The organism is Sphaerisporangium melleum (assembly GCF_014646695.1).
Taxonomy (GTDB): domain Bacteria; phylum Actinomycetota; class Actinomycetes; order Streptosporangiales; family Streptosporangiaceae; genus Sphaerisporangium; species Sphaerisporangium melleum.
The window spans coordinates 82148-137543 of sequence record NZ_BMNT01000014.1 but is presented as its reverse complement, the minus strand read 5'-3'; the positions used below and the strand labels follow the sequence as shown (position 1 = coordinate 137543).

Here is a 55396-nt window from a genome sequence, read left to right as displayed (position 1 = left end):
GGCGAGGCCGTGGCGCACATGGCCAAGAGCCTGGGCGTCCACGTCCTGGCCCCGCAGGTGCGGGAGGAAGCGCAGCTCACGACACTGCGCGGCTGGGGCGTGCGCCTGGCTCAGGGGCCGCTGCTGGCCCCGCTCGACTGGCGTCCCTCGCACGGCCGGGTGCACGTGCCGCTGCCGGTGCCCGCGGAGCCGGAGTCACCCTTGATCGACCTCGGCCCCCGGGTGCAGGAGTTCCTGCTGCCGGCGGTCACCCTCGACATGAACGCCACAGCCGAGGACGTGGTGGAGGCGTTCGGCACCGAGCCGTCGATCACCAGCGTCATCCTGGTCGACGAGTACCAGCGCCCGCGTGCGAGCATCGAGCGCAGCAGGTTCCTGCTGAGCATCGCCGGCCCGTACGGCCACGCCCTGCACGCCAAAAAGCCCGCGCACCGCCTCGCCGACCCGCCCCGCGTCGTGCCGAAGACCACCCCGGCCATAGCGGCCATGCAGGTGGCGGGCAAGGACGACGCCCGGGTGTACGACGACCTGGTGGTCACCGACGAGGTGGGGCGCTGCATGGGCGTGGTCCACGTCGGCGACCTGATCCGCCACGTGGCCCGCCTCAACCCCATGACCCGCTGACCAACGCCCGCGCTCGGTCGTCTCGTCGGACCGTGCCCATCGTGTTCGGTGTCCAGCCCCGCCGGCCGTCCGCCCGGGTGGCACTCGTCCGACAACGACGGCTTTACATCGTAGATCATAACCACAACGACTGTGGCCTTACCGGCAAGCGAGCAGCAACGGCGCCAGGAACAGCAGCCAGAAGACGGCCAGAGCCGCCGTGCGCGATACGACGCGGATCCCACACGGCACGCGCCCAGAGCCCGACGCTCTCGACCACCCATCGCCATCCTCGGGGCCGAAGGCCGCCGCCCGGCCATCGCCGTCTCCCGTCCGAGCCGGTGCGGCCATTGCGTTCACTCACCCGAGCGGGAACCGGAACCCGGCTCCGCGGCCGAGCCGGCGCCGGCGCGCCGCTCCAGCCGTTCGATGCGGGCGATGAGCGGCTGGAGCTGGCGGGACACGGCCGCGGCCAGCGCCTGCATCGGGTCGGCCGGAGCGCCGGCGGCACCCTGCACGGGTGTCTGGGCCGAGGTCTGGGCGCGCAGGTGAACATAGCCGGCCAGGGCCGCGTTCACCGCGCGGCGGGTGAGCCGCGGTTCGGCGCCCAAGGCCCGGAGCACCTGCCCGGCGGCGCCGTCCGGCTCGGCGACGAAGCCGAGCAGCAGATGCTCGCAGCCGACGTAGTTGTGCCCGAGCGCGGTCGCCTCGGTCACGGCCAGCTCCAGCGCGGCGGCGGCCGGCCCGCTGAACCGCATCGCCCCCGCAGTCCCGGCTCCGGCCAGGCCCGCCGGCCCCGCATCGTCGCCCGTACCGCCGGCTTCGGCCGCGGAGCGTCGCGCCGGCCCTCCCCCGCCGTCCGGGCCGCCTTCCCCTGCGGCCCCCTCCTCGCGGATGGCCAGGCGCTCCAGCTCGCGCGACACGTGGGCGGGGTCGATCTCCATGGCGCGCAGCACGTGCAGGGCGAGGTTCGAGCCCTCGTCCACCATGCCCGCGAGCAGGTGCCCGGTGCCGACGCCGGCCTCGCCCCGCTCCCGAGCCCGGTCGATCGCCATCTTGACCACCGCACGGCACCGGGGCGTGAAGTGCGGCAGCCGTTCGGCCAGCTCGCCGGTGTCCAGCTCGCCCACGGCGGTCTGCCGGATCGCGGCGATCCTGCGTACGGCCTGCTCCAGCGCCCGCTGGCAGATCGCGGACACCGGCACCCCCATCTCCTTGACCGCCTCCGCCAACTCGTCGGGCAGATACACATTGATCTTCGGCACGGCCATCTCCTCAGCCGAGAGCTACGGGTTACATAGTAGTTATAACCCGCACAGGGGTTAGAAGCATACCCCCAAATATCTCGACCATGTATTCCTCCAACGCGACACACCGCCCACCACCCAATTGCACCTGCCTCAGCCCCGGCGCGCCCACCAGCCTCGGCGCGGTACGCGGAGATGGCCTCCCCGGCAGTGCCGGGAAGGCCATCGAGCAAGATGGGAAGACTTCCGAAGCGATCGGTGCGGGTGCACCTGGCTCAGTTCGCGCGACAGGGCGGCGGAGCGGCCGTGCTGCCGGTTCGGAGCGCCGGCCGCCGAGGCCGCGTATCAGTCCTGGTCGTAGTACCAACTGGTGCAGTAGGACTGCGCGTAGTCGACCGGACGGAAGCACGCGCGCATCCAGTTGCCGACGTTCTTCAAGGTGTTGGAGTAGTCGCGCTTGAACGGGCCGCACTGCGTCCACGTGCTGCCGCCGTCGTAGCTGCGGTCCACCCAGGTCTGGTCACCCGACTTGTAGCCATAGCCGATGGACGCGTAGGAGTGGTCGGACACCTGGTCGTTCGTGAGGTTCAACTCCACTGCGCGCTCGTTGGACTGATACTGGTTGACGATCACGACCTTGACCCGTACGTCGTACGGGAACCATCCGGTGCTGCTGGAACCGCAGTTGGTGTCCGCGGCGGCCGGTGACGGGGCGATGAGCGCGGCGGTGCCCAGGCCGGCGGTCAGCACCGCCACCCCCGCCATGGCGACGGCCGATCTCTTCGCACTGCGAACAAACTTGAGCATTAATGGGACCCCTTGTACTCGATGAGGGCTGCTGGTGGTCGGGGCTCGCGCTCCTGGTGCTCGGCGTCCAGGTCGTGAGCCTGTCCGGGGCCACCGGGACCCGTTCCCCGGGGCCCGGCCCGGCCGATTCGAGCCGGCGCGATCGCGCATGATCCCGCCGGCGAATCACGGCGCCTCCTTCACGGGCGCCGCTTCCAGGATCGGGGGAACCAGAAGGAGTGTCGTTACCGCTGAGCGCCGAGTGCTTGACGATGCGTGCCGTGGCGGCCGTCCCGGGATGGGCGCCCAGAAATTCCGCGAGGTGCTGTCGATTACGCCGGGGCTCGTTCGCCGTGAGGGTGAGGGCGTCGCGGTGACGCCCCGGCTCGCGCGAGCGGAGGAGACGACGGCATGCGCAAACTGATGGTGATGGCCTTCATGTCGCTGGACGGGGTCGTGCAGGCGCCGGGCGGCGCGGACGAGGACCTCGACGGAGGGTTCGAGCACGGCGGCTGGGCCGTGCCGCACATGGACCGGGAGATGATCGGCGCGATAGGCGAACTGACCCGGCGGGCGGACGCGCTCCTGCTGGGGCGCACCACCTACGAGTCGTTCGCCGCGACCTGGCCGCTGGCCGGGGACGACGACCCGATCGGGGCGAAGCTGAACGGCGTGCGCAAGTACGTGGCATCGCGGACGCTGGAGACGGTGTCGTGGCGGAACTCCACGCTGCTCGGCGGCGACGTCGCCAAGGAGGTACGCGAACTCAAGCGCGGCGAGGGCGGCGAGATCCAGGTCCACGGCAGCGGGGGGCTGGTCCAGACGCTCCTGCGGCACGATCTCGTCGACGAGTTCCATCTGCTGGTCTTCCCCGTGCTCCTCGGCTCCGGCAAGCGGCTGTTCGCCGGCGGGACGATCCCGGCCGGGCTCAGGCCGGCCGGTGTCACGATGACCGCCACCGGGGTGGTGGTCGGTACGTACGCGCGGGCCGGCGGCCTCCAGTACGGTGCGATGGGCCCGGAGACCGGCAACTGGTGATCACCGAAGCGAGGCGAAGGGGGCTGCCATGCCGCAGTACGCGATTCTGATCTACGAGAAGGAGACCCCCGGTGGGGTGGCCGACATCCCGCCGGAGGTGATGGAGGCCAACCTGCGCGCCGGGGAGCACATCGCGGCGATGGGCGCGAAGGTCGTCACCGAGCACGCGCTGCAGCCCAGCGCCACCACCCGGACGATCCACAAGGGCGGCATGGTCACCGACGGCCCGTTCATCGAGAGCAAGGAGGTGATCGCCGGGTTCTTCGTGGTCGAGGCCGCCGACCTCGACCAGGCGATCGCCATCGGCCGGCTGCTGCCGATCATGGACGGCGCCGTCGAGGTGCGGCCGCTGCTCGCTCCGTGACCTCGGTCGCCGACGTGGTCGCCGACGCGCACCGCCGCGAGTGGGCCAGAGTGCTCGCCGCGACGGTGCGCGTCACCCGTGACCTGGAGCTGGCCGAGGAGTGCGTCCAGGACGCCTATGCCGACGCGCTCGACGCCTGGACGAGGGGCGGCGTGCCCGACCGGCCGGGCGCGTGGCTGACCACGGCGGCCCGGCACAACGCGCTGGACGCCCTGCGCCGGGCCGGTACGTTACGGTCGAAGCTGCACCTGCTGGTGGAGCCGGCGTCCTCCCCCGGCCCGGACGTCTCCGGTGCGGATCTTCGGGACGGCGCCGCGGCGGGTGACGACCGGCTGCGGCTCGTCTTCCTGTGCTGTCACCCGGCGCTGGCCGCCGAGGCCCAGGTCGCGCTGACGCTCCGGCTGGTCTGCGGCATGACCACGCCGGAGATCGCCAGGGCGTTCCTGGTGCCGGAGACGACCATGGCGGCCCGCGTCACCCGGGCCAAGAAGAAGATCGCGGCGGCGCGGATCCCCTTCCGGATGCCCGCGCCGGCAGATCTGCCGGGCCGGCTGGACGCCGCCCTCACCGTGATCCACCTGCTGTTCACCACCGGCCACACCGCGCCGGCGGGGCCGACCCTGACCAAGGACGACCTCGCGGGCCGCGCGCTGGAGCTGGCGCGCATGCTGCGCGATCTGATGCCGGGCGAGCGGGAGGTGCGCGGGCTGCTCGCCCTGCTGCTGGCCGGTCACGCCCGCCGCGCCACCCGCACGACGGCGGACGGGCGGCTGCTGCCGCTGGAGGAGCAGGACCGTTCGGCCTGGGACCGGGCCGCCATCGCCGAGGCGCACGACCTCGTCGTCGGGGCGCTGCGGGGCGGTCGGCCCGGCCGGTTCGCCCTGCAGGCCGCCATCGCGGCGCTGCACGCCACCGCGCCCGCCTACGAGGCCACCGACTGGGCGCAGATCCTGGTGCTGTACGACGAGCTGGCGCGGGTGTGGCCGTCCCCGGTGGTCGCGCTCAACCGGGCGGTGGCGGTGGCCATGACCAGCGGACCGGCCGACGCGCTGGCCGAGGTCGAGCGCCTTGACCGGGAGGGGCGGCTCGCCGGGTACCCGTACCTGGCGGCCGTCCGAGCGGACCTGCTGCGCCGCACGGGACGCGGGGCCGAGGCCGCCGCGGAGTACGAGCGGGCGATCGCGCTGACCGGCAACGAGGCCGAACGGTCGTTTCTGGTCGGCCGCCTCGCGGAAACGGCCCCGCCCGGCTGACGGCACTTCCCGTGAGCACGGTCCGGTCGGCCGTACCCGGCGGCGTGAGCGATCAATGCCCGGCGAGCCTCGTGGGCGGGAGGAGGCGGTTTTACAATGATGTTGATGAACGAGCCGAAGCGCCGGATGCCGGCCGTGTCGCGTAGGTGTCCGGGTCGTCCTGGGCTGCCGGCGGCCTTCCCTTCGTGGCCCGGGGCGGTGTAGATGAGCTTCGCGCGGTCCTATCATCCGGCCGAGGGCGACGGGGTGACCCTCGGTGTCGAGGAGGAGTTCCTGCTCGTCGATGCCACGGACGGCCGCCCCGTCCCCGGCAACGCACGGCTGCTGGACGAGCTCGGCGGGCGACGGGCCGTCGAGCCCGCGCACGTGGCCGGCCGGCAGGCGGAGGCGTCCGCGGCGACCGGCTCGGGCGATCTCACGGCGGCGGGTCCGGCCGCCGAGCCGGCGGGGTCCGTGACCGCGTTCGAGGCCGAGTTGCTGGCGTCCATGATCGAGACGGTGTCCCCCGTGCGGACGGACCTGGGCGGACTTCGTGAGGTGCTGACCGCGGGCCGTGCCCGGCTGGGAGGCGCGGCGGCCGAGGTGGGCCTGCGCGTCCTGGCCGTCGGCGCTCCGGTCACCCCGCCGGCCGTCCCCCGCGCCGTGTCGGACAAGACGCGGTACCGCGAGTTGCGCGATCTCTACGGCCTGCTGGTCACCCAGCAGGAGACGTGCGGGTTGCACGTCCATGTCGGCGTGGCCGACCGGGAGATGGCGGTGGCGGTGGTCAATCGGCTCAGGCCCTGGCTGCCGACCCTGCTGGCGATCTCGGCCAACTCGCCGTTCTGCGACGGCGCCGACACCGGGTACGCGAGCTGGCGCACCGTCGCCCTGTCGCGCTGGCCCGCGACCGACATCCCCCCGCACTTCTCCAGTGCCGCGCACTACGACCAGGTGACGGCCATGCTGCACCGCAGCGGCACGCTGGCCGCCTCCGCGCACCCTTACTGGCTGGCCAGGGTCTCGGGGCGGTTCCCGACCGTGGAGATCCGGGTCGCGGACGTGCCCGCCACGGTGGACGAGGCGGTGCTGCAGGCCGCCCTGTCGCGGGCGCTGGTGCGCACCGCCTGCGCCGAGCTGACGGCGGGCGCCGACACGGCCGACCCGGGCGACGGGGAGATCCTGCGGGCCGCGCTGTGGGCCGCCGCCCGCTTCGGGCTGAACGGCGACGGCGTGCACCCCACGACGGGCGGCAGCGTCCCGGCCACCGCGCTCGTGGACGAGATGCTCGACCGGATCCGCCCCGCGCTGCGGGCGATGGGGGACGAGGAGGAGGTCGACCGCCTGCTCACCGCCCTGGCCCGCACCGGCACCGGCGCCGACCGCCAACGCGCCCTGCTCACGGCGGACGCCGGCCCGGCCGGCGCGATCCGCCTGATCGAGGCGTTCGCCATCGGAACCGAGACCGTCTGATCCCACCGGCACGACCGCACCACTCTGCCTGCCTGCTGAACGCCGGAGCGGACCTCGGCGGTGTGGTCAGAGTCGGCCAGTGGCATTCCGGGAGGTTCCGCTCGCCGGCGTCGATGTGCGGCGACGCCGCGTCATCACCGCAGGACCCCGCACGCAGTGCGCTGAACGGCGGCCTATTCGGGGTGGCGGGACTGGGTGCGGCGGTAGTGGGAGGGGGAGACGCCGTAGCGGTCCAGGAAGGCCTGGCGGAGGGATTCGGCCGTGCCCAGACCGCAGCGGCCGGCCACAGCGGCCATGGGCAGGGTGGTGGAGGTCAGCAGGTGGGCCGCCGCCTCGACCCGGGCCTGCCGCACGAACCTGCCCGGCGGCTGCCCGAAGTGCCGCAGGAACAGCCGGGTCAGGTGACGCTCGCTCACGCCCGCGTGGGCGGCGAGCGTCGCGACTGCCAGGTCGGCGGAAAGGTGGGCGGTGATGTGGTCGACCACCTTTCTGACCAGGCCGTCGGACGGGGGCGGCGGGGCGGTGAACACGCTCATCTGCGCCTGGTTGCCCGGGCGTTGCAGGTAGGTGACGAGCTGTCGGGCCACAACGCGCGCCAGCTCGGGACCGTTGTCCTCCTCGATGAGGGCGAGCGTCAGGTCCAGGGCGCTGGTCACGCCGGCGGAGGTGTAGACGTTGCCGTCCCGGATGAAGATGGGGTCGGCGTCCACGCGGACCTTCGGATGTGCGGCGGCGAGCTCGCCCGCCCAGCGCCAGTGGGTCGTGGTCCGGCGGCCGTCCAGGAGCCCCGCGGCGGCCAGGATCCACGTACCGGTGCACACCGACGCCACCCGGCGGCTCTCCGCCGCGAGCCGCCGGACGTGCCCGACGATCAGCCGGTCGCCCGCCGCGTCCTGGCTGCCGCTCCCGCCGGACACGAGCAGCGTGTCGATCGGGCCGGTGATCCGTTCGAGTATCTCGCCGGGCTGCAACGTCACGGTCGGGCCGCAGTCGATGGGCCGCGCGCCCGGTGTGGCGAAGCGGACCCTGTAGTAGGGGGCCGCGCCGTGCCAGTTGGCGCATTCGAGGCTCGCCACGACGCAGGCGATGTCGAGTAACTCGGCGGCGGCGTAGCCGACGATCACGAAATCCCGCGCGTCCATGCCCCGACTGTAGGCCGAAAGGACCGGCGGCCCAAGATTTCCGACCTTCCCGCCGGCGTTCCTTGGGCGCGGCGCGCCCGGCTCACATAGTCGGACCATGACGCAGACAACGACGACATCGACGTCCACGAACCGGCGCGGCGGCCGGCTCCGGTTCACCCTGCACTACGTCGAGATGATCCTCGCGATGGCCGCCGGAATGGCCGTCCTGGGGTTCCTCCGATCCGCGGCGGGCCTGGAGGTCTCCCACTCACGACACCCCGATCTCGGCTACCTGCTGATGGCCTTCGACATGTCGGTCGGCATGGCCGTGTGGATGCGGGTGCGCGGCCACTCCTGGCGGCACACCCTGGAGATGTGCGCGGCGATGTTCGCCCCGGCCGTCCCGCTGTTCCCGCTGCTCTGGCTCGGCGTGATCGACGGGGGCACCCTCATGGTGCTCGCGCACCTGGCCATGCTCCCGCTGATGCTCGGCGTGATGCTCCTGCACCGTTCGGCGCACACGTGAGGCTCCCGGCGGACGCCGGAGGGACGCGGGGACGACCGGCACGGCCGCTCCGCCGCGGATCGGTGAATGCCGTGGCGGGACCTCGGCCAGGAGGCCCCGCTGGGTCGGTGGTGTCTCCGGAAGGTCCTGCCCTCAGCCGCCGATGGGGCCGTAGTTGGCGACCGAGGAGATGCGGTCGTTCCAGCCGATCCGCTCCAGGTCGGGGAGGTCGATGCCCGGCGTGCCGTACAGCTTGATGCCGCCGTAGTTGATGTGCTCGTAGTAGAAGACCAGGCAGTTGGTCGCGCCGACCGAGCTGATGGTGTCGTTCCAGTCGGAGCCGGGCCAGGAGCCGTGCCTGACCCCGGTCAGGTCGGGCCAGCCGAGCCTGGCGCCCAGCCAGAACCAGTCGCCGCCGTAGAAGTGGTGCTCGAACATCTGCACCTCGCCGATCGTGGGCGGCCGGGTGCCGGTGCGCGTGTCGCCGGGCGCGGCGGTGCTCGTGCTCGACCGGCCGATCGCCGTGGCCGCCCATATCGCCGTGCGCAGCGGCCTGTCGTCGGTGAAGGCGAGGACGCGGTCGGGGGAACCGTCGGCCACGAAGGTCAGCTCCTGGCCGTCGAAGCGGGTGATGTCGGCCGGGTCGTACTCGACGCCGTCGACGACCACGGCCACCTGCGGCACCCGGTGTGACAGCGGCGCGGACGACGGGGCGGCGTCCGCGGAAGCGGGCGCGAGAAGGCGGATGGGGTCGAGCGGCTCGGGCTCGGCGGGCGGCGGCACCGCCAGGGCGTGCTGGACCAGCGACTCCAGCGTGGTGATGCCCGCCTCGCGCAGGACGGCCAGGACGTCGTCCTCCTTCAGCCCGCCGACGTTCCCGGAGAACCTCAGAAGCCGTTCGACGCCTCGCCGGGTCTCGACGCTGAGCTGGTCGCTTGACATGGTGTCTCCGTTCGAGAGGGGGTTGCTCGAGAGACGCCCACCATGGTCGGAGGGGCCGCGACACAGCGTATCCGATGAGTAGTCACATGACTACAGAAAGTCAGCGGCAGTTGATAGAGGCCGCTCGGGCCACGGGCGGTGCTGAAGGCACCATGCGGCCTTCCCACCGGAAGGCAGGCACCGGGACACACGATCGAGCGCACGGCTCTGATCGCCGGGACGAGCCCCGGCGGGCCTGCCGGGTTCGAGGTCGGCCGGAGGTCGTCGGAGGCCGCGGCCAGGTCGCGGTCCAGGCCGGTGATGCGGGGCGAGAGCCGCTCGAACGCGACCATGGCCACGAGGCCGTGATCACCGTGGCGGCTTCGCGAGGTGGTCACCCTGTCCGCCGGCGACTCGATCACCTTCCCGGCCGGCCCCACGTCGCGGGCAACCGGTCCGCCACCGAGCAGGCCGTCGCCGTCTGGCTCATCGTGCACGAGCCCGGCCCCGAACGGCCGCGCTGACCGCCCGTTCCGCACCCGCTCACCATCGCCGCGACGGCCCTGTGCGATGAACGCTTCAGACGCCGCCGCGTCGTACCGGGACCGCCACCGGCCGGCGCCGGCGCCGGGATGCCACAGCGACCGCACGCACCGCACACACGAACTGCCCGATCCCGACGAACACCGGATCATCCTGTGGCATCGTGATGAACAGCCGGAAATCCACGGCGAATTTCTCGAACAATGCACCTTGCGCGACTTAACCGTTCACGGTTGATTCTTGGCATGCCGGTTCTGTCGAGGAAGCCTGCCCGCCGGGTCCGCCCCATCCGCGGTTCGGTGGCACGCAATCGCGAGTTCCGCCTGCTGTGGTTCAGCTTCTCGATGTCGGTGGCGGCCGACCAGATCTTTCCGGTCACCGTGACCATCGCGGCGCTCAACGCGGGCGGCAGCGCCTCGACAGTGGGGGCGATCTTCACCGGCCGATGGATCGCGTTGATCATGTTCGCGCTGCTCGGCGGGCTGTGGGCGGACCGGTTGCCGCGACGGACGGTCATGGTCGCCTCGCTGGCCTTCCAGTGCTGCGCGGTCGCCGTGGGTCTGCAGGGCGGGACCTCCACCTGGCTCCTCGCCTCGCTGGTCTTCCTCGCCGGAGCGGGAGAGGCGTTCCACCGGCCGGCGTACCAGGCGTGCCTGTCGTCGGTCCTGGAACCCGGCCAGCGCCCGGCCGCCGCGGCGCTGGTGGCGGTCTCGTGGCGGCTCGGCGCCATCGTCGGGCCCGGCCTCGGCGCGTACGTGGTCACGGCGGGGTCTCCCCGCATCGGGTTCCTCGCCGTACTGGCCGCCTACCTCGTCGGCCTCGCCCTTCTCCTGCCACTGCGCGAGCCCGCGGTGCCGCCGTCGCCGCGGGCCTCGGCCGTCCGGGAGATCGCCGACGGCCTGTCGGAGGTGTCCCGGCGGCCCTGGGTCACCGGCGGCATCACCGTCATCGCGCTGCAGCAGATGCTGGTCATCGCGCCGACGATGGTCCTGTTGCCGCTCATCTCCCGGGACGCCTTCGGCGGGGATGCCGTCTATGGGAGCGCTCTCGCGATGCTCTCGGTCGGCGGACTGGCGGGCGGGCTGATCAGCATGCGCTGGAAGCCCGCCCGCCCGGGCCTGGCCGCGGTCGTCGGCGTCGCGCTCTACGGCGCCGTGCCGCTCGCGCTCGCCGGGCACGCCTCGCCGGCGTCGCTGTACGCGTGCTACGCCCTCGCCGGTTTCGGGCTGGAGGTCTACGCCGTGCAGTGGTCGGTGAACCTGCAGCGGGAGATCCCACCCGAACGCCTCGCACGGGTCACCTCGGTGGACTGGCTCGCCTCCTCGTTCACCACACCTCTCGGGCTGGCGCTGACCGGTCCGATCAGCGCGGCGACCGGCCGCTCGGCGCTGCTGATGATCAGCGCGGTCGCCGGATTCGCCGTACCGCTCGCCACCCTCCTCCTGCACGGAATGCCGCATTTCCGCAGCGACATCACCCCGGCGGGCGCCGGCCACATTCCGGCGGCGAAATCGGCCGCGGCCCGAAGGGCAGGACGATCGGCGATTTATGGTGAGCCCGGAATGCGTTACGGACATTCCTCGCAGAAAAAGATCTTTCACTTTCACCGGGTGCGATCTATAGTGACGAACGGTCGGACGACCGTCGAACATGCCAGCACGTCGGCGAAACGGCCGAGCGTATCGACGAGAAGAGGCGACTCGTGAGCGATCCCAGGGATTCCTTCGACGAGAACACCGCCGCGGACAGCGCCGGCTCCCCCGAGACGGTCAAGATCGAAATCCGCAGGCTGGACCAGCTCGAGACCACCGGTCTCATCAGCAACCCTTCCGGGTCCTGACCCGGAAGACCTGAGCGGGTCACGGCCGGACCATTCGGTCCCGGCCGCGGCTCCGCGCGTCCCCCTGCAGGCATCCCGGACGTGCCGGAACGCGGGCCGCGGGGGTCGACACCAGGGTTCCGCCCTTTTCGGGGAGGCCGTATTGCGGTTGCCGAGAGTGAAACCCGAACACACGCCCTACCGTGCCGATGACGGCCGCATCCGCATCGGCGGTGACATCTACGGGCTGGCCCACGAGATCGCCGACCCCCGCGGCTGGGTGTGGACCGCGCTGGCGGCCATGAACGGCACGCGGACCAGCGCCGACATCACCGCGCTGCTGCTCGCCGACTTCCCCGAGCTCACCCGGTGCGCGGCGGAGTCGATCGTCGCGCAGCTCATCGGCTCGGGCCACGTAGAGGACGCGGGAGCGGCGAACGCCCCCGAGCTGAGCATCCGCGAGCGCGACCGGTACAGCCGCGGCCGCGCCTTCTTCCGCTGGGCGGACGTCACGCCGCGCGAGCACGGCTGGGACGCCCAGCTCCGGCTCCGGGCATCACGGGTCCTGGTGATCGGCGTCGGCGGCGTCGGCGCCTCCGCAGCGCAGGCGCTGGCCGCGTCCGGCGTGGGATTCCTGCACCTGGTCGACGACGACCGGGTCGAGCTGTCCAACCTCAACCGCCAGATCGTCTTCACCGAGTCCGACATCGGCCGCCCCAAGGCGACCGCGGCCGCCGAGCGGCTGCGATCACTGAACTCCGACATCGAGGTCACCGGCCAGGTCCTGCGCCTGCGCAGCGAGCGGGACCTGGCCGCTCTGCTGCCGGGGTTCGACGTGGTGGCCATGTGCGCCGACGAACCCCGCGGGGATGACGGCATCAGGGTGTGGGCGAGCCGGGCCGGCTTCGCCGCCGGGATCCCCTGGGTGGGCGGCGGCTACAGCGGCCCGATCGTGAGCACCGGCGTCTACGTGCCGGGCCGCGGGGCCTGCTACCAGTGCGTCCAGCGCATCGAGGAGCGCAGGCGGGCACGACTCGCGGGCCTGCCACCCGGCGCGACGGGGCATCCGGTGAATCTCGGCGGCCCGGGGGTGATCGCCACATCGGCCGGGATGTGCGGCCACCTGGTCGCCCACGGGATCATCCGGCTGATCACCGAGGTCCCACCGGTCAGAGCCGGCTTCATCCAGGGCGTCAACCTCATCGCCCCAGAGCAGCCGATCTTCGCCGAGTTCCCCTCCGGCGAGCCCGGCTGCCCCGTCTGCGGCCGATAACGGACGGCGAGACGGCGCCACCGATCCGGGCCGCCCGAGCGCTCCAAAGCGACCGCAAGCTCAGCGGCGGCAGGAGAAGACCGCGGTAACGGTCACCGCCACCCGGCTCATGGCGCACCGCCGGAACCTCAGCCCGCCACAGCACACCAGATGATCTTGCCGCCACCGAGGGGGTAGCGGCATCCCCAGCGGGCGGCCAGAGCGTTCACCAGCCACAGACCCCGGCCGCCCTCGTCGTCCGGTGCCGCCGCCTTGAGCCGGGGAAGGCTGCGGCCGGCGTCCCACACTTCGAGCACGACCAGGGCACCCGCCTGGTGGAGGTCGATCCAGATGTGACCGGGGCCGGCGTAGCCTTCCAGCGCGCCGATCTCCCACGTCGCCTTGACGGCGTTGGTCGCGAGCTCCGAGGCGATGAGCTCGGCGGTCTCGAGGATGTCCTGCCTGCACCACTTCGATAGCACGCGCCTGACGTGTTCGCGCGCGTGGGACGCGGCCTCCGGTTCGGCCTTGATCTCCAGGTACTGCTCCCGCGCTCTGCCGCCGCCCATCGGCCGCCTCCACGATACGAGTCGGATGTCAGGTGCCCGGCGATGCGGAGCGTCCAATTACGGTCGCAGTCGAAAATCCTCTGCCGCCGGGCACGAATTCGCCTTACCATCCTGTAGTCGGCCGGATACTTTCCGTAGCCGAATGAACTCACCGAAAGGCACTCCCCCGGTGATGCCGTGGTGAGCTTGTGGGGCGTGCCATGGCATGGCGAAGGCGAGGGATAGATGGGCAGATTGACCGATATCGACCCGCATTCATCGGGCGCGGCCCGGTTCTCGTACGAGCTACGGCGGCACCGGCTCAAGGCGGGTCTGACCCAGGAGCAGTTCGGCCGCAGGGTCGGCTACTCCGAGAGCCTGATCGGCATGGTCGAGACCTGCCGACGCATCCCCACAGAAGGCCTCGCCCAGTTGTGCGACCAGGTCTTCGGCCTCGACGGCGTCATGCACGCCCTCTACCTGGATGCCTGGCCACCGCTGCCCCCGGTTCCCGAGCATTTCCGCGACTGGGCCGCCGAGGAACTCCGCGCGACCGCACTGCGCCTGTGGGACCCACTTCTGATCCCCGGCCTGTTCCAAACCGAACAGTACGCCCGATGGATCATCGAATGTGCCCCTGGGATCACGGCCGAGGAGATCGACCGACGCGTGGCGGGCCGAATGCAGCGTAAGAAGGCGCTGACGCTCGACGACGGCCCCATGGTGCTGGCACTCCTCGACGAGGGCGTTCTCCATCGGCCGATCGGCCATGCTGCGGCCATTCGCCGGCAATTGGAATATCTCGCGGAGGTTGCGCAGCACCCTAAGGTGACCATCCAGATAGTGCCCTACGGCGCAAAGGCCGGGGCGGGACTGATCGGCGCATTCGGCATAGCGGAAATGCGCGGTGTCCCATATACGGTATATGTGGAGGCTCAGCCACATGGCCGGACGATCGGCGAACGAGGAATGATCGCCAAGCTCGTCACCCGGTACGACGCCATTCGCGGCGAAGCCCACTCCCAGTCACTGTCTTTGCGGATGATCGAGGAAGCGGTGCGGAAATGGACCTGAGCCAGGCCCGGTGGCGCAAGTCGAGTAAGTCCGGCGACGACGGCGGCATGTGCGTCGAGGTGGCGGCCAACCTGCCCGGGGTCGTCGCCGTCCGCGACTCCAAGAATCCCAGCGGCCCCGTCCTGACCTTCCCCCCGGAGGCCTGGGCGAAGTTCCTCCACGCCACGAAGACCGGCGAGGTGGCCTGAGTCGCGTAGTCCGCTCGCCGCCGGCTCGCGCGGCCACACGCGAGCCGGCGGCGGAGGCCTTCAGGGGCGGACTCTCCGGAACAGGCGATGACCTGGCCTGGTGCGTTCAGAAGGCGCCGCGGACCGTGCCGCCGTCGACGCGGATGGTCGCGCCGCTGATGTACTCGGCATAGGGGCCGCACAGGTAGGCGACGGCGCCCGCGATCTCCTCGGGCCTGCCGTAACGCACCCGGTCGTTGGGCACGATCTCGCGGACGGAGTTGTACTCGATCTCCTCCCAGGTCTCTCCCCAGCCGCGCCCGGGCGACAGCTTGACCAGGAAGTCCCGCACGGCCGGGACGAGGATCGCGCCGGGTGCCACGACGTTGGAGGTGACGCGGGTGCCGGCCAGGTCGCGGGCGAGCGAGACGGCGAGGTTGTGCCGGGCCGCGAGGGAGGCGTTGTAGTGCGGGTGGCTGCTGAACGGTTGCGTGCTCAGGCCGCCTCCGATGGTGACGACCCGCCCGTAGTCGCGATCACGCATGGCGGGAACCAGACGCTGGATCATCCGCACCCCGGACACGACATTGGTGTTGTAGGTGTCCTGCCAGACGTCGGCGGTGGCGTCGGTCCAGTTGAGGTGCTCGTACGCGCCGGCGTTGTTGACCAGGATGTCGACGTCGCCGCCGGCCAGAGCGCTCTCGGCCGTCGCGTCCGCACCGGCGTCGGTGGCAAGGTCGCCCACCGCGACCGACGCCTTTCCGCCGCCGGCGGCGATCGAGTCGGCGACCGCCTGTGCCCGCTCGGCGTTGCGGCCGTGGATCACGACCGCGGCACCTTCCCGGGCGAGCAGCCGGGCGGTGGCCTCGCCGAGTCCGGACGTCGATCCGGTGATCAGGGCGCGACGCCCGGTGAGCTGCAGATCCATGAGAACTCCTTGAGCCGAAACTTTGTCTACATTCGTAGACTACATGACAAGTTATCAGCTGTAGACTTGCCGGCATGACGCACCCCACCGCCCGGCCCCGCAACGCCGCGGCCACCCGGCAGGCCATCCTGACCTCGGCGATCACGGCCTTCACTCGGCACGGATACGACGGGGTGGGCGTCCGCGACATAGCCGCGGACGCCGGAGTGACGGCCATGCTGGTCAACCGCTACTTCGGCTCCAAGGAAGGGCTGTTCACCGAGGTGGTGGACGTCTCGTTCGCCGAGCCCACGATGGTCCCGCCCGGCCCGGCCGACCTGGCGGCCGAGACCGCCGGCGCGCTGGTGGCCCGCACCGCCCCTGAGGCGGACCACCTTGGACCGTTCGAGCTGATGCTCAGGTCGGCGGCCAACCCGAGAGCGGCGGAGATCATCCGGGCCGGCATCGAGAAGCACGTCGGCGCCCGTTTCACCGCCGCCCTGAATGGCCCTCACGCGCGGGAACGCGCCGAGCTGGGGCTCGCCCTGCTGGCCGGCACCTGGCTGCTGCGCCGCCTCGTCGGCACCTCGGCGCTGCGCGACGCCGATCCCGGCCTGCTGACGGCCCAGGTCACCCGCATGTTGTCGGTGGTCGTCGAGCCCCCGGCCTAGCCGGTGCGCCGTCCATGAACGTTCACCGGCTCGGGCGCCGTGGCAGGCGCCGGCATCGCCGTACCACGACCCGCCGACCCGGCGCCGATCATCTCCAGCACGTTGCCGGAGGGGACGGCCGCCCCCCGATGAACGCAGGTGATCAGGGCACTGGTGTCCCGCGCCGGAAGTTCACCCGCCAGGCCGGTGATCCCGATGGGTCTTCTCCGTTCGACCTGCTGCATCGCAGGCGACTTCGCCGACGGATTTCCGCGCAGGACACCGGCCAGGGCCGGTCGGCGAGCGGGGGGTTTCGCACCTGCGTGCGAGTCACTTCCCCAATGGGGCGGTCAGAGCCAGCCTTGGGATTGGGCTCTTTGGACGGCTTCCATGCGGTTGCGGGTGTGGGTCTTCTGGATGGCCGTGGACAGGTAGTTGCGGACGGTGCCCTCGGACAGGTGGAGGCGCAGGGCGATGTCGCCGATGGTGGAACCGTCGGCGGCGGCGGACAGCACGTCGCGTTCGCGCGGGGACAGCGGGTTCGGGCCGGCGCTGAGGGCGGCGGCGGCGAGAGCCGGGTCGATCAACCGCTCGCCCGCCCGTACGCGCCTGATCGCCGCGGCGAGCTCCCGGGCCGGGCTGTCCTTGACCATGAACGCCACCGCGCCCGCCTCCATCGCCCGGCGCAGGTAGCCGGGCCGGCCGAACGTCGTGAGGATCATCACCCGGCAGCCGGGCGTCGTACGGGCGATCTCGGCGGCGGCCGTGATGCCGTCCATCACCGGCATCTCGATGTCCAGCAGGGCGATGTCGGGCTTGGTCTCGCGCACGACGGCGACGGCCTCCTCCCCGGTGGCGGCCTCGCCGACGACCTCGATGTCGGCCTCCAGGCCGAGCAGGGTGGCCAGAGCGCCCCTGACCATCGCCTGATCCTCGGCCAGCACCACTCTGATCATGCGCCGCTCCCGGGGGTGTGGACGCCGGGCACCGGCGTGACGCGGCGCGGCCGGTGAGTGCGCCGGACCACGCGCGGATGCTCGCTGCGCCAGGTCACGTGCGCGTACTCGGTGCTCCGCATCATGCGCGCGTACTGGCTGCGCCGGATCATGCCCGGGTGGGCCGTGCGCCGGGTCATGCGGGGGTTCCGACCGGGGCCGGGACGGTGACGCGCAGGTGGAAGCCGCCACCGGCGGAGGCGCCCGCGTCCAGGGTGCCGCCGGCGGCCTGGACGCGCTCGGCGAGCCCGGCCAGGCCGCTGCCCGGCTCGCAGGGGCCGCTCCCATGGCCGTCGTCGGTGACCTCAAGACCGGCCGTGCCCTCGTGGTGGGTCACGGCGATCTCGCACCTGCGGGCGCGGGCATGGCGGACGACGTTGGTGACGCCTTCCCGCACCGCCCAGCCGAACAGGTCGTCCAGCGCGTCCGGCAGTGGTGTGCCGACGGTGCGCACCGTGGCGGTCACTCCGGCGGCGTCCAGGGCGGCACGGGCGCTGTCGAGCTCCTCCGCCAGGGCGCGCCGCCGGTAGCCGGTGACCGCTTCGCGGACCTCCCGCAGCGCCGAACGGGCCACCTGCTCCACGTCGCCGATCTCGCGGACGGCGTCCGGCGAGCCGGCCTCGGCGAGCCGGCCGGCCAGCTCGCTCTTGAGCACGATGAGCGACAGACTGTGGCCGAGCAGGTCGTGCAGGTCGCGGGCGATGCGCAGGCGCTCCTCACTCGCCGCCAGCCGCGCCACCTCGCTCTGCGCCCTGTGCAGCCGGTTCACCAGCACCCGGGTGTTGCGCACGCTGATGAACAGCACGCCCAGCGTGACGACCTCCACCACAAGGAGCACCACGGTGTCGCCGTCGGCGTCGGCGACGAGGCAGTCGACCAGCACGACGACGGCCATGCCGGCGATGCCGGCCAGGGCCGCTCGCATGGGCAGGGCCATGCTCATCACGACGGTGGCGTAAATGGGCAGCGCCACCCAGCCACCTTGGAAGATCAACGGGAACACCACGGCCATCAGGACGAACACGGCCAGCAGCGGGTGGGTCCACCGTCCGGGCTCGCCATAGCCCTTCGGGCTCAGCACCGTGGCGATGTAGCAGGCGACGAAGGCCACCAGTGCGGCCACCGCCCAGTACGCCTTGGCTCCGGTCAGGGCACCCGAGACGATGTCGGACACCGGGTAGAACAGGTAGACCAGGCCGAAGGAGGTGCCCATGAGGCGCCGCCAGCGGGGTGCCCTGCCCTCCACCCCGCCGAAGGTCAACACGCTGCTCAGACGCCCCATGATGTCAGGCCCGCACCGTGGCCCTGCGGTAGGCGAAGACCGCCAGCCCGCCGAGCGCGACGGCCCAGCCCGCGAGCGCGGCGACCGACGACCCCGGCGGTGTGCGGCCGGCGACGATCTCCCAGCCGATGGAGGCGTAGTCGTAGGACGGCAGTGCGCGGGCGATGGTCTGCATGGCCGAGGGAAGCATGTCGACGGGGAACCACAGGCCGCCCAGCAGTGCCAGGCCGAACATGCCGATCATCGCGATCGGCTGGGCGGTGTCCGGCCGCGTCAGCGATCCGATGGCCAGGCCGAGCGCGGCGAACGGGATCGTGCCCACCCACATGGCCGGGATCAGCGCGGCCCACTGCCCCGCCGACAGCGACACGTGCTGGGTGAGCACCGCGGCCAGCACGACCAGCAGCAGTGCGGGCAGCACCAGCACCAGCGCGGAGAGGAGCTTCACCGCGATGATCATCCAGTTGGGCAGCGGGGTGATCTGGAGCTGGCGTAGCCAGCCGCTGTGCCGCTCCTGGGCCCAGGGCACGGCGGTGGACATGATGGAGGCGGCCAGAGCGCCGTACGCGCCCATCGACACCATCAGGATCACGGCCGCACGCGTGCCGGTGCTCTGGTCGGTCTGGTCGCCGTAGAGGTTGGCGTACAGCAGGTAGAAGGCGAGCGGGAACGCCACGACGAAGATGATGAAGCGCTTGTTGCGCAGCATCCGGAGAGCTTCGATCTTGAGGTAGTGCGGCATTGTCACGCCTCCGAAGGCCGGGTCAGAGCGAGGAACGCGTCCTCCAGGTCGGCTCCATGGATCCGCAGGTCGCTGATCTCCAGTGTGGTCGCCCGGTAGAGCGCCGCCACGGTCGCGTCGGTGTCGGTGGTGCGCAGCGTCGCCCGGCCGGACAGGATGGTGACGCCGGTGACGCCGGGCAGCGCGTCGAGCCGGGCGGCCGGCTGGGCCCCGAGGAAGAACTCTACCGACGTGCCGCCGGCGTCGGCCTTGATCTGGGCGGCCGTGCCGTCGGCGACCACCTGGCCGCGGGCGATGACGATCACCCGGTCGGAGTTCTCGTCGGCCTCCTCCAGGTAGTGGGTGGCGAACAGTACGGTGCGGCCTTCGGCGGCATAGGCACGCATGTCCTGCCAGAAGGTGCGCCTGGACTCGACGTCCATGGCGGCGGTCGGCTCGTCGAGCACCAGCAGCCTGGGTGAGCCGGCGATGGCCAGGGCGAAGCGTACCCGCTGGGCCTGGCCGCCGGACAGCCGGTCGGCGCGGCGCGAGGCCAGATCGGTCAGGCCGGTGACCCGCAGCAGTTCGGTGAGCGGCAGGGGGTCGGGGTAGAGGCGCCGGACGAAGTCCACCAGTTCGCGGACGGTGAGCTCGGGGATCAGCGTCCCTTCCTGGAGCATCGCGCCGACGTCGCCCGCGGCGACGGCATCGTCGGGGGTGCGGCCGAAGACCCGGACCTCCCCGGCGGTGGGCCGGGTCAGGCCGAGCAGCATGTTGATCGTCGTGGACTTGCCGGCGCCGTTCGGGCCGAGCAGCGCGACCGTGCGCCCCGGCTCCATGGTGAGGTCCAGGCCGTCCACCGCGAGGACCTCGCCATAGCTCTTGCGCACACCGGCTAGGGAGATGGCGTTCATGGCGTTCACGCTAAAACGCGCCGCGGGAGATGCTCAGTGCCGCCCGTCCGGCCTTCGGGATGACATTTGTCAGACGGCCCGGGCGCCCGGCCCGGCCTCGCACTCCGCTCGCGGGGCGAGAAGAGGCAACAAGGCCGGGCCGGGCTCGGCGTGGTGAACAGCGTCCCGCCCGGGGCGCCGGTGACGACCGGGCGGGAACACCGGGCTCGGACGTGGTGCGGCCGGCGCCCGCGGGCTCAAGGACCGCCGGCTCAGTGACCGCAGGACCGCGAGCTCAGGGACCGCGGGCTCAGAGGCGGCAGGCGAAGATCGCGGTGGCCAGGACGGCCTTGGCGCCGAGCTCCCAGAGCTGGTCCATGATCTGCTGGTGGCCCTTGCGCGGCACCATGGCGCGGACGGCGACCCAGCCCTCGCGGTGCAGCGGCGAGACGGTGGGGCCCTCCATGCCCGGGGTGATCGCGATGGCCTCGTCGATGCGCTCGGCCCGGATGTCGTAGTCGATCATGACGTAGTCGCGGGCGACCAGCACGCCCTGCAGCCGGCGGACGAGCTGCCTGACCCCCGGGGTCTCCTCGGCGCCGGCCTGCTTGATCAGCGCGGCCTGGGAGTGGGCGATCGGCTCGCCGAAGACCTCCAGGCCGACGTTGCGCAGGGTGGTGCCGGTCTCGACGACGTCGGCCACGGCGTCGGCGACGCCGAGCCTGATCGCGGTCTCCACCGCGCCGTCGAGCTTGATCACCCGGGCGTCGACGCCCATCTCGGCCAGGTGCTTGCCGAGCAGCCCGGCGTAGGAGGTGGCGATGCGCATGCCCTGGAGGTCTTTGACCGTGGCGAACGCGCCGGGTCTGGCGGCGAAGCGGAAGGTGGAGACCCCGAAGCCGAGCGGCATGATCTCCTCGGCGGGGGCGCCGGAGTCGGCGAGCATGTCCACTCCGGTGATGCCGGCGTCCAGCGTGCCCTCGCCGACGTAGACGGCGATGTCGCGCGGGCGCAGGAAGAACAGCTCGCAGGAGTTGTCGGGGTCGATGACCACGAGTTCCTTGGAGTCTCTGCGGGGGCGGTAGCCCGCCTCCTTCAGCATGGCCTGGGCGGACTCGGTGAGCGCGCCCTTGTTCGGTACGGCGAGTCTGAGCATGGGTTTCGGCGGTCCCTTCTGATCGGGGAACAGGTCGTCGGGGGACGATGTCGTCGGCGCGGGCCGGGCGGGCCGGCCTAAAGATGCTTGTAGACCTCGTCGAGGCCGATGCCCCTGGCGATCATGAGGACCTGGACGTGGTAGAGCAGCTGGGAGATCTCTTCGGCCGCCCGGTCGGTGGACTCGTGCTCGGCCGCCATCCAGCTCTCGGCGGCCTCCTCCACGACCTTCTTGCCGATCGCATGGACACCGGCGTCCAGGGCGGCGACGGTGCCCGAACCGGCGGGACGGGTGCGGGCCTTCTCTGACAGCTCGGCGAACAGCTCTTCGAAGGTCTTCATTGTCTCTCTCACGTCGGTGGGCCTGCCCGTCAAGAGTAGTCGGCGAGCGGGGCGGGCCGTGCTCGCCACCCCGTCCGGCGGGGAGCCCCCGATCCGCCGCCCCGGTGGGGTCGCGGCGGGCTCTCGTGCTCGAAGTGCTCTGGCGGCGAGACGGCCTGCCCCCGGGGAACCGGCCGCCCGGCTCGGCGCGGCCACCCCCGGGCAGGGGCCGGAGTCCTGCCGGCTCAGCGTTCGGCTCCTCGAGGGTTGAGGATCTCGGTGATCCGGAGAAACCCGTCCGTACCGTGCCCACGGCCGATGGCCCGGCGGGCCAGGCCCTCGGCCGCGCGCATCACACCCGCCTCGATGCCATGCGACTCGGACCAGCGGACGATATGGGCCATGGACGACACCGCCGAAGTGATCGGGTTGCCTTCGCCGGAGAACCTGCCGTCGTCCACGTCCTGCGCGCCCTGTCCGAAGAGCGGCGGCAGGACGGCGCCGATTCCCTTGGCGAACGGCGCCAGCTCCCGCGCGGTGATCCCCTCCGTCCTCGCCACCGCCAGGGCATGGGCATAACCCGTCATCGCAGTCCAGAAGATGTCGAGCAAGGCGATGTCGTACGCGGCCGCCCTGCCGATGTCCTCGCCAAGGTGGGTGTGCGTGCCCCCCAGAGCCTCCAGTACCGGCCGGTGCTTCTGGTAAAGCTCTGCCGGGCCACTGTGGAGGAACACCGCAGCCGGAGTTCCGATGGTCGGGGTCGGCGTCATGATGGCGCCGTCCAGGTAGCCGATGCCGTGCTCGGCCGCCCAGGCCGCAGTGTCCCGGGCCCGGTCAGGGGTATCGGCGGTCAGGTTGACGACCGTACGCCCCTTGAGCGCTTCGGTGACCGTGCCGCGGCGAACGACGGCGTCGGCCGCGTCGTAGTTCACCACGCAGATCACCGTCAGCCCGCTCGCGGCGACCGCCTCTTCGGGCGACCCGGCGCCGAACGCGCCTCGCTCGACCACCTCCCGGCCGGTGCCCGGCGTCCGGTTCCAGACCGTGAGGGGCAGTCCGGCATCCAGGAAGGCGCCGGCCAATGCCCGGCCCATGGGTCCCAGACCGAGCACGGTGACGGCAGACTGTTCTCGATGCGAGATCATCACGCAACTCCTGCATAGATGTCGGCAAATACAATGAACGGGCGGTGAAGATGACGCGAAGCCGGGCTCGGGACCCGAATGTCTGCGGGGTGACCGCCGCGATCGCCGTGATCGACGGCAAGTGGAAGACGACTCTGCTCTGGCTCCTGGAGGGTCGCCCGCACCGTCCCGGGGAGCTGCGCCGGCGATTGCCGGGGCTCACGGAGAAGGTGCTGACGCAGACACTTCGGGAGATGGAGGCCGACGGGCTGGTCCACCGAGAGGTGCACGATGTACGGCCGCTGAAGACCGTGTACTCACTGACCGTGTTCGGCCGCGAACTCTCCGAAGCGCTGGCGCCTGTTTCAGACTGGGGTCATCGTCGCCTGGAGAAACTGAGCGAGACCCAGCCGGTCTCCTAGCGCGGCAACCTCCTCGTCTCGCCCGCATCCGGCGGCCCTTCGGTCGCCCACGACCAAGCTTCCGGTCGGCTTGGCCTGGCCGACAAGTACCCACAAAAAAGTGGCTACGAGGATGAGCCGGACCCGGCCTCCTCCGCCGCGTTCCGCCGGACCGCCAAGGACGCACGGCGATCGCGGGGTTCCTGTCCTCGGACGTGCGGGGAGTCGCCGCTGGCGGAGCAGGCGGTCAGGAGCGGTGGGACGGTGCGCCGGCGTGCAGGAGGCAGGCGACCTGATGGCCCTCGCCCACGGCGACCGTGGGGATCTCCCCGGCGCACGCGTCGGTCGCGTGCGGGCAGCGCGGCCGGAACGGGCAGCCGGCCTGCGGCAGCGGCGGCCGCACGCCGCGCCGCCGCGCGGCGGCGTCGCCGTCATCCCGCTCCCGGGCCGCGCGCGGCGTGGCGGGGTCGGGGGCGGCGCTCTCCAGCAGGCGGGTGTAGGGGTGGGCGGGGCGGAGGATCACCTCGTCGGCGGGCCCGCGCTCGACGATGCGCCCGCCGTACATCACCATGATCTCCGAGGAGAAGTAGCGGGCGGTGGCCAGGTCGTGGGTCACGTACAGCACGGCGAGGTCCTGCTCGCGCTTGAGCCGGTCGATCAGGTTGAGGATCTCCAGCCTGATCGACACGTCCAGCATCGAGACCGGTTCGTCGGCCAGCAGCACCTTCGGGCGCGGCGCGAGCGCGCGGGCGATGGCGACGCGCTGGCGCTGCCCGCCGGACAGCTCGTGCGGGTACCGCCGCGCGTACACCTCCGCCGGGGTGAGGTTGACCCGCTCCAGCAACTCGTGCACTCCGTGCCGGACGTCTCCGGTCACGCCGTGGATGCGCAGCGGCCGGCGCAGGTGGTGGCCGACCGTGTGGGCGGGGTTGAGCGAGGCGAAGGGGTCCTGGAACACCATCTGGACGTCCTTGCGGTAGCGGCGGGTGGAGCGCACCGGGTCGCCGTCCAGCAGGATCTCCCCGGAGGTGGGGCGGGTCAGCCGGGCGAGCACGCGGACGATGGTGGACTTGCCGCTGCCGCTCTCCCCCACCAGGGCCGTGGTCCGCCCCGCGGTGAGGGTGAAGGACACCCCGTCGACCGCGCGCAGTGTCCGCCTGCGCCGCCCGTCGCGCACCGGGAAGTGCTTGCTCAGGTCCGTCACGGTCAGGGTCGTGGTCATGTGCGGGCACCTCCGTGGTCGCGGACGCCGGTCTGGTGGCCGCCGGGTTCAGGGTCGCCGGGCGGCCGCGACGGGCGGAGGCCGCCGGCGTCCTCCGCGGTGAAGCGGCGCGCCGCGAGGCCGGGATCGGGACCGGCCGGGCGCAGCGTACGGTCGTGCTGCAGGCAGGCGGCGGTGGTCGCCCCGACGGGCAGCGGCGCCGGGGTGACCTCGCCGCAGGCGTCGAAGGCGTACGGGCAGCGGGGCGCGAAGGAGCAGCCCGGCTCGACCAGCGACAGGTCGGGCGGGCTGCCGGGGATGCCGTGCAGCACCCGCCGCTCGCCGCGCAGACTGGGGAAGGAACCGAGCAGGCCGACGGTGTAGGGGTGCGCGGGTGCGGCCATCAGGTCGCGCGCGGTCCCCGACTCCACGATGCGCCCGCCGTACATGACGGCGAGCCGGTCGCTGATCTCCAGCAGCAGTGACAGGTCGTGGGTGATGAACACGACGGCGAAGCCGAACATCGCGCGCAGCCGGTCGATCTCCTGGAGGATCTCGCGCTGCACCACCACGTCCAGGGCGGTGGTCGGCTCGTCCAGCACGACGACGTCGGGGTTGAGCGCCATGGCCATCGCGATGAGCACCCGCTGGCGCATGCCGCCGGACAGTTCGTGCGGGTAGGACGACAGGCGGGCGCGGTCGATGCCGACCAGGTCGAGCAGTTCCCCGCAGCGTTCCTCGCGGGCGCGGCGGCTCATTCCCGGCTCGTGGGTGGCGAGCACGTCGGCGAGTTGCCTGCGGACGCTGATGACCGGGTTGAGGGCGTTCATGGCGCTCTGGAAGACCATGGCGATGCGGCGCCAGCGGAACCGGCGCAGTTCCTCGCCGCGCAGGGCCAGCACGTCCACCTCCTCGCCGTCCCCGGCGCGAAAGACGATCTCGCCGCCGGTCACCGACGCCGGGGGGCGCAGCAGCCGGGTGAGGGCGTAGGCGAGGGTGGACTTGCCGCAGCCGCTCTCCCCGGCGATGCCGAGGACCTCTCCGCGGTCCAGTTCCAGGCTGACGCCGCGCACGGCGTGGGTGGGGCGCGGGCCGCCGTAGACGACGCTGAGGTCGCGCACCGACAGGACGCTCATGAGGTGGCCCTCCGCAGTCGCGGGTCGATGATCTCGTCGATGCCGAAGTTGATCAGGGACAGGCCCGCGCCGAGCACGGCGATGCACAGCCCGGGCGGGACGAACCACCACCAGGCCCCGGTGGACAGCGCCGAGGCGTTCTGGGCGAAGTACAGCATGCTGCCCCACGAGCCCGCCGAGCCGCCGGCCAGTCCGAGGAACGACAGCGCGGCGTCCAGCAGGATGCCGCCGATGACGGCGAAGACGAGCTGGGCGGCGATGATGGGCACCAGGTTGGGCAGGATCTCGAACACCATGATCCGCCAGCCGCGCTCGCCGCTGACCCGGGCGGCGTCGACGTAGTCGCGCCCGCGCAGTGACAGGGTCTGCGCCCTGATCACCCGGGCGGGCCCGGCCCAGCTCGTGATCGTGATGGTCAGTGCGAGCGCGACCGGCCCGCCGGTCTCCAGGTAGTCGGTGATCAGGATGACCAGCGGCAGGCCGGGGATCACCAGGAACACGTTGCTCAGCAGCGAGAAGCCCTCGTCCAGCCAGCCGCCGAGGTAGGCGCCGAGCACGCCGACCAGCAGCGAGATCACGGTGGCGAGCACCCCGACGACCACGCCGATCGTCAGCGAGCCGCGGGTGGCGACGAGCAGTTGCGCGAGGACGTCCTGGCCGGTGTTGGTGGTGCCGAGCCAGTGGCCGGCCGAGGGTGGCATCAGCCGCTCGTACCCGATCTCCTCGGGGTCGCCGGCGAACAGCGGGCCGAGCACGCCCGCCAGGACGAAGAACCCGGCCACGGCGAGGCCGGCGATGAGCTTGCCGGAGCGCAGCGGCCGCCGGGGGCCGGCGGGCTCGGCGGTGACGGCGGGGGCGGTGACGGCGGTCATCGGCGCACGCCCTGCGCGTGCCCGGGAACCGTCGCCGGCTCGGATGCGGGGATGGTCATCGGCTCACGCCTTCCGGGTCCGGGGGTCGATGACGCCGTACAGCAGGTCGACCAGCAGGTTGGCGCCGAGCACGGCCAGCGAGATGATCAGGAAGATGCCCTGCATGAGCGGGTAGTCGGCGTTCTGCACCCCTTGCAGCAGGGCGAAGCCGATGCCGGGGTAGGCGAACACGACCTCGGTGGCCAGCAGCCCGCTCACCACGAAGCCCAGCGAGATCGCGAATCCGGCGACGCTGGGGAGCACGGCGTTGCGCGCGGCGTAGGCGAGCATGACCCGCCGCGGCGACAGGCCCTTGGCCTCGGCCATGACCACGTAGTCCTCGGCCATGGTGGACACCATCATGTTGCGCATGCCGAGCATCCATCCGGCGACCGAGGACGCCACCACGGTCAGCGCGGGCAGCGCTCCGTGGGAGGCGACGCTGGCGGCGAACGCCAGGGTCGGGCCCATCTGCACGCCGGCGTAGTCGTAGCCGCCGTTGAGCGGGAACCAGCCGAGTCCGAGGCCGAGCACGTAGAGCAGGATCAGCGCGAGCCAGAAGTACGGGATCGCGGCCAGGAAGGTCGTGGCCGGGATGAGCGCGTCCACCGCGCCGCCCCGGCGCCACCCGGCCAGCATGCCGAGCCCGAGTCCGAGGACCACGGTGACCAGCAGGGCCACCCCGGCCAGGCCGAGCGTCCAGGGCAGCGACTGGGCGATCACCGTGCTCACGGGGGTCGGGTAGTAGGTGACCGACAGCCCGAGCCGGCCGTGCAGCAGGTTGCCCACGTAGCCCAGGTACTGCTGCCAGAGCGGGTCGTCGCTCACCCCGAACTGCAGCTCCAGCGCGTGCCGCGCCTCGGCGGGCATCGGCTGGCCGCCCTGGGCGGCCCGCGCCAGCATGATGTCGACCGGGTTGCCCTTGATCAGGCGCGGGATCGCGAAGTTCAGCGTCACGGCCGCCCAGAGCGCGACCGCGTAGAAAACGATCTTGCGGCGCAGGTATCCCATCGCCCCTCCTTTCCTTCCCGGGCGGCGCCGGCGCCCGGCCGGCGCCGCCCGGGCGCGTTCGGGGTCAGGGAACCGGCACCAGGTTCTTGGCGACGATCGCGCCGTCGGGCACGTAGAACGGCAGGGCCAGGGCGTAGGGGTTCTCCTCGCTGGGCCATCCGGTGGCGTGCAGGGTGCGGAACTCGGCGAGCGCGCTGGACTGCTGGATCGGGATGTAGGGGACCTCGGCCACCACCTGCTCCTGGATCCGCTGGATCGCCTGCTTGACCGCCTCGGTGTCCTCCGGCGGGGTCTGGGCGATCGTGCTCAGCGCGGCGTCGACCACGTCGTTCTTCCAGCGGGCCTGGTTCTGGCCGGCCGGCGGGACGTTCGCGCTGTTCAGGATGTTGTTGTACATGTAGTACGGGCCGGGGCCGCCCCAGGCGTTCCAGATGTGCATCTGGAAGTCGCCGCTGGTCTGCGCCGCGCTGAAGGCGTTGAAGGACACCTCCTTGGACTTGAACTCGATGCCCACCTCCTTGAGCTGCTGCTTGACGATCTGCATGGTGCTGATGTAGTCGGTCCAGCCGGTGACGACGGTGCAGGTGATCGACAGCCGCTTGCCGTCCTTGGCGTAGACGCCGTCGGCGCCGCGCTGGTAGCCCGCCTGCTCCAGGATCTGCCGGGCCTTGGCCGGGTCGTACTCCAGCTGGGTGTTCGCGAACTGCGGCGCGATGTAGTCCTGGTACTGGGGCAACACCAGGCCGAGCGGGTTCGGCATCTTGCCGAGGCCGGCGAAGGCCAGGTCGATGATCTTCTTGCGGTCCAGGGCGACGTTGACGGCCCGCCGGACGGCCACGTCGGTGAACGGCGCCTTCTTCAGGTTGGGCACCAGGTTGGTGACGTAGAGGAAGGACTCGTTCTTGTACTTGTTGTGCTCGGGATCCTTGGCGACGTACTGCTTGTCGATGTCGGGCATGAACAGCCCGCTCCAGTCGAGCTGCCCGGCGGCCAGGGCGGTGGTCGCGGCGTCGCCGCCGTTGAAGGAGTAGAACCGCATGCCGGCGATCTTCGGCTTGCCGGTCTCCCAGTACTGCGGGTTCTTCTTCAGCACGTAGGTCTGCGGGGAGAAGTCGCCCAGCACGAACGGGCCGGTGCCGACCGGGTTCTTGTTCGGGTCGGTGGCCGGGTCCTTGATCTTCTCCCAGATGTGCCTGGGGACGATCCACGACTGGCCGGCGATGTTCCACAGCCGGGTGTAGGCGGGCTCCTTGAACTTCAGCGTGACCTCGGTGGCGCCGGTGGCCTCGACCGAGGTCATGACGTTGCCGCCGGAGTTGATACCGCTGTTGAGCTTGGGGTTCTTCTTGGCCAGTTCGAAGCTGAACGCGACGTCCTCGGCGGTGAGCGGCCGCCCGTCGCTCCACTTGACGCCGGGACGCAGGGTGAAGGTGAGCGTCCTGCCGCCGTCGGCGAACCGGTAGGCGGTGGCGAGCTGCGGCTGGACGTCCCCGGCCTTGGCCTGGTTGAAGAACATCAGCGGCTCGTAGATCATCCCCTGCACGCCGTGCAGGGGCGTCGGGGTGAAGGGGTTGAAGTTGGCCGTGTTCTGCCCGCTGGCCCCGGTGTAGACGTCCAGGATCCGCGTGGCGGCCGCGGCCGAGGACGTGGAACCCGCCGTGGCTCCGCCGCCCGCGGCGACCGGTGGGGCCCCGCCGCCGGTGCAGGCGGCGGTCAGGCCGAGCGCCAGCATCGCGCCTGTGAGCACGCCGGGAAGCCGCCGGGGGGTGGTTCGTCGCATCGCTTCTCCAAAGGGTCGGGGGGCGGGCCTTTTACACGACTTCCGTCAAGCCGATGAAACTTTCATTTCTCAACCGGTTCAGTAAGCAGCTGCGGCCGGCCGCCGAATCAGCGCCGCGGCCTGGTGCGGCGGCCTCGCCCGGTACGCCGCGCCGGGCGGGCGACGTGGCGGTCACGGCCGGGGCTCGTTCACACAGCGCAGCACCGGGTGGGCGGTCAGCGCCGCGAGGTCCAGGCCGCCCGGCGAGCGCACCGTGAAGGTGACGCTCTCGCCGGGCAACAGGGTGCGCAGCATGTCGTCCACCTCGGCGGCCGGGTCCAGCCGGTCGGGGAACAGCGCCAGCTCGCGCACCAGGGTCCGCGCCGTGACCGTGACCCGCGCGCCGCCGGCGACGGGCTCGGCCACCGCGTCGAACTCCGCCTCCGGAAGAGCTGCCTCGGTGTCCTCGGCGAAGAACCGCAGGGCGGTGTGCCCCTCCAAGCGGGCCGTCAGCAGTTCCTTGGCCGCATCGCCCGGCTCGGCCAGCCGGGCGGGCAGGCGCACCGGCAGCGTGCCGCGGGCGGGCACCGCGACCGCCAGCCGCTCCTCGGCCAGCGGCTCGCCGCCGAGCCCGCGCCGGGTCACCGCGAGCTCCCCGGCCCACTCGCCCGGCGCGTCGTTGACCAGCACGAGTGCGCCGTCCTGGAAGGTCAGCAGCCGGTCGGCGTAGGCCCGGCGCAGCGCGTACCACAGGGGTTTGCGCCGGCCGTCGCCGTCCACCGCCGACCAGGAGACCACCGGCCAGCAGTCGTTGAGCTGCCACACGACGCTGCCCATGCAGTGCGGCGCGAGCGCGCGGAATCGTTCGATACCAAAGGCGATGGCGCGCGCCTGGTTGAGCTGGGTGAGGTAGTGCCAGTCGTCGAAGGTGGCCGGCGCGGGCAGGTGGGCGCGCAGGCCGCGCATCAGCTTCTCGGCGCCGTCGACGGCCTTCTGGTGGTGGGCCAGACCGGGCGAGGCCGGGGTGAGCGGGTCGTCGCTCAGCGCGCGGCGCAGCGTGGCGTAGGCGGGCGGGCCCTGGAAGCCGTACTCGGCGACGAACCGCGGACGGTAGGCCGCGTAGCGCAGGTAGTCCTCGCGGTTCCACACGTCCCAGATGTGGACGGTGCCGCGGGCGGGGTCGTTCGGCGGCAGCTCCGGGGAGCCGGAGTACGGGCTGCCCGGCCAGTAGGGCCGCGCCGGGTCGAGCTCGGCCACCAGGCGGGGCAGCAGGTCGAAGTAGAACCCGGCGCCCCAGGTGCGCCCGCCGAGGCGGTCGCGCCAGCCCCAGTCGGCGAAGCCCTCGATGTTCTCGTTGTTGCCGTTCCACAGCACCAGGCTGGGGTGCGGGGCCAGGCGGGTGATGTTGTCGCGGGCCTCGGCCTCGACCTCCGAGGCGAACGGCTCCTCCTCGGGGTAGGCGGCGCAGGCGAACGGGAAGTCCTGCCAGACCAGCAGGCCGCGCCGGTCGCACAGCTCGTAGAAGTCGTCGCTCTCGTACAGGCCGCCGCCCCAGACGCGCACCAGGTTGACGCCGGCCTCGCACGCCTGGTCCAGCCGCCTCACCAGGCGCTCGCGGGTGACGCGGGCGGGGAAGCAGTCGTCGGGGATCCAGTTGACGCCCCGGGCGAACACCGGGACGTCGTTGACGACCAGGGTGAAACCGTCGCCTGAGCGGTCCAGTCGCACGGCGCGGAACCCGACCCGTCTGCGCCAGGAGTCCAGCGGCGCGCCCTCGGCGGAGGCGCCCGAAGCGGTCTCCTCCGCAAGGCGCACCTCCAGCGGGTACAGCGGCCGGCCGCCGTGGCCGCGGGGCCACCACAGCTCCGGCTCGGGCACCTTCAGGGTGAGCACGGCCTCCCGCTCCCCCGGCGCGAGCAGGGCGCGCGCGCTCACTCCCGCCACCGAGGCGGTGACGGCGAGCGGGGCCGCGGGGCCGTCACCGTCGGCCCGCTCCACGGTCACGTGCGCCTCGACCCGGCCGTCGCGCCCCTCGGCGGTGACCTGCGGCCGTACGGCGGACAGGCGGGCGCCGTCCCAGGCGTGCAGGCCGATCGGCCGCCAGATGCCGGAGGTGACCAGGGTGGGACCCCAGTCCCAGCCGAAGTTGCAGGCCATCTTGCGGATGAACTGGTAGGGCTCGTCGTAGGCCCCGGGGCGATCGCCCAGCCGCGCACGCTGCCCCTCGGCGTAGGTGTACGGGGAGGTGAACACGACCCGCAGGGTGTTGGCGCCCTCGCGCAGCAGGTCGCGCACCGGGAAGCGGTAGGAGCGGTGCATGTTCGCCGTGGCGCCCACCTCGGCGCCGTTGAGGTGGAGGGTCGCGACGGTGTCCAGCCCCGCGCAGACCAGGTCCACCCGCTCGGCGTCCTGCGCCCCGCTCCAGTCGAACGTCGTCTCGTAGGCCCAGGTGGTGCGGCCGATCCAGGTGAGCCGGCTCTCGTTGTCGTCCAGGTAGGGATCGTCGATGAGACCGGCCGCGAGCAGGTCGGTGTGCACGCAGCCGGGGACGGCCGCCGGGATGCCGGCGATGTCCACCTCGTCCGATACGGCGGTCAGGGTCCAGCCGTCGTGCAGCGGACGGTACATGCCCAAGTGTTCTCTCCTTCGGGAACGGGCCTTCGGCGATCGAGGGCGGGACGGCCCGCGTACGCGGTGCTCGTCACGGGGCGGCCGACCGGCGGGGCGGCGCCGGTCCTTGGAACACGCCTTGTCCTTTCGGAAATCGGACGACTCTGAACCGGATAAGCACCGTGAAACTACGGTTCGCGTGTCAAGGGTGTCAACGGCTCGTCACCGGCGCTCCCGATTCACGGCCCGCGACGCCTTCCGCGCGCGGGGAGGCGGGCGGCGCGCGGCTCTCCCCGCGGGGCCGGGCGCCGGCCGCCGCACCGCCGATGACCGGCCGTTCCGCGGGGATGGGAGCGTAGTAAGGTACCGGCAGACCCGATCGGTCTAGACCGGTTCAGTGAGGGAGCCGCCGTGAAACGCCCGACGATCGCCGACATCGCCCGTCAGGCGGGGGTGTCGAAGGGGGCGGTCTCGTACGCGCTGAACGGCCAGCCGGGGGTGTCGGCGTCCACCCGGGCGCGCATTCTGGCGATCGCCGACGAGATCGGCTGGCGGCCGAACAGCGCGGCACGGGCGCTGAACGGCGCGCGGGCCAACACCATCGGCCTGGCCCTGTGCCGGCCGGCGCGCTTCCTCGGCGTCGAGCCGTTCTTCATGGAGCTCATCAGCGGCATCGAGGGCGAGCTGTCGGCCCGGTCGTACGCGCTGATGCTCCAGGTGGTCACCGACCACGACGAGGAGATGGCGGTGTACCGCCGCTGGTGGGGCGAGCGCCGCGTCGACGGCGCCATCCTCGTCGACCTGCACACCGGTGACGCGCGGGTGGGCGAGGTGGAGGCCATGGGCATGCCGGCGGTGGTGCTCGGGGACCCCTCCGGCTCGGGGTCGCTGCTGCCGGTGTGGTCCGACGAGGAGGCGGCGGTCCGCGAGACCGTGGAGTACCTCAGCGCACTCGGCCACCGCCGCATCGCCCGGGTCGCCGGACTGCCCAGGCTGCTGCACACCGTGCTGCGGGACGAGGCGTTCCGCGCCGTCTGCGCCGGCCTCGGCCTGGACGAGGCGGCCACCGTGCACACCGACTACACCGGCGAGCAGGGCGCCCGCGCGACCCGCAGGCTGCTCAGCTCGGCCGCGCGGCCGACCGCCGTGGTCTACGACAACGACATCATGGCCGTGGCCGGGCTGTCGGTCGCCCAGGAGATGCGCCTGGACGTCCCGGGCGACCTGTCGATCGTCGCCTGGGACGACTCCCCGCTCGCGCAGGTGGTCCGCCCGCCGCTCACCGCGCTCACCCGTGACATCCCGGCCTACGGCGCGCACGCCGCGCGCCGCCTGCTCTCCCTGATCTCCGGCGATCCCGTCAGCGCCTACGAGGACGACCCGGCCCGCCTCACCCCCCGCGGCAGCACCGCTCCCCCGCCGGTCTAGCCCATCTGCGCCGTTGACGGCGGCGAGGCCGGGCACTCCGGTCCTGTCCCTCCGTATACGCCGAAGGCGCAGTCGCGGGAAGCGACTGCGCCTTCGATCGAGGCGATGGGCCGGTCAGCGGGGGGAGCTGTGGCCACGGCGGGGGCTGTTGCGCGCGTCGCGGGACGGGCGCTCGCTCTGGAACCCCCGGCCGGGGCGCTCGCCCTGGTAGCCGCGCGCCGGACGGTCGCCCTGGTGGCCGCGGGGGCGGTCGTGCCCGGCGGGCGCGCCGTCGCGGCGGTCGCCGTCCTCACGGGCGCGGTCGTGGAAGCGGCGCGGCCGGCGGTCACCGCCGCCCTGGCCGCCCTCACGGCGGGGACGCTTGGCGGCGACCGGGGCCGGCTCCCACACCGGTACGGCCACGCCGCTCGGCGTCTGCGCGCCCGCGACCTCGGCCAGGCGCGGGTGTCCCGGCGTGGCCTTCAGCCGGAACGGCCGGATGCCGGCGCGGCGGGTCATCGAGTCGGTGGAACGGCGCTCGTCGGGCAGCACGAGGGTCATGACCGTGCCGCGCTCGCCGGCCCGGGCGGTACGGCCGCCGCGGTGCAGGTAGCTCTTGTGGTCCATGGGCGGGTCCACGTGCAGGACGAGGCTGACGTCGTCCACGTGGATGCCGCGGGCGGCGACGTCGGTGCAGACCAGCACGTCGACCTTGCCCTCGCGGAACTCCGACAGGATGCGCGTGCGCTGGTTCTGCCGCTTGCCGCCGTGCAGGCCGCCGGAGCGGACGCCGACCCGGGCGAGCTGCTTGACCAGCCGGTCCACGCCGTGCTGGGTGCGCACGAACATGATCGTGCGGCCCTCGCGGCTGGCGATCTCGGCGGTGATGGGGAACTTGTCGTCCTTGCTGACCTGGAGCACGTGGTGCTCCATCGTCTCGACCGGCGAGGTGGCCGGGGCCAGGGAGTGGGTCACCGGGTCGGTCAGGAAGCGGCGGACGAGCTTGTCGACGTCCCCGTCCAGCGTGGCGGAGAACAGCAGACGCTGCCCGTCGGCCGGAGTGCGCTCCAGCAGGGCGCTGACGACCGGGAAGAAGCCGAGGTCGCACATGTGGTCGGCCTCGTCGATCACCGTGACCCGCACGTCCTCCAGCGAGCACTCGCCCTGCTGGATCAGGTCGGTGAGCCGCCCGGGGGTGGCGACGACGATCTCGACGCCCCGCCGCAGCGCCTCGATCTGCCGGCCCATGGACATGCCGCCGACGACGGTCTTGGTCCGCAGGGACAGGCCCCGGCCCAGCGGCTCGAGGGCGTCGGTCACCTGCATGGCCAGCTCACGGGTGGGGACCAGGATCACGGCGAGCGGGCGGCGCGGCGCCGCCTTCACCCCGGCGACCCGGGTCAGGGTGGGCAGGCCGAACGCGAGGGTCTTGCCCGAGCCGGTCTGGCCGCGGCCGAGCACGTGCCGGCCGGAGAGGATGTCGGGGATGGTGGCCCGCTGGATGGGGAACGGGCTGGTGATGCCCTGCCGGGCGAGCGCGTTGATCAGGGGCTTCGGCAGGCCGAGCAGGGAGAACTCCGCCGGTGCGACGGCCGCTTCGGCGGCGGGGCCGCCGGTCGCCTCCGCGACGGGGGCGTCGGCGGGCATGGCGGTGTTGGTGCTGGTCACGATAGGTCGTGCCTTTCGGTCGAAAAGACATGGCACGTCACTTCTGCGAAAGGACGAGCCGGGGCGCGCGGCCCGTGCCGCGCGTGAAACGGGGAAGGCGTCCGTGGAGGACACCGAGGCGGCGCGTCGGTCGCGCACGCACATGAACACCACGTCTGAAAGTGGCCGGATAAGAGTCTAGCCCACTCTGCGGGGTCACGATCACCGGGGGCGTGCTCAGCCGGACGCCACACCGGCGACGCGAGCCGGAAAGGGCGTCGTGGACCAGGGACCACAGGGTCCCGCACCTCGTTGGAGCAGGCGCCGGGCGGTCAACGCCCGCCCGGCCCCCTCCGGCGTACCGGACCGGCCTGGGAGATCAAGGATCCCCACGCGCCGTCGATCGACATGTCGACCCACCGCAACGGCGTGACGGCGTGGCCCGCCGCGGTGACGCGGGCCCCGCGCGCGCGGTCAGCGGCACGGCGGTACCCGGCCGAAGTACGCGTTCACCGTTCCCGCCACGACACCGGGAACGCCGGATCGGCGCGCCGGGACGGCTCCGGCGAGCACGGCCGCCGGGACGAAAACCGTCGTCACGCGCGCACGTCACCGCGGTGGCGTGCCGATCAGGGATCGCAGACCTCGCGGGACGAGCCGGCGCCCAGGCAGGGCGGTCAGACGTTGAAGCCGAGCATGCGCAGCTGCTCGCGGCCCTCATCGGTGATCTTGTCAGGGCCCCACGGGGGCAGCCAGACCCAGTTGATCTTGACGTCGGACACCATGCCTTCCAGTGCCGAGTGCGCCTGCTCCTCGATGACATCGGTGAGCGGGCAGGCGGCGCTGGTCAGCGTCATGTCGAGCGTGGCGACCGGCGGCGCGCCGGGCTCGCCCTCGTCGAGGTTGACCCCGTAGACCAGGCCCAGGTCGACGACGTTGATCCCCAGCTCGGGGTCGACGACGTCCTTGAGCGCCTCGAGGACTTCGTCCAGGTTCGTATCGCCGTCGAACCCGGTCGTCGGGGTCTCCACGGGCTTGCTCACGCCGCCTCCTCGCCACACCACACCGCTGCGGCCCTTCGTCCGGGGCCGCTCGTACCGTCGAACCGCGGGATGCTCACGCCGAGCTCCTCGCCACCGCGTCCTTGTAGGCCATCCAGGCGAGCAGGGCGCACTTCACCCTGGCCGGGAACTTGGCCACTCCCGCGAATGCCACGGCGTCGCCCAGGACGTCCTCGTCGGGCTCCACCTGTCCCCGGCCCTGCATGAGCCGGGTGAACTCCTCCACCACCTCCAGCGAGTGGCCCACGGTCGAACCGGTGGCCAGCTCGTGCAGCACGGAGGCCGCGGCCTGACTGATCGAACAGCCCTGGCCGTCGTAGGAGACGTCCTCCACCTTGCCGCCATCGCCCAGCTTGACCCGCATCGTCACCTCGTCACCACACGTGGGGTTCACGTGGTGCACCTCGGCGTCGTACGGATCGCGCAGGCCACGGCCCTGCGGATGCTTGTAGTGCTCCAGGATCAGCTCCTGGTACAGCGATTCGGCGATCATCTGTTATCCGAACACCTTCTGCACGTGATGGAGGCCCCGGACCAGCGCGTCGATCTCGTCCGTGGTGTTGTACAGATAGAAAGACGCACGGGTGGTCGCCGGTATTCCGAAGCGCAGGTGCAGCGGCCGCGCGCAGTGGTGCCCCACTCGCACCGCCACCCCGAAATTGTCGTCCAATATCTGCCCCACATCATGGGGGTGAATGTCCGGAATGGTGAACGACAGCACGCCGCCGCGATCCTCGGCTGTGGTGGGGCCGATGATGCGCAGGCCCGGGACCTCGGACAACGCCTTCAAACCGTAAACGGTGAGCTCGTGTTCGTGCCGCAGGACCTCGTCCATGCCGACCGCCGTCAGATAATCGACGGCCGCGCCGAGCCCGATCGCCTCCACGATAGGTGGGGTGCCGGCCTCGAATTTGTGGGGTACCGGAGCGAAAGTCGAGTGGTCCATCCAGACCGCTTCGATCATTTCGCCGCCGCCGAGGAACGGCGGCATGGCGGACAACAAATCGTGCCGGCCCCACAGCACGCCGATGCCGGACGGGCCGAGCATCTTGTGCCCGGTGAAGGCGACGAAGTCGGCGCCGAGCGCCGCGACGTCCACCGCGCGGTGCGGCACCGACTGGGAGGCGTCGAGCATCATCAGCGCGCCCACCTGACGGGCCCGGGCGAGGATGCCGTCCACCGGGTTGACCGTGCCGAGGACGTTGGACTGGTGGACCACCGAGACGATCTTGGTGCGCTCGTTGACCAGTTCCTCCAGCCGCGACAGGTCCAGGCGGCCCTCGTCGGTCACCGGGAACCAGCGCAGCGTCGCGCCGGTGCGCTGCGCGAGCAGCTGCCAGGGCACGATGTTGGAGTGGTGCTCCATCTCGGAGATGACGATCTCGTCGCCGGGCCCCATGCGGAAGCGCTCGTCGTCGCAGGTGGGGTTGCCGAAAGAGTACGCCACCAGGTTGAGCGCCTCCGAGGCGTTCTTGGTGAAGATGACCTCGTCACGGCCGGGCGCGCCGATGAAGGCCGCCACCTTGTCCCGCGCGGCCTCGTAGGCCGCGGTCGACTCGGCGCCCAGCGTGTGCAGGGCCCGGCCGACGTTGCTGTAGTGCCGTTCCATCTCCTCGCGCATCGTCGCGATGACCTGCGCGGGTTTCTGGGAGGAGTTGCCCGAGTCGAGGTAGACCAGCGGCCTCCCCCCGGGCAGCTCGCGCGACAGAATCGGGAAGTCCTTCCTGATCCTGTCCACGTCGAACATGCCGTCGGTCATGCGGTCGCCTTCGTGTAACGCTCGTAGCCCTCGGCCTCGAGCTGGTCGGCAAGCTCCGGACCGCCCTCTTCGACGACCCGGCCGCCCGCGAAGACATGGACGAAGTCCGGCTTCACGTAGCGCAGGATGCGGGTGTAGTGGGTGATCAGCAGGACGCCGGTCTCGCCGGAGGCGCCGAACCGGTTGACCCCCTCGGAGACCACGCGCAGGGCGTCGACGTCCAGGCCGGAGTCGGTCTCGTCCAGGATGGCGATCTTCGGCTTGAGCAGCTCGAGCTGGAGGATCTCGTGGCGCTTCTTCTCGCCGCCGGAGAACCCCTCGTTCAGGTTGCGCTGCGCGAAGGCGGGGTCGATGGACAGCGCGTCCATGCCCTCCTTGAGCTCCTTGGTGAACACCCGCAGCTTGGGCGCCTCGCCGCGGACGGCGGTGACCGCGCTGCGCAGGAAGTTCGACACCGAGACGCCGGGCACCTCGACGGGATACTGCATGGCGAGGAACAGCCCGGCGCGGGCGCGCTCGTCCACCGACATCGACAGCACGTCCTCGCCGTCCAGGGTGACCGTGCCGGAGGTGATGGTGTACTTCGGGTGGCCGGCGACGGCGTAGGCGAGCGTCGACTTGCCCGACCCGTTCGGGCCCATGAGGGCGTGGGTCTCGCCGGCGCGGACGGTGAGATTCACGCCGCGGAGGATCTCCTTGTCCTCGACGGCGACGTGCAGGTCACGGATTTCCAGGGTGGACACTTAAGACTCCCCATTTTCAGCATGGTCGGCGCTGTCGAGCGAGACGAGCACGTCGTCGCCGTCCAGCTTCACTCGGTAGACAGGGACGGGCCGGGTGGCCGGCGGGCCGGTCGGCTTGCCGGTGCGCACGTCGAAGCACGACCCGTGCAGCCAGCACTCCAGGGTGCCGTCGTAGACGTCGCCCTCGCTGAGGCGCACCTCGGCGTGCGAGCAGACGTCGTGCAGGGCGAACACCTCGCCGTCCCTGCGGACCAGCGCGACCGGGGTGCCCGCCACCTCGACGCCGGTGACCCCGCCGTCGGGGATGTCGGAGACCGTGCAGACCTTGACGAACGTCATGAGCCGAGCTCCGCCTCCACTGCGCCCAGCACGCGCTCGCGGATCTCGTCCACCTCGATCTTCTGGATCAGCTGGGCGAAGAACCCGCGGATGACCAGGCGGCGCGCCTCGTCGTAGGGGATGCCCCGCGCCTGCAGGTAGAACAGGTGCTCGTCGTCCAGGCGGCCCGAGGCCGACGCGTGACCGGCTCCGGCGACCTCACCGGTGAGGATCTCCAGGTTCGGCACCGAGTCGGCGCGGGCGCCGTCGGTCAGGAGCAGGTTGCGGTTGAGCTCGTAGGTGTCGGTGCCGGTGGCCTCGACCCTGATGATCACGTCGCCGATCCACACGGCGTGCGCGTCGTCGCCCTGCAGCGCGCCGCGGTAGTCGACGTTGCTGCGGCAGTCGGGCACGGTGTGGTCGACCAGCAGGCGGTGCTCGATGTGCTGGCCCGCGTCGGCGAAGTACAGCCCGCTCAGGTCGGCGTCGGCGCCGCGCCCGGTGTAGGACACCGACGGCGACAGCCGCACCAGGTCGCCGCCGAGAGTGACGACGAAGCTCTTGTAGGTGGCGTCCTTGCCCAGGTGGGCGTGGTGCTGGGAGACGTGCACGGCGTCGTCGGCCCAGTCCTGCAGGCTGACGACCTTCAGCGTCGCGCCGTCGCCGACGACGAACTCGACGTTGTCGGCGTACACCGCGCTGCCCTGGTGGTCGAACACCACGACCGCCTCGGCGAGCGGCTCGACGGCCACCACGACGTGGCCGTACACCGCGCCGCCGCCCTCACCGCGCAGGGTGACCACGGTCGGCCTGGTGGTCACGGCCTCCTTGGGCACCGTGATGACGGTGGCCTTCTCGAAGGAGGTGAACGCCTGCGCGCTGACGCGGTCGGCCGGCACGAACGCCCGGCCGATGCGCGGGTCGTCGCGGCCGACGGTCTCCACGGTGACCTCCGGCGCGGCGTCCACGTTGACCACCACGGTGCCCGAGCCGGCGGCGGTGCCGTCGTGCAGGCCGCGCAGGCGGGACAGCGGCGTGAAGCGCCAGTTCTCCTCGCGGCCGGTGGGCACCGGGAAGTCCGCCAGGTCGTGGGAAGCCGTGCCGTGCAGAGTCGACGAAGGCTTGGAGTCCAGGCCCATGGTCAGCCCACCGCTCCTTCCATCTGCAGCTCGATCAGCCGGTTGAGCTCGAGGGCGTACTCCATGGGCAGCTCACGCGCGATCGGCTCGACGAAGCCGCGCACGATCATCGCCATCGCCTCGTCCTCGTTGAGGCCGCGGCTCATCAGATAGAACAGCTGGTCCTCGGAGACCTTGGAGACGGTCGCCTCGTGGCCCATGGAGACGTCGTCCTCGCGGACGTCGACGTAGGGGTAGGTGTCCGACCGGCTGATCTGGTCGATGAGCAGGGCGTCGCACTTGACGGTGGACGCCGAGCCGGCCGCGCCCTCCTCGATCTGGACCAGGCCGCGGTAGGAGGTGCGGCCACCGCCCCGCGCGACCGACTTGGAGACGATCGTGGAGGAGGTCTTGGGCGCCAGGTGCACCATCTTGGCGCCGGCGTCCTGGTGCTGGCCCTCGCCGGCGAAGGCGACGCTCAGCGTCTCGCCCTTGGCGTGCTCGCCCATGAGGTAGACGGCGGGGTACTTCATCGTGACCTTGGAACCGATGTTGCCGTCGATCCACTCCATGGTGGCGCCCTCGTAGGCGACGGCGCGCTTGGTGACCAGGTTGTAGACGTTGTTCGACCAGTTCTGGATGGTCGTGTAACGGCAGCGGGCGTTCTTCTTCACGATGATCTCGACGACCGCGCTGTGCAGCGAGTCGGAGGAGTAGATCGGCGCCGTGCAGCCCTCGACGTAGTGGACGTAGGAGCCCTCGTCGACGATGATCAGCGTCCGCTCGAACTGGCCCATGTTCTCGGTGTTGATCCGGAAGTAGGCCTGCAGCGGGATCTCGACGTGCACGTTCGGCGGCACGTAGATGAACGAGCCGCCCGACCACACCGCGGTGTTCAGCGAGGCGAACTTGTTGTCGCCGACCGGGATGACCGACCCGAAGTACTCCTTGAAGATCTCGGGGTGCTCCTTGAGGCCGGTGTCGGTGTCGAGGAAGATGACGCCCTTCTCCTCGAGGTCCTCACGGATCTTGTGATAGACGACCTCGGACTCGTACTGGGCGGCGACGCCGGCGACGAGGCGCTGCTTCTCCGCCTCGGGGATGCCGAGCTTGTCGTAGGTGTTCTTGATGTCCGCCGGCAGCTCGTCCCAGGAGGCGGCCTGCTTCTCGGTGGAGCGGACGAAGTACTTGATGTTGTCGAAGTCGATGCCGGAGAGGTCGGATCCCCAGTTGGGCATGGGCTTCTTGCCGAACAGGCGCAGGCCCTTCAGCCGGAGGTCGAGCATCCACTCGGGCTCGTTCTTCAGCCCGGAGATGTTGCGCACGACCTCTTCGGACAGGCCGCGGCGCGCGGTGGCGCCGGCCACGTCGGTGTCGGCCCAGCCGAACTTGTAATTCCCGAGGCCTTCAAGCTCCGGGCGGTCGGTGACGGTCACCTTCCGGTCTCCTTGCTCTCGATCGCGTTCCGCGAAGTGCTTATGGTCACGTCGCCGGAGCCGTCTGACGTGTCTACGGTCGCGCTCCGCCGGGGGTTCACGGATTGGTTCCTCTGCTCGGCCAGCGCCGGCGGGCTCACGTGGGTGGTGCACACCCCGTCGCCGTGGGCGATGGTCGCAAGTCGCTGCACGGGCGTGCCGAGCAGCTGCCCGAACGCCTCGGTCTCGGCCTCGCAGAGCTGCGGGAACTCCGCCGCCACGTGCGCGACCGGGCAGTGGTGCTGGCATAGTTGCTCGCCGCCGGACTTGGCCTGGCTGGCCGAGGCGGCATAGCCGTCGAGGGTCAGCGCCTCGGCGAGCACGCGCACCCGCTGGTCGGCGGGCACCTCGCGCATCGCCGGGGACAGCCGCCGTACCAGGCCGCCGACCTGGGATCTGGCGAACTCGGCGACGGCGTCTGCACCGGCGCGCTCGGCCAGGAACCGAAGCGCGTTGCCGGCCAGCCCGTCGTAGGCGTGCACGAACGCGCTGCGCCCGGCGTCGGTGATCACGAACAGCTTGGCGGGCCGCCCGCGCCCTCGCTGACCGCGGGGGCGAGCCGTGCGAGGCTCTATCATGCCTTCGGCGAGCAGCGCGTCCAGGTGCCTGCGCACCGCCGCCGGGGTCAACCCGAGGCGCTCGCCCAGCGCGGCGGCGTTGATCGGGCCGTGTTCCAGGATGAGCCGGGCGACCCGCGCGCGTGTGCCGCGCTCGGTCCCCTTCTCCGCGCTCGTCCCTCCCACGTTTTTCACAACATCAGTGTGCCGTAATTCCTTCCCGGCCCACAACTCGATGTCGCCCCACATTCATGGGGTTCGTCACGCAGGTAAGGCTTACCTAACCTGCACAAACGTTTCCCTGGACCTCCGTCCCGCCTGTCCCCCGGAAGATCATCTCAGCCGTACCGGCCGCCACCCTGCGCTTACCGGCCGGGGTCAGGGGTCAGGACGGCGAAGGCGGCCCCGCACGCGTCGGCGAGCACGGCGTACCGGCCCGCCGGCAGCTCGTGCGGCGCGCGCAGCACGGCGCCGCCGCACCGCGCGGCCTGATCGGCGCCGGCGTCGCAGTCGGTCACGGCGAAGACGGGCAGCCAGTGCGGGGCCTCCGCCCCGGAATACGACTCGCCCAGGGGCAGCAGCCCGGCGATCGGCCGCCCGTCCACCAGCCACTCGTCGCGCGCCCCGCCCCGCCCGCGCGAGGCGCCCCGCGCGCTCCAGCCGAAGACCTCCCGGTAGAAGGTCCTGGCCTCCTCGGGATCCCGGCAGGCGAGCTCGCTGCGGCACAGCGCGACCGGCTCGTCCATCAACTGGGCGCCCTGGTGCCGCACCGGCTCCCAGACCAGGAAGGACGCGCCCTGCGGGTCCTCCAGCACCGCCATGGTGCCCTCGTCCGACACCTGGGCGGGCCCCACCTGGACCCTGCCGCCGGCCTCCTGGACCTTTTCGGCCACCGACACGGCGTCCGCGGTGGCGAAGTAGGTGTTCCAGGCCGACGGCCGGCCGGGGGCGAATGTCGGGCCGATGCCCGCGACGAGCTTGCCGTCCTGGACGAAGCGGCCGTACAGCCCGGTCTCGGCTCCGCTGTCGAACACGGCTCGCCAGCCGAACAACGCCTCGTAGAAGGCCGCCGAGACGGGCAGGTCGGGACTGGCGAGATCCACCCAGCAGGGCACGCCTGGCCTGTAACCGGTACGCGTCGGCATGCCGACCTCCTTGACGGCGGACGTTGCGCGCGCCCCCGCCGCCGCCCGCCTGCTGGTCGCGCGGGCGCGGCAGGGGGCGGGGTCAGCCTCACACGGCGCACGGGCCGACATGTCGGGCGACCTACCCCCTTGGTATGAAGTGCGGCGAAGCTTTACCCGCACCCGGCCGGAGGTCTCCCGGCCGGGTGCGGAGACCGGCCCTCGCGGTCCCTAGACTCGTCCTCATGAACGCCCCAGCGGTCGCGCTCACCGACCTGGTCAAGCGATACGGCCGCACGACCGCGATCGACGGACTGTCCCTCACCGCCGAGCGCGGCGCGGTCACCGCGATCCTCGGCCCCAACGGGGCGGGCAAGACCTCCACCGTGGAGATCTGCGAGGGGTTCCGCCGGGCCGACTCCGGCACCGTGCGCGTCCTCGGCCTGGACCCGGCGCGCGACGGGGCCGCCCTGAAGCCCCGGGTCGGCGTGATGCCGCAGTCCGGCGGCGTGCCGCCCGCGGTCCGCGCCGGGGAGTGGCTGCGCCTGGTGGCCCGCTTCCACGCCCATCCGCTGGACCCCGGCGCGCTGCTGGCCCGGCTCGGCCTGACCGAGCACGCCCGCACGCCCTACCGCCGCCTGTCCGGCGGCCAGCAGCAGCGGCTCTCGCTCGCCGCCGCCGTCATCGGCCGCCCCGAGCTGGTCTTCCTGGACGAGCCCACCGCCGGCCTGGACCCGCAGGCGCGGCACGCCTGCTGGGACGTCATCGCCGAGCTGCGCGCCCGCGGGGTGTCGGCCGTGCTGACCACCCACCACATGGACGAGGCCGAGAAGCTCGCCGACAAGGTCGTCATCATCGACCGGGGCACGGTCGTGGCCGAGGGCAGCCCGCGCTCGCTCACCGGCGCCGAGCGGCAGCTGCGCTTCCGCGCCCGGCCCGGCCTGAACCTCGACGAGCTGCTCAACGCGCTGCCCGCGGGCAGCGCCGCCAAGGAGTCGCCGAGCGGCCACTACGTCATCGAGGGCCACGTCGGGCCCGAGTTGCTCGGCACCGTGACCGCGTGGTGCGCCGCCGAGGGGGTCACCGCCGACGACCTGAGCGTCGAGCGACGCACTCTGGAAGACGTCTTCCTGGAACTGACCGGAAGGGAGCTGCGTTGAGCCCGACCCGCCGCCCGGGCCGTCCCCGCCCACTGACCGGAGGATGGTCCCGGTGACCGCGCCCGCGCTCGACTTCACGCCGGCGCCGGGAGCGGCGCCGCTGCGCCGGATGGTCCTGGCGCAGGCTGCCGCCGAGATCAGGGCCGTGCTGCGCAACGGGGAGCAGCTCCTGCTCACGCTGATCATCCCGGTCCTGGTGCTGGTCGGCTTCTCCGCCATCCCGCTGCTGGAGGTGCCGGGCAGGCGGGTCGACTTCGTCACCCCCGGCGTGCTGGCGCTGGCGATCATGTCGACGGCGTTCACCGGGCAGGCGATCGGCACCGGGTTCGAACGGCGGTACGGGGTGCTCAAGCGGCTCGGCGCCACTCCCCTGTCCCGTTCCGGCCTGATGCTCGCCAAGACACTCGCCGTGGTCGCCGTGGAGGCGCTGCAGGTCGTGGTGATCGCCGCCGTGGCGCTGGCGATGGGGTGGCGGCCGCAGGGCGGTGCGCTGTGGGCGGTGGCGCTGCTCGTGCTCGGCACGGCGGCCTTCAGCGGTCTGGCGCTGCTGATGGCGGGCACCCTGCGCGCCGAGGCGACCCTGGCCGCGGCCAACCTGGTCTACCTGGTGCTGCTCGGGCTGGGCGGGGTGGTGGTGCCGGTGACGGCGTTCCCGCACGCCCTGCGCGCCGTCGTCGAGCTGCTGCCGATCACGGCGCTGACCGAGGGCCTGCGCGCCGTGCTGGCCCACGGAAGCGGCCTTCCGGTGCGCGACCTGCTCGTCCTGCTGGTCTGGGCCGTGCTCTCGCTGGGCCTGGCCTCCCGCTTCTTCCGCTGGGAGTGACCTCTCGGCCCTCGCGCCGGACCACACCACCCGCCGCGAGGCACGCGACAGGCACGCCGCGCCCGGACCGGCAGATGAGGTCGCATGCGGGCACGCCGGCCCGGCATGGCGACCCCGCCCCCGCGCTGCGCCACGGTGCTGTTTTCCGGTACGCGCTCGCACCGTGACGGTGCGCCGCGCCGTCCCGCCCCAGTGGACCATGACACGACGTGGCGGCTTATGCTCTGACGTGCCGGACGGGCCCCCAGGACGGGCCCGTCCGGCCCCACCGCCTACCCCGACCGCACGCCGCCGCGTGCGGAGACACGAGACCGGTTCCCCATGCCCCTCCGCATCCCCGCGCCCGCCCTGTCCTCCCCCACCGGCTCCTATCCTTCCGGCCGCCTGCGGCCCGGCGCCCTCCTGCGGGCGGGTGCCGGCGCGGTTCCCCCGTCCGGGCTGGTGATCCTGGGCATCTTCTCGGTGCAGATCGGCGCGGGCCTGGCCAAGAACCTGTTCGCCACGCTGCCGCCGAGCGCGGTGGTGTTCCTGCGCATCGCGGCCGGCGCGGCCATCCTCACGCTGCTCGCCCGGCCCCGCCTGCGTGGGCTGGGCCGGCGCGACCTGGCCCTCGGGGCGGCCTTCGGCGCGACGCTGGCGGTGATGAACCTGTCCTTCTACGAGGCGCTGGCCCAGTTGCCGATGGGGATCTGCGTGACCATCGAGTTCCTCGGGCCGCTCGGAGTCGCGGTCGCGGCCTCGCGGCGCCGCAGCGACGTGCTGTGGGTGCTGCTCGCCGCCGCCGGCATCGTGCTGCTGGCGCCCTGGGGGCAGGCCGGCGGGCTGCGCTGGGCGGGCATCGGGTTCGCCGCGCTGGCGGGGCTGTGCTGGGCCGGGTACATCGTGCTCTCGGCCGCGGTGGGCGGCCGGATCGCGGGGACGACCGGTCTGTCGATCGCCATGCTGGTCGCGACCGCCCTCACCGCGCCGGTCGGGATCACCACCGGTGGCGCGGACCTGCTGACCCCCGAGCTGCTGCTGCTGGGCGCGGGTGTCGGCCTGCTGTCCTCGGTGATCCCCTACAGCCTGGAGCTGGAGGCCCTGCGCCGCATGCCCAAGCGGGTGTTCGGCATCCTGATGAGCCTGGAACCGGCCGCGGCGGCCCTGGTCGGCCTGGTCGTCCTCGGCGAGATCCTCCACCTGCGCGAGTGGGCCGCCATCGGCTGTGTCGTCATCGCCTCCGCCGGCGCCACCCGAACCTCCTGACCGGAAGCGGCGGCGCCGGGGTCACTCGGGGCGGTCGGCCCAGATGCCGCGGACGTGCTGGATGTGGTGGTCCATGAGGGTGCGGGTCGCCTCGGCGTCGCCACGGGCCAGGGCGGAAAGGATGTCCAGGTGCTCGCGGGCGGAGCCGGCCAGGGTGCCCCGCTGCGACATCGTGCGCAGGCCGTACAGCCGGGCGCGGTAGCGCAGGTCGCGGGCCAGCTCGACCAGGTGGGCGTTGCCGGCCAGGCCCAGCAGGTCCATGTGGAAGCGCAGGTCGGCGTTGACGTAGGCGAGCAGGTCGCCGCGTTCGGCGGCGGCGACCATCTCCTCGGCGACCGGGCGCAGCCGCTCGATGTCCTCCGGCGGGCATGTCCCGGCCAGCCGGGTGACCGTCGGCACCTCCAGCAGCCTGCGGATCTCGGTCAGCTCGTCCAGGTCGCGCTCGGACAGCTCGGTGACCCGGAACCCCTTGTTGCGCACCGCCTCGACCAGCCCTTCCTTGGCCAGGTCGAGCATCGCCTCGCGCACCGGGGTGGCCGACACCCCGAACTGCGCGGCCAGCACCGGGGCGGAGTACACCACGCCGGGGCGCATCTCGGCGGCGACGAGCGCGTCGCGCAACGCCTGGGCGACCTGCTCGCGCAGGCTCTGCCGCCCCGTCATGACGGGCAGGCGCGGCCCGCCGCCGTCCTCGCTCACGCCCTGCCTCCCCGCTCGCCCCAGCCCGCCCGGACACTCGGGCCGGACGCGCCCGCCCGGTCGTCCCGCTCGGACCCGCTCGCCATGCCGGCATCACTCCCCATGCTCGTCGGCCCGCCCACGCCACGCGGGCGGCGGCCGCCACGACCAGATCCTCCCAGGCCACGCGGACCCCTCCGACCGCGAGCGGCGCCGGGCCCGGCCACCGCGCCGATGCGCCTGCCCGTCACGGCCGTGCTCCTCCCAGGTAGGCCTCGACGACACGGGGGTCGCCGGCCAGTTCGGCGGCCGGCCCGCCGAGCGCGCACCGCCCGTCCTCGATCACGTAGCCGCGGTGGGCGATCTTCAGTGCGGCCTTGGCGTTCTGCTCGACCAGCAGCACCGTGACGCCCTCGGCGTTGATCCGGCGGATCAGATCCATCACCGAGGCGACCACGAGCGGGGCGAGGCCCATCGACGGCTCGTCGAGCAGCAGCAGCCGCGGCCCGGAGACCAGCGCGCGGCCGATGGCGAGCATCTGCTGCTCGCCGCCCGAGAGCGTGCCGCCCTGCTGGGTGCGCCGCTCGGCCAGGCGCGGCAGCAGCGCGTACACCCGCTCGACCCGGCGGCGCAGCTCCGCCTGGTCGCGCACCAGGTGGCCGCCGAGCTGGAGGTTCTCGTGCACGGTGAGGGTGCTGAACACGCGGCGGCCCTCGGGCACGTGCACGAGCCCGGCGCGGACGATGGCCTCGGGCCGGGCCCGGGTGATGTCCCGCCCCATGAAGACGACCGTGCCGGCGGACGGCCGGACCAGGCCCGAGACGGCCGACAGGGTGGTGGTCTTGCCGGCGCCGTTGTTGCCGAGCAGCGCGACGACCTCGCCTTCCCCGACGGTGAGCGTCAGGCCGCGCAGGGCGTGGACGCCGCCGTAGTGGACGTCCAGCCCGTCGATCTCAAGCGCCGCCATCACGGCCTCCTCCCGTCCGCCCGGCGTCACCGTCGCCCGGGGGTTGTCGTACCCCGGGGGTGTGGTCATCGTCCTCGTCGCGGCCCAGGTACGCCTCGATGACGGCGGGGTCGCGGCGGACGTCCTCGGGGCGGCCGTCGGCGATCTCGCGGCCGAAGTTGAGCACGACCACGCGCTCGGACACCTCCATGACCAGCCCCATGTCGTGCTCGATCAGCACGATCGCCACACCGAGGTCCCGGATCCGGCGGATCAGGCCGAGCATCTCGGCCTTCTCGCCCCGGTTGAGCCCGGCCGCGGGCTCGTCGAGCAGCAGCAGCCGCGGCCGGCGGGCCAGCGCGCGGGCGATCTCGACCCGGCGCTGCTCGCCGTAGGACAGGTGGCGCGCCTGGCCGTACCGGTCGCCGCGCAGCCCGGTGAAGTCGAGCCAGCGATGGGCCTCCTCGGTGGCCTCCCGCTCGGTGCGGCGGTAGCGGGGGGTGTGCAGTAGCGCGTCGAGGAAGTTCTGCCGCAGCCACAGGTGCGTACCGGCCCGCACGTTGTCCAGCACCGACATCTCACCGAACAGCCGCAGGTTCTGGAACGTCCGGGCCACGCCCAGGGCCGCGACGCGGGAGGGCCGCAGGCCCGTGACGTCCCGCCCGGCCACCATCACACGCCCGGCCGTGGGCGTGTAGAAGCCGGTGACACAGTTGAACGCGGAGGTCTTCCCCGCGCCGTTGGGCCCGATCACCGAGACGATCTCGGCCTCACCCACCGTGAACGACAGGCCGTCGATGGCCGGCAGGCCGCCGAACGACAGCCGCAGCCCTTCGACCGACAGCAGCGTCATGGGGCCGCCTCCCTGGACCGGTGCGGCCACAGCCCCTGCGGGCGGACCAGCATGACCACGATGAGCAGCACCCCGAAGGCGAAGAACTGGTAGTCGGCGAGGTCGCGCAGCACCTCGGGCAGCAGGCTGATCACGATGGCGCCGGCGACGACGCCCGGCGTCGAGCCCATGCCGCCCAGCACGACGGCCATCAGCACCAGGGCCGAGCGCAGGAAGGTGAAACTGCCTGGGGAGATGGCCGACAGCTGCGCGGCGAACAGCACGCCGGCCAGCCCGCCCCAGACCGCGCCGGCGACATAGGCGGCCAGCTTCACCCGGTAGGTGTGCACGCCCATCGCCTCGGCGGCGTCCTCGTCCTCCCGGACGAACCGCCAGGCGCGGCCGAGGCGGGAGCGGCCGAGCCGGGAGGCGCCTGCCACGGCCAGCGAGACGACCACGACGGTGAGGTAGTAGAAGGCCACGGGGCCGTCGACCAGGCCGGGGATGCCGTAGATGCCGGACGGGCCGCCGGTGACCGAAAGGTTGCCGGCGGTGATCCGGATGATCTCGCCGAAGCCGAGGGTCACGATGGCCAGGTAGTCGCTGCGCAGCCGCAGAGTGGGAGCGCCGATCACCACGCCGGCGACCACGGTGACCGCGATCACGGCGGGAACGGTCGCCAGGAGCGGCAGGCCGAACCGCGTGCTGAGCACGCCCGCGGTGTAGGCGCCGGCGGCGAAGAAGGCCACATATCCCAGATCGAGCAGGCCGCAGAAGCCGACGACGATGTTCAGCCCGGAGGCGAGCATGACGAAGACGGCCGCGCTGGTCATGATCGACAAGGCGTACGGGGTGGCGATGACGAACGGGGCGAGCAGGGCGGCGGCCAGGCCCGTCAGCCCCGCCCACCCGCTGTCCAGCAGCCGGGAGACCGCGCGGCCGAGCCGGGTGCCGGGCCCGCGCGTCCTGGCTCCGGCGCTCACACCCGCTCCGTCACGCGCTCGCCGAGCAGCCCGGTCGGCCGCACGGTCAGGAACAGGATGAGCACGCCGAAGGCGAAGACGTCGCGCCACTGGCCGCCGAGCCACCAGGTGCCGAACGACTCCAGCAGGCCGAGCAGCAGGCCGCCGAGCATGGTGCCCGGGATGTTGCCGATGCCGCCGATGACCGCGGCGGTGAACGCCTTCAGGCCGATGAGGAATCCCATCAGGAAGTCGATCTTGCCGTAGTACGCGCCCGCCATCACTCCGGCGGCGCCCGCGAGCGCCGAGCCGAGGAAGAAGGTGCGCGAGATGACCGCGTCGACGTTGATGCCCATCAGCGCGCTGGTGCGCGGGTCCAGGGCGATGGCGCGCATCGCCCGGCCCTCGCGGGTGCGGGTGACCAGCAGGTTCAGCCCGGTCATCAGGAGCACGGCGACGACGACGAGCGCGATCTGCTGCACCGTGATCCGGGCGCCGAGCACCTCGGCCGCGCTGCCGCCGAGCCGCACCGGGTAGACCCGGGGCTCGGCCCCCGCGACCGCCCGCATGCCGTACTCCAGGGCGAACGAGGCGCCGACCGCGGTGATGAGCAGCGACAGCCGGGGGGCGGCGCGCAGCGGGCGGTAGGCGACGCGTTCGAGGGCCACACCGGCCAGACCGGTGACGGCCATGGTGACGACGAGCACGCCGAGCAGCGCGGGCAGCGCCATGCCGGGCGGGACGCCGCCCGCCGCGCCGAGGACCGCGAAGCCGGTGAAGGCGCCGAGCATGTACAGGTCGCCGTGCGCGAAGTTGAGCAGCTTCATGACCCCGTAGACCATGGTGTAGCCGAGCGCCACCAGCGCGTAGAACGAGCCGACGAACAGGCCGTTCCAGATCAGCTGTGACATGGCGGCCTTTCTCCGGGGGCGGCGGCCGGCGCGGGGTGCGGGGCGCGTGCGGTCACTTGAGCGCGTCCTGGAGGACGAACCTGCCGGACCTGATGACCAGGATCTGGAAGCCGCCTGCCGACAGGGTGTGGTCGGCGGTGAACTTCAGCGGGCCGGAGAACATCGGGAAGCCGTTGATCGCCTCCAGTGCCGCGATCACCTTGGTGCCGTCGGTGGACCCGGCGTTCTTCAGCGCTTCGGCGGCCAGCCGGACGGCGTCGTAGGACTGGTTGGAGTAGGGGCCGGGGGGCGAGCCGAACTTCTTGGTGTAGGCCTCGATCCAGTTCCCGGCGCCCTGCAGGGTCTCCGGAGTCTGCGTCATCGTGGCGTACACGCCCTCGGCGGCCTCCGGCCCGGCGATCTCGGCGAGCTTGCCGGAGACCGAGCCGTCGCCCACCATGATCGCGTCCTTGTACCCCGCCTGACGGAGTTGCCGGGTGATCAGCCCGCCCTCCTGGAAATAGCCGGTCCAGTAGACGAAGTCCGGCTTCGCGCCCAGGACGTTGGTGATGTTGGCGCTGTAGTCGCTCTCCTTGGGGGTGACCGCCTCCAGGATCGCGGTCTCCGGCCCGCCGGGCTCGTCCAGGAGCTTCTTGGTGCGGACGGCGATGTCCTTGGAGTAGCTGGTGTTGTCGTGCATCAGGGCGACCTTCGTGGCGCCCTGCTTGGTGATCCAGGCCATGGCGGCGGCCGCCTGCTGGGTGCCGGTGCCGTTGATCAGGAAGACGTGGCCGAGGTGCTGGTCGACCAGTTCCTGGGAGTTCGCGGCCGGGATGATCATGGGAATGCCGGCCTTGCCGAAGACCGGCAGGGTGGGCAGCGTGGCGCCCGAGCAGTAGCCGCCGACCGAGACCACCACGCCCTCGGTGACCAGTTTGCCGGCGCCCGCCACGGCCGTCTGGGCGTCGCAGGCGTCGTCGGCGACCTTCAGCTCCAGCTTCCGGCCGAGGACGCCGCCCTTGCCGTTGATCTCGTCCACCGCGAACTGCGCCGCGTTGCGCATGTACGGGCCGACGGCCGCCTCGCTGCCCGACTGGGGGACGAGCATCCCGAGGGCGATCGGCCCCTGGTCACCGCCCTCCTGACCGCCACCGAGGAGCCCCTGGCCGCATCCGGCCGTCAGTATGGTCACGGCCGCCGCGAGCGACCAGATCGTGGCTAAGCGCGATTCGCCCATCGTGAATCTCCCTGAGAACGCACGCCGGCATGGTGTGTGACATCGCATCCGCCGCCACAAGCGATCGTCAAGGGTCCGAGACCAGACCGTTGCAAGCCTGGTAGGACCGGCTCGCATCCCTCGTCACGCTTCATGCGAAGCGGTGAGCGCGGCGGGGCAGGGGCGCGGCTCCCGGCGGAGATCGGCGGCGACGGGCGGTGGCCGTCCGGGACGACATGGCGCCACGGTCCCCCCTGCGGTGCAGGTGGTTCAGCGGCTCCGTCCCTTCCGCCCCATGGATCGTTGATCGTTCGTTATGCACATGCCCCATTTCGTGCCGGAAATGGTGAGGTAGTTTCCATTTTGATCACATCGTGATCTCGGTCCGCATCAGCGGTTCCCGGCGTTCCGGGAGCATGACTCCGGCCAACGGAAATCGCCGGACGCGAGACCGGACGGGGCGATCGTCACGGGGAGAATTCCGATGAGATTCCGCTTACCACTGCCGTCCCTTCTGCGTGCGGCGCCGCCCTCGGCGATGACGGCGCTCGCTCTGATCGCCACCATGCTGCTCGCCGCGCCGGGCACCGCCGCGGCGGCGGACTCGAGGCCGGGGACGAAGCTCGACTGGACGTACGTGTCGTCCCGGCATCCGTCGAAGTCGTACTGGGACACTCCGGACGACGCCCCGGTGGGCAGAGGAGCGAGGGGGACGGGCAGGTTCCGGGCCTTCTTCCAGATGGACACCTCCACGGTCATCGGCACGCACATCCTGCGAGCCACTTTTCAGGCGTACCAGCACAGCGGGCCCTGCGAACCCGGAGTCGAGCTGTGGGTGACCGGCGAGATCGGCTCGAACACCACCTGGCTGCGACAGCCGCGATGGCTGCGGAAACTCGACGCCGCGACCGCCTCCGACGAGTTCGGCGCCTGTATGGTCGGCTGGCCGACCACCGGCGTCGTCGCCGAGGCGGCCGCGCGTGGCGACCGGTACGTCACCTTCGGTCTGCGTGCCACCGACGAGCGCACCCTGAACCGGCTGCACGTCTTCGAGACCGACGTCGCCACCCACCCCTATTTCGGCCAAGTCGTCAGCCCTTACCTCTACACCCAATACAACACGGCACCGGATGTGCCTTCCGAGCTGGGGCTCGGCTCGGCGGACGACGGCTGTGACACCGTGAACACCGGCGAGCACGTCTACAGCTCGACGACGACTCCGGCGCTCAGCGCCAGGTTCACCGACCCCGACGTGGACCGGCAGCAGATGCGGGGACGGTTCCAGTGGGCGGAGCCCGGCGGCGAGACGCTCGGCGAAATGGTCACCGATTTCCAGTACGTGGATTCCCGGCAATGTGTCCGGGTGCCCGCCGACGAGCTGGCCGACGGGAAGACCTACCTGTGGCGTGTGCGCGCCGAAGACCAGTACCAAGTACCCGGCACCTTGGAACTCGGAAGCGACACGGGGGAATGGAGCCCGTGGCGGGAGTTCACGGTCGACGTCACGGCCCCGGAGCGTCCGGAGGTGTCGTCGGCCGTCTTCCCCGAGAAGCAGACGGGCGGCCGCATAGGAAGCCCCGGGGAGTTGGTCTTCTCCCCCGGCGGATCCACGGACGTCATCGAGTACGAGTACTCGTTCTTCCCCTCCGGGGACTGGGGCACCGTGGCGGCACGGGCCGATGGAACGGCGGCCGTGACGATGACCTTCACGTTGCCCGCTCGGTACACACTGACGGTGACGAGCATCGATCGCGCCGGCCATCGGAGCCCTGACCGGACCTACGAGTTCACCGTCGGGCGGAACCCGTCGCCCGCCGTGTCCTCGGCGGACTACCCGGAGGGGCGGTACTCCGGCGGTTCCGGGGTCCCGGGGAGGTTCACCTTCACCCTCAACGGCGCACAGGACGTCGTCGCCTACCGCTACCGCCTGAACACCGGTGCCTTCACGGAAGTGCCGGCCGGCGACGAGGGAACAGCCGAGGTCACCGTGACACCCGGCGTGGCCGGGCTGAACAGCCTTGTCGTCACCAGCGTGGACGGCTCCGGCTACGCGAGCTACAGCCGTACCTACACCTTCTACGCAGGTCCGGCTCCCGTCTCAAGCACCTCTGAGCAGTAGCCGACAGGGACAGGCCCCGTGCGAGAACAGGTCATGGGCCGCGTTCTCGCAGCTCAGGGCCTGCGCGCTCGGCCGGCATGTGATACGGCCGGCCGCGGTGGTCGTGCGGAGAACGGAGGCTAGGCCGGCGGGGTCCGGGTGCAGGTGAGCGTGGGCGAGGCGGCGGTGCCGCTCGCCAGGAAGCCGAACGTGGTGGAGGCGCCGGGAGCGAGCGTCCCGTTGTAGTTCTCGTTCGTGATCGTGTAGGGGCCGGTGGTGCCGTCGGTGCGGCCGCCCCAGATCTGCGTGATCTGCCGGCCGCCCGGGAAGGTGAGTGTCACCGTCCACCCCGTGGTCGCGGTGCCGCCGGTGTTGGTCACGGTCACCTGTCCCTGGAACGCCCCCGGCCAGTCGCCGGCCTGGCTGTACACGGCGGTGCACGCGCCGCTGGGCGAGGGCGTCGGGCAGGCCGGGGTCATGACGGTGATGGGCGAGGTGAAGGGTGAGGTGTTCCCGGCGGCGTCCCGGGCCCGGATCTGGTACCGGAAGCCCCCCACGCCGGTCTGCGTGAACGACGTGGTCGTCGAGGTACCGACGGAGGAGAACGTGCCACCGGTGGTGCCGGACGCCCGCCAGATCTCGTACCCGGTGACCGCGACGTTGTCGGCCGACGCGGCCCAGCTCAGCGTCACCGAGCCGCAGGTGACGGTCGCGGTCGGTGTGCCCGGCGTGGTGGGCGGCTGGGTGTCCGGCGGCGGGCTGGTCGGGCACGGCGGCGGCACGGCGGTGACCGGCGCGGTGAAGGCGGAGGTGTTGCCTGCGGCGTCGCGCGCGCGTACCTGGTACTGGAACAGCCCGTTGAAGGGCTCGCTGAAGGAGGTGGCCGTGGTCGTACCGGCAGGGGTGAACGTGCCGCCGTTGGAGGCGTGGTAGATGTCGTAGCCGGTGACTCCGACGTTGTCGGTCGAGGCGGTCCAGCGCAGCGTCACCGTCAAGGTGCAGCTCACGGTGACCGCCAGCCCGGAGGGGACCGTCGGCGGAGTGGTGTCGGCGGGCGGGGTGCCGCCGCCGAGGATGGCGGTCAGCGCCGGGTACCAGCGGTCGGACATCTTCTGGAAGCCGGAGTCGTCCGGGTGCACCCCGTCGCCGATCGTGTCGGCCACGGGGTCGAAGCCGGTGAACTGGTCGACCACCGTGATCGGCGACTGGGCCGTGGTCTTAGCCGCCGCCCAGCCGGGGATGGCGTTGTTGAGCGCGGCCACGCCCGGCGGGCACCAGGTGCAGCCGGCCGGTTCCATCGGAATGATCTTCGCGAGGATGATCTTCATGTTCGGGTTGGCGGCACGCATCTGGTCGACGAGTGTGCCGTACGCGGCGAGGATAGAGGTGGCCGGGGTGTTGGCCCAGATGTCGTTGGTGCCCAGGTGCATGAGCACGACGTCCGGCCGCGTGGCGGCGAGCCACGGTGGAAGCTGGTTCTGGTTCGCGATGCCGGTGGCCTGGAACCCCCCGTGCCCCTCGTTGTCTCCGTCGTGCGCCACCGAGCAACCGCCGCCCGGCAGGG

General features: G+C 71.8%; 56 protein-coding genes (1 of these 56 only partly in view). 19 read left to right on the top strand and 37 right to left on the bottom strand.

The features are described from left to right. Positions 1–624 carry the final stretch of an EAL domain-containing protein gene (locus IEY93_RS14450; protein ID WP_229691126.1) on the top strand. 837 nt of this gene lie to the left of the window's left edge, so 624 of the gene's 1461 nt are visible here — the last part of the coding sequence; the start codon falls outside the window, past its left edge; its stop codon occupies positions 622–624. A 335-nt stretch (positions 625–959) separates the two neighbouring features. Here the strand turns inward: IEY93_RS14450 and IEY93_RS14445 are convergent, their stop codons facing one another. Continuing rightward, positions 960–1868: a Clp protease N-terminal domain-containing protein gene (locus tag IEY93_RS14445; RefSeq protein WP_189163556.1), complete on the bottom strand. Its 909-nt coding sequence runs from the start codon at positions 1866–1868 to the stop codon at positions 960–962. Between the two features lie 327 nt (positions 1869–2195). Further along, positions 2196–2657, bottom strand: coding sequence for a hypothetical protein (locus IEY93_RS14440; RefSeq protein WP_189163555.1), 462 nt, complete (start codon positions 2655–2657; stop codon positions 2196–2198). 390 nt (positions 2658–3047) lie between these two features. Here IEY93_RS14440 and IEY93_RS14435 point away from each other — a divergent pair, with 390 nt between their 5' ends. From IEY93_RS14435 to IEY93_RS14420, 4 genes are all read left to right on the top strand, one after another. Next, the gene (locus tag IEY93_RS14435) at positions 3048–3674 is read left to right on the top strand and encodes a dihydrofolate reductase family protein (protein WP_189163554.1); all 627 of its coding nucleotides are present in this window, start codon (positions 3048–3050) and stop codon (positions 3672–3674) included. 28 nt (positions 3675–3702) lie between these two features. Then, entirely contained in the window at positions 3703–4038 is a 336-nt protein-coding gene (locus tag IEY93_RS14430; RefSeq protein WP_189163553.1) for a YciI family protein, read from the top strand. Next, positions 4035–5291: an RNA polymerase sigma factor gene (locus IEY93_RS14425; RefSeq protein ID WP_189163552.1), complete on the top strand. Its 1257-nt coding sequence runs from the start codon at positions 4035–4037 to the stop codon at positions 5289–5291. Before IEY93_RS14430 ends, IEY93_RS14425 begins: the two co-directional genes overlap by 4 nt. A gap of 204 nt (positions 5292–5495) precedes the next feature. Beyond that, positions 5496–6743, top strand: a complete 1248-nt coding sequence (locus IEY93_RS14420; protein ID WP_189163551.1) for a carboxylate-amine ligase — start codon at positions 5496–5498, stop codon at positions 6741–6743. A gap of 173 nt (positions 6744–6916) precedes the next feature. On the opposite strand, the gene IEY93_RS14415 is transcribed toward IEY93_RS14420, so the two are convergent. Further along, the gene (locus tag IEY93_RS14415; RefSeq protein ID WP_189163550.1) at positions 6917–7885 is read right to left on the bottom strand and encodes a GlxA family transcriptional regulator; all 969 of its coding nucleotides are present in this window, start codon (positions 7883–7885) and stop codon (positions 6917–6919) included. Positions 7886–7982: 97 nt separating this feature from the next. Between IEY93_RS14415 and IEY93_RS14410 the strand changes: the two genes are divergently transcribed. Next, complete coding sequence (locus tag IEY93_RS14410) at positions 7983–8393, top strand: hypothetical protein (RefSeq protein ID WP_229691125.1); 411 nt, start codon at positions 7983–7985, stop codon at positions 8391–8393. A 132-nt stretch (positions 8394–8525) separates the two neighbouring features. Here the strand turns inward: IEY93_RS14410 and IEY93_RS14405 are convergent, their stop codons facing one another. Further along, positions 8526–9314 carry a hypothetical protein gene (locus IEY93_RS14405; RefSeq protein ID WP_189163549.1) on the bottom strand — a complete coding sequence of 263 codons (789 nt, stop codon included), beginning with the start codon at positions 9312–9314 and terminating at the stop codon, positions 8526–8528. A gap of 549 nt (positions 9315–9863) precedes the next feature. On the opposite strand from IEY93_RS14405, the gene IEY93_RS14400 reads away from it, so the two are divergent. The 4 genes from IEY93_RS14400 to IEY93_RS14385 all read left to right on the top strand — a co-directional run bounded on the left by IEY93_RS14400 (position 9864) and on the right by IEY93_RS14385 (position 12928). Continuing rightward, positions 9864–10073 (top strand): hypothetical protein, encoded by a 210-nt coding sequence (locus tag IEY93_RS14400; protein ID WP_189163548.1) that lies wholly within the window; start codon positions 9864–9866, stop codon positions 10071–10073. Positions 10074–10135: 62 nt separating this feature from the next. Beyond that, positions 10136–11542 (top strand): MFS transporter, encoded by a 1407-nt coding sequence (locus tag IEY93_RS14395; protein WP_189163547.1) that lies wholly within the window; start codon positions 10136–10138, stop codon positions 11540–11542. Further along, positions 11539–11676: a hypothetical protein gene (locus tag IEY93_RS14390; RefSeq protein ID WP_189163546.1), complete on the top strand. Its 138-nt coding sequence runs from the start codon at positions 11539–11541 to the stop codon at positions 11674–11676. The genes IEY93_RS14395 and IEY93_RS14390 overlap by 4 nt, the downstream gene beginning before the upstream one ends. Positions 11677–11833: 157 nt before the next feature. Further along, positions 11834–12928, top strand: a complete 1095-nt coding sequence (locus IEY93_RS14385) for a HesA/MoeB/ThiF family protein (protein ID WP_189163545.1) — start codon at positions 11834–11836, stop codon at positions 12926–12928. A gap of 128 nt (positions 12929–13056) precedes the next feature. Here the strand turns inward: IEY93_RS14385 and IEY93_RS14380 are convergent, their stop codons facing one another. Beyond that, a complete protein-coding gene (locus tag IEY93_RS14380; RefSeq protein ID WP_189163544.1) occupies positions 13057–13476 on the bottom strand; it encodes an ATP-binding protein in 420 nt (139 codons plus the stop codon). A gap of 234 nt (positions 13477–13710) precedes the next feature. Here IEY93_RS14380 and IEY93_RS14375 point away from each other — a divergent pair, with 234 nt between their 5' ends. Together IEY93_RS14375 and IEY93_RS14370 are read left to right on the top strand one after the other, a co-directional pair. Beyond that, the gene (locus IEY93_RS14375) at positions 13711–14529 is read left to right on the top strand and encodes a helix-turn-helix domain-containing protein (protein ID WP_229691124.1); all 819 of its coding nucleotides are present in this window, start codon (positions 13711–13713) and stop codon (positions 14527–14529) included. Next, on the top strand, positions 14520–14717 hold the full coding sequence (locus IEY93_RS14370) for a DUF397 domain-containing protein (RefSeq protein WP_189163542.1): 198 nt from the start codon (positions 14520–14522) through the stop codon (positions 14715–14717). The genes IEY93_RS14375 and IEY93_RS14370 overlap by 10 nt, the downstream gene beginning before the upstream one ends. Positions 14718–14823: 106 nt before the next feature. On the opposite strand, the gene IEY93_RS14365 is transcribed toward IEY93_RS14370, so the two are convergent. Then, positions 14824–15624: an SDR family NAD(P)-dependent oxidoreductase gene (locus IEY93_RS14365; RefSeq protein ID WP_189163541.1), complete on the bottom strand. Its 801-nt coding sequence runs from the start codon at positions 15622–15624 to the stop codon at positions 14824–14826. A gap of 74 nt (positions 15625–15698) precedes the next feature. On the opposite strand from IEY93_RS14365, the gene IEY93_RS14360 reads away from it, so the two are divergent. After that, entirely contained in the window at positions 15699–16274 is a 576-nt protein-coding gene (locus IEY93_RS14360; protein WP_189163540.1) for a TetR/AcrR family transcriptional regulator, read from the top strand. Positions 16275–16603: 329 nt separating this feature from the next. Here the strand turns inward: IEY93_RS14360 and IEY93_RS14355 are convergent, their stop codons facing one another. The 8 genes from IEY93_RS14355 to IEY93_RS14320 form a co-directional block, all read right to left on the bottom strand. After that, the gene (locus IEY93_RS14355; RefSeq protein WP_189163539.1) at positions 16604–17209 is read right to left on the bottom strand and encodes a response regulator transcription factor; all 606 of its coding nucleotides are present in this window, start codon (positions 17207–17209) and stop codon (positions 16604–16606) included. Continuing rightward, positions 17206–17388 carry a hypothetical protein gene (locus IEY93_RS14350; RefSeq protein ID WP_189163538.1) on the bottom strand — a complete coding sequence of 61 codons (183 nt, stop codon included), beginning with the start codon at positions 17386–17388 and terminating at the stop codon, positions 17206–17208. The genes IEY93_RS14355 and IEY93_RS14350 overlap by 4 nt, the downstream gene beginning before the upstream one ends. Continuing rightward, on the bottom strand, positions 17385–18530 hold the full coding sequence (locus IEY93_RS14345; RefSeq protein WP_189163537.1) for a sensor histidine kinase: 1146 nt from the start codon (positions 18528–18530) through the stop codon (positions 17385–17387). The genes IEY93_RS14350 and IEY93_RS14345 overlap by 4 nt, the downstream gene beginning before the upstream one ends. A gap of 4 nt (positions 18531–18534) precedes the next feature. Continuing rightward, positions 18535–19272 (bottom strand): ABC transporter permease, encoded by a 738-nt coding sequence (locus IEY93_RS14340; protein WP_189163536.1) that lies wholly within the window; start codon positions 19270–19272, stop codon positions 18535–18537. 2 nt (positions 19273–19274) lie between these two features. Continuing rightward, on the bottom strand, positions 19275–20165 hold the full coding sequence (locus IEY93_RS14335) for an ABC transporter ATP-binding protein (RefSeq protein WP_189163535.1): 891 nt from the start codon (positions 20163–20165) through the stop codon (positions 19275–19277). Between the two features lie 289 nt (positions 20166–20454). Continuing rightward, positions 20455–21300 carry an ATP phosphoribosyltransferase gene (gene hisG / locus IEY93_RS14330; protein WP_189163534.1) on the bottom strand — a complete coding sequence of 282 codons (846 nt, stop codon included), beginning with the start codon at positions 21298–21300 and terminating at the stop codon, positions 20455–20457. Between the two features lie 77 nt (positions 21301–21377). After that, entirely contained in the window at positions 21378–21641 is a 264-nt protein-coding gene (locus tag IEY93_RS14325) for a phosphoribosyl-ATP diphosphatase (protein ID WP_189163533.1), read from the bottom strand. Positions 21642–21865: 224 nt separating this feature from the next. After that, complete coding sequence (locus IEY93_RS14320) at positions 21866–22765, bottom strand: NAD(P)-dependent oxidoreductase (protein ID WP_189163532.1); 900 nt, start codon at positions 22763–22765, stop codon at positions 21866–21868. Between the two features lie 89 nt (positions 22766–22854). Here IEY93_RS14320 and IEY93_RS14315 point away from each other — a divergent pair, with 89 nt between their 5' ends. Next, positions 22855–23166, top strand: a complete 312-nt coding sequence (locus IEY93_RS14315; protein ID WP_372444477.1) for a winged helix-turn-helix transcriptional regulator — start codon at positions 22855–22857, stop codon at positions 23164–23166. Between the two features lie 226 nt (positions 23167–23392). On the opposite strand, the gene IEY93_RS14310 is transcribed toward IEY93_RS14315, so the two are convergent. The 6 genes from IEY93_RS14310 to IEY93_RS14285 form a co-directional block, all read right to left on the bottom strand. After that, positions 23393–24367, bottom strand: a complete 975-nt coding sequence (locus IEY93_RS14310) for an ABC transporter ATP-binding protein (RefSeq protein WP_189163531.1) — start codon at positions 24365–24367, stop codon at positions 23393–23395. Next, complete coding sequence (locus IEY93_RS14305; protein ID WP_189163530.1) at positions 24364–25482, bottom strand: ABC transporter ATP-binding protein; 1119 nt, start codon at positions 25480–25482, stop codon at positions 24364–24366. The genes IEY93_RS14310 and IEY93_RS14305 overlap by 4 nt, the downstream gene beginning before the upstream one ends. Then, complete coding sequence (locus IEY93_RS14300) at positions 25479–26354, bottom strand: ABC transporter permease (RefSeq protein WP_189163529.1); 876 nt, start codon at positions 26352–26354, stop codon at positions 25479–25481. The genes IEY93_RS14305 and IEY93_RS14300 overlap by 4 nt, the downstream gene beginning before the upstream one ends. 63 nt (positions 26355–26417) lie before the next feature. Then, entirely contained in the window at positions 26418–27404 is a 987-nt protein-coding gene (locus IEY93_RS14295; protein WP_189163528.1) for an ABC transporter permease, read from the bottom strand. Between the two features lie 64 nt (positions 27405–27468). Beyond that, positions 27469–29184 carry an ABC transporter substrate-binding protein gene (locus IEY93_RS14290; protein ID WP_189163527.1) on the bottom strand — a complete coding sequence of 572 codons (1716 nt, stop codon included), beginning with the start codon at positions 29182–29184 and terminating at the stop codon, positions 27469–27471. Positions 29185–29355: 171 nt separating this feature from the next. After that, positions 29356–31791 carry a glycoside hydrolase family 2 protein gene (locus IEY93_RS14285; protein WP_189163608.1) on the bottom strand — a complete coding sequence of 812 codons (2436 nt, stop codon included), beginning with the start codon at positions 31789–31791 and terminating at the stop codon, positions 29356–29358. Between the two features lie 393 nt (positions 31792–32184). Here IEY93_RS14285 and IEY93_RS14280 point away from each other — a divergent pair, with 393 nt between their 5' ends. Continuing rightward, a complete protein-coding gene (locus tag IEY93_RS14280) occupies positions 32185–33201 on the top strand; it encodes a LacI family DNA-binding transcriptional regulator (protein ID WP_189163526.1) in 1017 nt (338 codons plus the stop codon). Between the two features lie 114 nt (positions 33202–33315). Here IEY93_RS14280 and IEY93_RS14275 read toward each other — a convergent pair whose 3' ends face one another. The 10 genes from IEY93_RS14275 to IEY93_RS14230 all read right to left on the bottom strand — a co-directional run bounded on the left by IEY93_RS14275 (position 33316) and on the right by IEY93_RS14230 (position 43003). Then, complete coding sequence (locus IEY93_RS14275; RefSeq protein WP_307837574.1) at positions 33316–34848, bottom strand: DEAD/DEAH box helicase; 1533 nt, start codon at positions 34846–34848, stop codon at positions 33316–33318. A 656-nt stretch (positions 34849–35504) separates the two neighbouring features. After that, the gene (locus IEY93_RS14270) at positions 35505–35870 is read right to left on the bottom strand and encodes a metal-sulfur cluster assembly factor (RefSeq protein ID WP_189163525.1); all 366 of its coding nucleotides are present in this window, start codon (positions 35868–35870) and stop codon (positions 35505–35507) included. A gap of 73 nt (positions 35871–35943) precedes the next feature. After that, on the bottom strand, positions 35944–36381 hold the full coding sequence (gene sufU, locus IEY93_RS14265; RefSeq protein WP_189163524.1) for a Fe-S cluster assembly sulfur transfer protein SufU: 438 nt from the start codon (positions 36379–36381) through the stop codon (positions 35944–35946). A 3-nt stretch (positions 36382–36384) separates the two neighbouring features. Continuing rightward, entirely contained in the window at positions 36385–37647 is a 1263-nt protein-coding gene (locus tag IEY93_RS14260; protein WP_189163523.1) for a cysteine desulfurase, read from the bottom strand. Further along, complete coding sequence (sufC, locus tag IEY93_RS14255) at positions 37644–38390, bottom strand: Fe-S cluster assembly ATPase SufC (protein WP_189163522.1); 747 nt, start codon at positions 38388–38390, stop codon at positions 37644–37646. Before sufC ends, IEY93_RS14260 begins: the two co-directional genes overlap by 4 nt. Beyond that, positions 38391–38729, bottom strand: coding sequence for a non-heme iron oxygenase ferredoxin subunit (locus tag IEY93_RS14250; RefSeq protein WP_189163521.1), 339 nt, complete (start codon positions 38727–38729; stop codon positions 38391–38393). After that, positions 38726–39847: a Fe-S cluster assembly protein SufD gene (sufD, locus tag IEY93_RS14245; RefSeq protein WP_189163520.1), complete on the bottom strand. Its 1122-nt coding sequence runs from the start codon at positions 39845–39847 to the stop codon at positions 38726–38728. The genes IEY93_RS14250 and sufD overlap by 4 nt, the downstream gene beginning before the upstream one ends. 2 nt (positions 39848–39849) lie before the next feature. Continuing rightward, positions 39850–41262: a Fe-S cluster assembly protein SufB gene (gene sufB, locus IEY93_RS14240; protein ID WP_189163519.1), complete on the bottom strand. Its 1413-nt coding sequence runs from the start codon at positions 41260–41262 to the stop codon at positions 39850–39852. Continuing rightward, positions 41259–42053 carry a helix-turn-helix transcriptional regulator gene (locus IEY93_RS14235; protein ID WP_229691123.1) on the bottom strand — a complete coding sequence of 265 codons (795 nt, stop codon included), beginning with the start codon at positions 42051–42053 and terminating at the stop codon, positions 41259–41261. Before IEY93_RS14235 ends, sufB begins: the two co-directional genes overlap by 4 nt. Before the next feature lie 170 nt (positions 42054–42223). Beyond that, the gene (locus IEY93_RS14230) at positions 42224–43003 is read right to left on the bottom strand and encodes a VOC family protein (protein WP_189163518.1); all 780 of its coding nucleotides are present in this window, start codon (positions 43001–43003) and stop codon (positions 42224–42226) included. Between the two features lie 224 nt (positions 43004–43227). Here IEY93_RS14230 and IEY93_RS14225 point away from each other — a divergent pair, with 224 nt between their 5' ends. The 3 genes from IEY93_RS14225 to IEY93_RS14215 all read left to right on the top strand — a co-directional run bounded on the left by IEY93_RS14225 (position 43228) and on the right by IEY93_RS14215 (position 46210). Next, a complete protein-coding gene (locus IEY93_RS14225) occupies positions 43228–44142 on the top strand; it encodes an ABC transporter ATP-binding protein (RefSeq protein WP_189163517.1) in 915 nt (304 codons plus the stop codon). Positions 44143–44185: 43 nt separating this feature from the next. Continuing rightward, entirely contained in the window at positions 44186–44965 is a 780-nt protein-coding gene (locus tag IEY93_RS14220) for an ABC transporter permease (protein ID WP_189163516.1), read from the top strand. Between the two features lie 321 nt (positions 44966–45286). Then, a complete protein-coding gene (locus IEY93_RS14215; protein ID WP_189163515.1) occupies positions 45287–46210 on the top strand; it encodes an EamA family transporter in 924 nt (307 codons plus the stop codon). A 21-nt stretch (positions 46211–46231) separates the two neighbouring features. Here the strand turns inward: IEY93_RS14215 and IEY93_RS14210 are convergent, their stop codons facing one another. The 6 genes from IEY93_RS14210 to IEY93_RS14185 form a co-directional block, all read right to left on the bottom strand. Beyond that, positions 46232–46909 (bottom strand): GntR family transcriptional regulator, encoded by a 678-nt coding sequence (locus tag IEY93_RS14210; RefSeq protein ID WP_229691122.1) that lies wholly within the window; start codon positions 46907–46909, stop codon positions 46232–46234. A gap of 226 nt (positions 46910–47135) precedes the next feature. Further along, positions 47136–47855 carry an ABC transporter ATP-binding protein gene (locus IEY93_RS14205; RefSeq protein WP_189163514.1) on the bottom strand — a complete coding sequence of 240 codons (720 nt, stop codon included), beginning with the start codon at positions 47853–47855 and terminating at the stop codon, positions 47136–47138. Continuing rightward, positions 47842–48687, bottom strand: a complete 846-nt coding sequence (locus IEY93_RS14200; RefSeq protein WP_189163513.1) for an ABC transporter ATP-binding protein — start codon at positions 48685–48687, stop codon at positions 47842–47844. Before IEY93_RS14200 ends, IEY93_RS14205 begins: the two co-directional genes overlap by 14 nt. Further along, positions 48684–49649, bottom strand: coding sequence for a branched-chain amino acid ABC transporter permease (locus tag IEY93_RS14195; protein ID WP_189163512.1), 966 nt, complete (start codon positions 49647–49649; stop codon positions 48684–48686). The genes IEY93_RS14200 and IEY93_RS14195 overlap by 4 nt, the downstream gene beginning before the upstream one ends. After that, the gene (locus IEY93_RS14190; protein WP_189163511.1) at positions 49646–50539 is read right to left on the bottom strand and encodes a branched-chain amino acid ABC transporter permease; all 894 of its coding nucleotides are present in this window, start codon (positions 50537–50539) and stop codon (positions 49646–49648) included. The genes IEY93_RS14195 and IEY93_RS14190 overlap by 4 nt, the downstream gene beginning before the upstream one ends. Before the next feature lie 52 nt (positions 50540–50591). Further along, positions 50592–51755: a branched-chain amino acid ABC transporter substrate-binding protein gene (locus tag IEY93_RS14185; protein WP_189163510.1), complete on the bottom strand. Its 1164-nt coding sequence runs from the start codon at positions 51753–51755 to the stop codon at positions 50592–50594. 463 nt (positions 51756–52218) lie between these two features. Between IEY93_RS14185 and IEY93_RS14180 the strand changes: the two genes are divergently transcribed. Then, positions 52219–53853 (top strand): hypothetical protein, encoded by a 1635-nt coding sequence (locus tag IEY93_RS14180; RefSeq protein WP_189163509.1) that lies wholly within the window; start codon positions 52219–52221, stop codon positions 53851–53853. A gap of 119 nt (positions 53854–53972) precedes the next feature. Here the strand turns inward: IEY93_RS14180 and IEY93_RS38125 are convergent. Continuing rightward, a partial coding sequence (locus IEY93_RS38125) for a cellulose binding domain-containing protein (RefSeq protein ID WP_229691121.1) occupies positions 53973–55396 on the bottom strand: 1424 nt, incomplete at its 5' end.

Bases quoted from the DNA above. Each gene is read 5' to 3' on its own strand.
- IEY93_RS14440 (WP_189163555.1), bottom strand. From the start codon at position 2,657: ATGCTCAAGTTTGTTCGCAGTGCGAAGAGATCGGCCGTCGCCATGGCG.
- IEY93_RS14435 (WP_189163554.1), top strand. From the start codon at position 3,048: ATGCGCAAACTGATGGTGATGGCCTTCATGTCGCTGGACGGGGTCGTG.
- IEY93_RS14430 (WP_189163553.1), top strand. From the start codon at position 3,703: ATGCCGCAGTACGCGATTCTGATCTACGAGAAGGAGACCCCCGGTGGG.
- IEY93_RS14420 (WP_189163551.1), top strand. From the start codon at position 5,496: ATGAGCTTCGCGCGGTCCTATCATCCGGCCGAGGGCGACGGGGTGACC.
- IEY93_RS14415 (WP_189163550.1), bottom strand. From the start codon at position 7,885: ATGGACGCGCGGGATTTCGTGATCGTCGGCTACGCCGCCGCCGAGTTA.
- IEY93_RS14410 (WP_229691125.1), top strand. From the start codon at position 7,983: ATGACGCAGACAACGACGACATCGACGTCCACGAACCGGCGCGGCGGC.
- IEY93_RS14405 (WP_189163549.1), bottom strand. From the start codon at position 9,314: ATGTCAAGCGACCAGCTCAGCGTCGAGACCCGGCGAGGCGTCGAACGG.
- IEY93_RS14400 (WP_189163548.1), top strand. From the start codon at position 9,864: ATGAACGCTTCAGACGCCGCCGCGTCGTACCGGGACCGCCACCGGCCG.
- IEY93_RS14380 (WP_189163544.1), bottom strand. From the start codon at position 13,476: ATGGGCGGCGGCAGAGCGCGGGAGCAGTACCTGGAGATCAAGGCCGAA.
- IEY93_RS14370 (WP_189163542.1), top strand. From the start codon at position 14,520: ATGGACCTGAGCCAGGCCCGGTGGCGCAAGTCGAGTAAGTCCGGCGAC.
- IEY93_RS14365 (WP_189163541.1), bottom strand. From the start codon at position 15,624: ATGGATCTGCAGCTCACCGGGCGTCGCGCCCTGATCACCGGATCGACG.
- IEY93_RS14360 (WP_189163540.1), top strand. From the start codon at position 15,699: ATGACGCACCCCACCGCCCGGCCCCGCAACGCCGCGGCCACCCGGCAG.
- IEY93_RS14355 (WP_189163539.1), bottom strand. From the start codon at position 17,209: ATGATCAGAGTGGTGCTGGCCGAGGATCAGGCGATGGTCAGGGGCGCT.
- IEY93_RS14350 (WP_189163538.1), bottom strand. From the start codon at position 17,388: ATGACCCGGCGCACGGCCCACCCGGGCATGATCCGGCGCAGCCAGTAC.
- IEY93_RS14345 (WP_189163537.1), bottom strand. From the start codon at position 18,530: ATGGGGCGTCTGAGCAGCGTGTTGACCTTCGGCGGGGTGGAGGGCAGG.
- IEY93_RS14340 (WP_189163536.1), bottom strand. From the start codon at position 19,272: ATGCCGCACTACCTCAAGATCGAAGCTCTCCGGATGCTGCGCAACAAG.
- IEY93_RS14335 (WP_189163535.1), bottom strand. From the start codon at position 20,165: ATGAACGCCATCTCCCTAGCCGGTGTGCGCAAGAGCTATGGCGAGGTC.
- hisG (WP_189163534.1), bottom strand. From the start codon at position 21,300: ATGCTCAGACTCGCCGTACCGAACAAGGGCGCGCTCACCGAGTCCGCC.
- IEY93_RS14325 (WP_189163533.1), bottom strand. From the start codon at position 21,641: ATGAAGACCTTCGAAGAGCTGTTCGCCGAGCTGTCAGAGAAGGCCCGC.
- IEY93_RS14320 (WP_189163532.1), bottom strand. From the start codon at position 22,765: ATGATCTCGCATCGAGAACAGTCTGCCGTCACCGTGCTCGGTCTGGGA.
- IEY93_RS14310 (WP_189163531.1), bottom strand. From the start codon at position 24,367: ATGACCACGACCCTGACCGTGACGGACCTGAGCAAGCACTTCCCGGTG.
- IEY93_RS14305 (WP_189163530.1), bottom strand. From the start codon at position 25,482: ATGAGCGTCCTGTCGGTGCGCGACCTCAGCGTCGTCTACGGCGGCCCG.
- IEY93_RS14300 (WP_189163529.1), bottom strand. From the start codon at position 26,354: ATGACCGCCGTCACCGCCCCCGCCGTCACCGCCGAGCCCGCCGGCCCC.
- IEY93_RS14295 (WP_189163528.1), bottom strand. From the start codon at position 27,404: ATGGGATACCTGCGCCGCAAGATCGTTTTCTACGCGGTCGCGCTCTGG.
- IEY93_RS14290 (WP_189163527.1), bottom strand. From the start codon at position 29,184: ATGCGACGAACCACCCCCCGGCGGCTTCCCGGCGTGCTCACAGGCGCG.
- IEY93_RS14285 (WP_189163608.1), bottom strand. From the start codon at position 31,791: ATGTACCGTCCGCTGCACGACGGCTGGACCCTGACCGCCGTATCGGAC.
- sufU (WP_189163524.1), bottom strand. From the start codon at position 36,381: ATGATCGCCGAATCGCTGTACCAGGAGCTGATCCTGGAGCACTACAAG.
- IEY93_RS14260 (WP_189163523.1), bottom strand. From the start codon at position 37,647: ATGACCGACGGCATGTTCGACGTGGACAGGATCAGGAAGGACTTCCCG.
- IEY93_RS14250 (WP_189163521.1), bottom strand. From the start codon at position 38,729: ATGACGTTCGTCAAGGTCTGCACGGTCTCCGACATCCCCGACGGCGGG.
- sufD (WP_189163520.1), bottom strand. From the start codon at position 39,847: ATGGGCCTGGACTCCAAGCCTTCGTCGACTCTGCACGGCACGGCTTCC.
- IEY93_RS14230 (WP_189163518.1), bottom strand. From the start codon at position 43,003: ATGCCGACGCGTACCGGTTACAGGCCAGGCGTGCCCTGCTGGGTGGAT.
- IEY93_RS14225 (WP_189163517.1), top strand. From the start codon at position 43,228: ATGAACGCCCCAGCGGTCGCGCTCACCGACCTGGTCAAGCGATACGGC.
- IEY93_RS14220 (WP_189163516.1), top strand. From the start codon at position 44,186: ATGGTCCCGGTGACCGCGCCCGCGCTCGACTTCACGCCGGCGCCGGGA.
- IEY93_RS14215 (WP_189163515.1), top strand. From the start codon at position 45,287: ATGCCCCTCCGCATCCCCGCGCCCGCCCTGTCCTCCCCCACCGGCTCC.
- IEY93_RS14205 (WP_189163514.1), bottom strand. From the start codon at position 47,855: ATGGCGGCGCTTGAGATCGACGGGCTGGACGTCCACTACGGCGGCGTC.
- IEY93_RS14200 (WP_189163513.1), bottom strand. From the start codon at position 48,687: ATGACGCTGCTGTCGGTCGAAGGGCTGCGGCTGTCGTTCGGCGGCCTG.
- IEY93_RS14190 (WP_189163511.1), bottom strand. From the start codon at position 50,539: ATGTCACAGCTGATCTGGAACGGCCTGTTCGTCGGCTCGTTCTACGCG.
- IEY93_RS14185 (WP_189163510.1), bottom strand. From the start codon at position 51,755: ATGGGCGAATCGCGCTTAGCCACGATCTGGTCGCTCGCGGCGGCCGTG.
- IEY93_RS14180 (WP_189163509.1), top strand. From the start codon at position 52,219: ATGAGATTCCGCTTACCACTGCCGTCCCTTCTGCGTGCGGCGCCGCCC.